Raw genomic sequence first — 56,614 nt, 5'->3', positions numbered from 1 at the left:
GTGGTCGTGCCGACCCGGTTCGCCCTACAGTTCGGGCGCCGGCCGCTGACCAGCGGCGAGCAGACCGCCACACACGCGTTCTACCACCGGCTCGCTGGCCTCATGGGCATCGACGACGTTCCGGGCACCTACGGCGATCTCGAGGCATGGTTCGACGACTACGACCGCCGCAACGTGGCCGAACATCCGGCGGCCGGGCCGCTGCTGTCGGCCAGCCGCGGGCTGCTCGTGCATCGGCTGCCGCCGCTCCTGCGGCAGCTGGCAGCGCGCTGCGTGGACGTGCTGCTCGACGACCGGCTGCGAACCGCCGGTGGCATCAGCCAGCCGACCCGGGTGCACCGGGCCTTGGTGTGGTCGATCGTGACGCTGTGCCGCCTCGTCCCACGATCGGCTGGCAATACTCACGAAGACCACGAGGGTGAGGACTGCGCGGCGATGGGCGCAGCCGATCGCTGAGGACGCCGGTCGTGGGCCTCAGCGGCAGCCCGATCGCCCTACCAGTGCTTGGGCCGCGCTTCGGCCAGGCCGGCGGCCAACCGGGTCAGGGATTCGGCCATGTCGGGCGGCACCTCGAACGCGCGGGCGGAGTCGGCGACGGCGCCGACCTTGCCGACGAAGGTCGCGAAGTACTCGGCTTCCTGTTCCTGGTCGGCGGAGAACGCGCTGCGGCCCAGTACCCGCCGCATCGCCGCCGGGTCGAGGTTGGGCATCGCGGCGCGCAGGAACTCCTCTCCGAACGGGCTGACGCCCTGGTGGTCGCACAGCATGTGGCCGAGTTCGTGCAGTACGATGTGATTGCGGTGCAGCCGGGAGGTGCCGCTTTCATAGAACACGTAGTCGGTGTCGGCGGTGGCGATCCACAGTCCGCATGGGCTGCGTGACTCGGTCTCCACTGGCACGAGCATGATGCGCCGGCCGCGTTGCTGCTGCAGGCTGTCGCAGAACGTGTCCATGTCGAACGGCTTGGGCACCTCGTAGCGGCGGACCAGATCATGGAACCGTCTGCGGCTGCCGGTTCGGCCGCGGCGAGGGCCTGTGATCGAAGCCCACCACGGGCTTTGCCACGGCCACCACGCCCGCAAGCAGACGGTGGCAGTGTCGAGCAGCACCCGGGCGTCGTGCGGCTGGCTGGTCATGCCGGACCTGCCTGGCTTTCACGACGGTGCAGTTCCGCCGTGATGAACTCGGCGAACGCGGCGAGCTCGGCAGTGGACAGATCTTTCATCCGCGCCGCCATAGACGTCACGTTGGCCTCCTGCATGCTGCGCAGCAACTCGAGCTTGTCCAGGTCCGCTTCGACTCCAGCGACCATGGGCGACGAGTCGGGCTCGGTGAAGTACCCCGCAGTGACGCCGAACGCCCGGGCGAGCTGATCGGCGACTTTCAGGCTGGGCTGCCGATCGCCGCTGATCAGGTACTTGATGTGGGTTTCCGATATTCGGCCACCGGTGACCTGCGCGACCAGGTCACATACCTCCCGGGCGCTCAGCGCGGTCTCCCGCCGAGGCGGCCGGAACCGTAGCCGCAACCGGTTCAGACGTTGCGCGAACCGGGCCGCGTCGGCGGTCGGGGAATCCATGAACCTGAACCTTCCTGACCGGGTGTTGCTCGTTCCGAGCGAGCTCTGAGCTTGGCAGATGTTGTTGCATTCGTAGGTGCGAGTCTATAGTGTTCCCCTTGTGGCGTCACTATTGTGACGTGGTCCACCTTCGATAGTCACCATCGTGATAGATGTGTTCGGTGCGGCTCCGCTGGCGTCGCGATCATCCGCGATTTCGCGATTTCCGTGGTGTCGCGCCTGGTGGATTGAGGGTGCGGTTCAGAAGAACTGGCGGCGCCGGCGCGTCACCGTCGCTGGCACGGGGGTTGGAGGAGATCGCGATGCCCACATCGCAGAGCGAGCTGGAACCGGAAGTGGATCGGCGGTCGCAGTTGCGCAGGCTGCTGCAGCAGTGGCGGCGCAGGCTCGGGCGTGTGGAGTTCCCGGAGTTGCCGCCGATCGGCCGCGCCCGGCCGCAGGAGCACGTCAGCCAGGAGGATGTCGCGCTGCTGACGGGTGTGACCGCCCGCTATTACAGCGATCTGGAGAACGGCAAGCCTCGCAACTTCAGCAACGATTTCCTCGACGGTGTGGCCTTGACGCTGCGGTTGGACAGGGGCGAGCGGCGCACCTTGTACTGGCTGGTCAAGCAGCAGGATCCGCCGCCGATCCCGGGTGGCCACATCGCGCGGCCCGCGAGGCCGCCGTTGACGGCCGGTATGCGTGCCCTGGTGGTCAGCCAGCCTTGGCCGGCGTTCGTGGTGGACGCGTCGTGGGAGATCTTGCTGGCCAATGAGGCGACCGCGATGTGGTTCGAGGGTTTGGCTCTCGAGGGCAACTACATGCGATGGATGTTCCTGCATCCGGCGGCCCAATGGCAGATCGGCGAGTGGCAGGAGGTCGCCCGGCTGATGCTGCGGCAGCTGACCGCCCAGCACGCTCGGCTGCCCAACCACGAGTGCATCCAAACCCTCATCCAGGAGATCCTGGAGGGGTCGGAGATCGCCCGCCGCTGGTGGACCTCCGAACCGGGCGTGTGGCTGCACGAGGACGGCAACCAGCGGACCCTGTTCCTGCCGGCCGAGGTGGATCGGCCCGAGGCGACGATCGCCGAGATCGTGTCGATGGAACCGTTGCGCGACAGCCAGCTGCGCACGTTCATGGTGGTTCCGGTGGAAGGCTACGTGCCGGCCGACTGCGCGGAACTCGTGGCGATCGCCCGCGCGGACACATAACCGGCTCGTGTCTGCTGGCCCGGCATCGGCTGGGCACTTATGGCGGCCCAGCCGATGCCGTCGCAGGGTGTCAGCCGGCGTCGAGCAGCAGCCGGGCCTCGTTGAGGTGCGCCGCGGCCAACTGCCCCCGCTCACCGGCCTGCAAGAGCATGTCCACGAGCAGTTCGGTCTTCCCGGCCGTATTTCCGCTGCGTCTCGGATGGAGCCGGCGGCGGGCCTGCCGGGCCAGGTGTTCGGCGCACTGCACGATCTGGCTTTGCGTGAGATTCAGTCCGGTGAGCAGCTCGCCGAGCTGACCTGGTGATACCTCGCCGTCCTCGCGATCGGCGACGGCGCCGGCGTGGTTCAGGCAGGCTTCGGCGAGCCGGATCGCCGCGACGGCGGTGTTCCCGTCGGGGACGGTGGGGCCGAACACCACGGCTGCCAGCTCGTGCATCTCTTCCGGCGATGGTTCTAGTGCGGTGCTGGTGGAGTCGGCCATGTACCACGCTGGTCGCAGGCCAGGCTGTCGAGTGGGCCCGGAGACTGTTTGCGGGGCCGGGGAGTGTGCTGTGGGGCGCAGCCGTGCTTTGCGGGCTGATCTCATGCCACGGCCTCCAAGCGGTGTGACCGGTCGAGGGTGGGCAGGTGCCGGGTGGCGTCGAGGTAGGCGACGCCGTCGGTGGCTCCGGTGCCGGGCACGGCGGCGCCGAGCATGCGCCGTGCGAGGGCCAGGTGGGTGGTGCGCCAGCGATGGATCGCGGCGACGAACTCGGCGAGTGAACTGTGCAGCAGCCGTGCTTCTTCCGTGGTGCGGACGCCGGCGATCGCTTGTGGGAGGGTCCGCCACACGCCGCCGGTGGCCAGATCGCGGATGTGTCGCATGTGGTCGTAGGCGGACGACGCGAGGCGGGCCGGCTGGGGTGGACCGCCGGCGAGGATTTCGACGAGTTTGAAGCTGGCCGACTGGATGGCGCTGGCGCCGTCGGTGTAGGCCCTGAACGCGTGGAAGGCGTCGCGTTGCAGAGTCGCCATCAGGGAGAACAGCGGCCGGGTTTCGCCGAGCAGCGTGGTGGCCGCGGTGATGGCGGTGTCGGCGCGGCCCAGGCGTCCGGTGTCGATCAGGGTGACGGCGTGGGCCAGCCAGACTGCGAGCTGGGCGAAGGTGGCTTCAAAGGCTTGCAGGACGCGGATGAACATCCATTCGTCGTGGACACGGTAGACGGGCAGCATGGTCAGCGGCCACCAGCGTCGTTGCCCAGTCGAAAGCCGTTCCGTGACCGCGTGGACCAACGCCGTGGTTGCCCTGCCGGGATGCGCGCCGAGGTCCAGGCCATTGCCGAAGAGCCGTTCGGCAGCGGAGGCCCCGGCCCGCAACGCCAGGTGTGTGCGCTTAGCGCGCAGTTCGCTGCTAGGGCGCAGCAACGGAAGCCGCCGGTCGTCGTGGCAGGTGTCGAGGCGGCCTTCGAATGCGAGGACGTCGGCGAGCAGGAAGCACACCAGCAGATCGCGGCGGGTCGCGGCTGCTCGCGGGTCGACGGGTTCACCGGTCGGGTCGGGCAGGTCGAGCAGGTCGAGGGCGAGATAGGTGTTGTAGTCGTAGCGGCCGTCGAACTTGTCCAGCACCGTGTCGAGCCAGCGGGCCCGCAGCCGTTCGTCGCCGGCGAGGGTCGGCTGGGCGCGTAGGTCGTGGCGTTGGGCGTCGAGGCGGTTCAGCAGGCCTGCTGGCAGGAAGTGTTTGCCGACGCGGTGGCATAGGGCTGCGACCGATTCCGGGGACAGCAGGGCGGCCATGGGGTCGGTGCGGGTCATGGGGTCCTCCCGGCGGTGGCGAGGCGGGTGCTGCGGTGGGCTTCGATCGCGTCGCACACCAAGGCGACGTCGTCGTGGTTGTTGAAGGCGTGGAACGCGATGCGCAGGATCCCGGCGCGGGGTGCGATGAGGATGTTGTGCCGTTCGAGCCAGTGCGCGAGCGCGTTCGGGTTCGGGTCGTGCAGGACCAGGTGGGCGCCGCGGTGCTCGGGTTTGGGCAGGGTCAGCTTTTCGCCGCGGGAGCGCAGACGTTGCGCGGCGTGGCCGACGAGGTTGGTGACGTGCTGGTGCACGGCGGCGAGGTCGAGCCGGCCGACCATCTGCAGTCCGGCGACGGCGCCGTAGATCGCCGCGATCGCGGGGGTGCCGGTTTCCAGCCGCCGTGCCGACGGTGGCCAGTCGAGGGTGAGCGGGTCGAACGCGTGCGGTTTTTGGCGGGCCTGCCAGCCGGTGAGGGTGGGTTTCGGGCCCGCGGCCGGCTGTCGCACATACAGCAGCGCCAGCCCGGGTTGGCCGAGCATGTATTTCGAGGTGGCGGTGATCAGGTAGTCGCAGTCGAGGGCGGCGACGTCGACGGGCATGACACCGGTGGCTTGGCTGGCGTCGACGAGCAGTTTCGCTCCGACCTGGTGGGTGGCGTGGGCGAGGTCGGTGATGGGCAGCCGTAACCCGTCGCGGTAGGTAACGAGGGGGGCGCAGACGATGGCGGTGCGTTCGTCGATGACGGCCCGGTAGGCGTCGGCGGGGTTGGTGCCGGGTGGGGTGTCGACGAACACGACTTCGCAGCCGCGTACCTGCTGTGCCAGCCACACGTGCGCCACGCCGGGGAAGTCACCGGCGTTGACCAGCACGCGGCGTCGGGCGCCGCGCCAGCGTTGTGTCGAGGCGACCTGGTAGACGCCGACGGACACGCTCGGCACCAGCGCGATCTGCTCAGTAGCGGCGCCGAGCAGCTGGGCGGCGTGTTGGCGGACGTATTCGGTGGTGGTCTCGAACTCGGTCCATGCCGGCCGCAGCAGGGCGGCGAGCACGGCGTGCATCGCGCCGGTCATCGGTGTCGACGGCGGCGCGATCGAGCACGTCGCCAGATGCAGCCGATGTTCGAGGTTGGGGTGCAGCTGGCGCATCTGGTCGAGGGTCAGGTCCGGTTCGGTCACGGCCGACCACGCTCCCCCGCGACACCCACATCCTTATGGCCGCCGGTGGTCATCAGGAGCCGGACCTGCCACAAGAGGTTGAAGGCGCGGCTGTGAATCGCGGTGGCCAAGACGTCGACGGGCATCCCGCCGGTGCCGGTCGCGCCGGTGCCGACGAGGCGCGCGGCGACCAGATGGTGGTGGAATCGCCACAGCGCGAGCGCACTGTCGAGGTCGATCATGGTTTCGGCGAGGCGGTGCACGGTGTCGGGTTCGCCGCGCCGGTAGACGTCGACGATGTCGACGTCGGCGCGGGTCAGGTAGTCATCGAAGACCTCGTCGAGGCGGCTCAGCACCCGGCGGGTGTGCGACCAGGCCGGCGACGCGGCCGCGGTGCTGTTGCCCAGTGCGGGGCGCAGAAGGTGATAGTCGCGCAGCGTGAGCCGGGCGAGCAGCCGCAACGCGCGAGTGGCCACGTCAACGATGGCGCTCGCCCGGGCGAGCAAAGCAGCAGCGGGCGTGAGCTGGTCGCAGCGGATGTGGGCGACGGCCCGGTGGAGGTCGTCGACCGCGGTGGCCAGGAGCAGTTCGTTAACCTGGTGCACTGTCTGGAACAGGCCCTCGTCGGGATGCACACGTTCGTCGAGTGGGCGTCGTAGTGACAGCAGCTCTGGCAGTCGCATGTAGTCGGCGTAGGGCGCCGATGGTGGGACCGATGGCATGGCGGTCTCCTTCCTAGCTGGGGGTTCGGCACGTCTGTGGCCTTGCCGCGGATGTGGCGGAGCACGTTGCGGGGTGTGCTGCCGGGCGGTCGGGTGCCCGGCAGCACACGTCCGGGCGGGGGTCAGCCGTCGAGGGTGTGGCAGTAGTTGCTGATGGACAGGCCGTCGTTGTCGGTCTCGCCCTTGAACTTCATATGGGTGGCGGTCTGGGAGCCGTAGACGCCGTCGGCGGTGAGGCCGTGGTAGCGCTGCACCGCGATCAGGGCGGCCTTGGTCTTCGACCCGAACTGGCCGTCGACGGTGAGCTGGGCGAAGCCGAGGTTGTGGCCGCCGACCCAGTGGACGCTGTAGGTGCTGTAGCAGGCGTTCAACGCCCGTTGCAGGGCTTTGACTGGTTCCCCGGTGGCGCCGGGGCCCATCCAGCACGACCAGCGCGGTGACCCGTCGGAATATCGGGCGATCGGTGTGGTGATCCAGTAGTGGAACTGGGTCCAGCTGTAGATCCACGGGCGGTACGCCGCCGACAGCGCCGCGTCGCCGTTGTAGTCGAACTTGTGCCACAGATACGAGGCGGAGCAGCGCGGGGTAGTCGACGCATCGGCCGGTGCCGCCATGGCGACGAGGCCACCGGTGGCGGTGGCGATGGCGAGCAGGAAGCCGGCGATGCGCCGGCGCCGCCGTCCGTGTGTTCGCCGTCCGTCGTCACCATCGTTGCCCGGACTCGCCGGCCGTAACACCGGCGTCGCGCGCTGCGCGTGGTCTGCGGGCTGAGCGGTGCGCGCAGTGTGATCCATGACGGGTTGCCTCCTTGTGGGCAAAGGAGCCTCGCGGGCACGGCGTATCGACGGCCGTGCGCCCGCTCGGCCGGAACAAAGGTGGAAAGGGTGATGCGCCTAGCGCGCGCCTCCGGCGCGCCGGCGGGAGCGGCGACCGTGCGGGTTCAGCCGCGGAATCCGCGCGGCCGCGGGCAGGCCGAAGCCCAGCCGTGCCGCGTAACGCTTCCGGATCTGGCCCATCGCCGATCAGCTCCCCGGGTCGAGGCGGCGGACACCACCGCCACCCAGAATGTATAGCGCATGTGAGCTATAAACGCTATACATTCTAGGCTAGATTGCAATACAATCTTTCGCTTCCGGGGTTGTCCGCTCCGGAACCACGCTCCTCAGAGCGCGCTGTCCGCACCTGTGCGCGATTCCACCGTGGACCTGTCTCTTGCCGCCGAATCGGGCGGCGTCCGTGGAAGGAAACCCTCGTCATGACCGTGCTCGTGCTGTCCAACCAGACCGACACCCTCGAACGCGCTCTCGCCCAGGCCGGACAGGAGGTGCTGGTGTGTCTGACCGACGCCAACGCCGACCTGCGCGCGGCGACCGACCCGCCGTATCCGATCCAGACGGTCACCCGGTTCACCGCCTACGACCAGATCGCCGACCTGGCCCGCAGCCTGCGTAGGCGCATCGACCACGTGGCCACCACCTGGGAAGGCGCGATCGTCGCCGCCGGGCTGATCCGCGACCTGCTCGATCTGCCCGGCCAGCGGACAGGAGACGCGTCGCCGCTACCGACAAAGCCGTCATGAAGACGCGTTTGGCCGACGCCGGCCTGCCGGTGGCCCGGCACCGGATCGCCACGACCGTCGCTGACATCGCCCTGGCCGCCCGCGACCTCGGCTGGCCCCTGGTGGTCAAACCCCTGGCCGGGTTCGGGTCGACCAACACCCACATCGTCTACGGGCCCGGTGACCTCGACGGCATGCGGCAGATACTGGACCAGCCCATCGCCGCCTCCGCCTGGTTCGCCACCGAACCCGCGTTCGCGCCACTGACCGGCCAGGGCGGGATGCTCGTCGAGCAGTACGTCGACATCCACCGCGAGTACCACGTCGACGCTTGCTGGACCGACGGCGAACCGGTGTATCAGATCGCTGGCCGTTACAACGTGCCCCCGCTGGTCGGCATGGGCGGCGCCCTCGGATCAGTGCTGCTTCCGGCTGACAGCCCCGAAACCGAGCCGATCATCCGGCTCGCCGAACAAGCCGTCCGCGCCCTGCGCATCCGCGACGGATTCACCCACACCGAACTGTTCCACGACTACGCCGGACGGCTCCTCGTCGGTGAGGTCGCCGCCAGGCCCGGCGGCGGCGGAATCCAGCGCACGCTGCACCACGCCTACGGCCTCGACATCCCCACCCTCCTGATGCAAAGCGCTATCGGGCAGCCGATCAAAGCCGACCCGCGGCCGCGGCCCGGCGTCTACGGCTGGGTCGGCCCCTACGTGCCCGACGGCACCATCACCACCATCGGCGCACCCGAGGCCATCGAACGCCAACCCGGGGTCATCGAAGCCACCGTCGCCGCCAAGACCGGCGGCAAAGGCGGCATGACCGGCACCGGCCTGTGGGCCGGCGCCGCCGGCTACGCGTACCTGCACGGCTCCACCGTCGACCACGTCCTGCAGCTGATGCCCAACGCCGTCGAAGCGTTCGCCATCCGCGTCCAAACCCACCGCCCGGAACTGGTCCGATGATCACCACCGTCATCGCACAGGTCACCTCCACACCCGACGGTGCGCTAGAGGCCGCCGGCTGGTGGGCACGCCGGTTCGGCGGGCTACCCGGCGTGTTCTGGCGGCTGATGATCGGCGTCGGCGCCGCCCGGCTCGGATTCGTGGTCGTGCCGTTCCTGGCCTTCTGGCTCGCCTTCAGCCAGCACTACACCCCGATGCAGGTCGGCTGGGTGATGACCGCGTTCGGCACCGGCTGGATGATCGCCATGCCCCTCGGCGGATGGCTCGCCGACCGGATCGGCCGCCGCGCCACCATCACCACCACCGCCATCGGCGCCGCGGGCGGCTATCTGATCCTCGGCGGCGTCCACGGGCTGACCGCCACCATCGCCGCCGCCGTGTTGGTCGGGATCGGGTTCGACGCGTACCGGCCCGCGATCCAATCCGCCGTCGCCGACACCACCACCGGTACCAGCCGCAGCCAGGCGATGGCGGTGCTCTACCTGACGATGAACCTGTCCCGCCTGGTCGCCTGCACGCTCGGCGGGCTGCTCGCCAGCGGCCCGGGATTCCGCTGGCTGTTCATCGCCAACGCGGCCGCGAACCTGCTCCTCGCCGCAGTCGCATGGCGTGTGCTGCCCGAGCGCGCATCGCAGCCCACCCACGTCCCACACAGCGGATCACCCGTGGCCGCCAGCAGGATGTTCTTCGGGTTCACCGCGATCACCCTCGTCTTCTACACGGTGCACATGCAGAGCATGGTCGCTCTGCCGGTCGTACTCGGCCACACGGGCGCGACCCCCACCGTCTACGGACTGCTGCTGGCGCTCGATCCCCTCGTCGTGGCCGTGGTCCAGGTGACGGCGCAGCAGTGGCTGACCCGCACCCCCGGGCTGCTGGTCAGCGGGCTCGGCGTCGCCATCGTCGGCACCGGCCTCGCCCTGACCGGGCTGAGCCCCAGCGTCGGCTGGGCCGCGGCCACCATCCCGATCTGGGTCGCCGGCGAGGTCGCGTTCCTGACCGCCGCACCGGCCGTCATCGCCGGCCTGGCCCCCGCGCATCAGCGCGGCCGCTACTTCGGCATCTGGGGCGCCACTCAGGGCACCGCCGCCGTGGCCGCGCCGCTGCTGGCAACCATGGCGGCCGGATCCGACCTGCTGTGGATCGGCGGCGGCCTGGCCGGGCTGGCCGCCGCGGCCGCCTGCCTCGCCCTGCACCACCGTCATCGCACATCACACGCCGCATTCGCCGAAGGACCCGCAGCATGAACCCCAACCCCCGCACATCCATCCTTGCCCTGCCCTACACCGCGGCGGCACAGATCCCGACAGCGATCGCAACGCCCCGCCCGGCGGCCGTGTCCGATCAGGCCGAAGCCTCCGACGACGTCTCCACGATGTCGCCGGAGGCGGACGCGCCAACCGCGTCACACCGGGCCGGGGCACGGCTCGCGATCGACGTGGGCGCCGACTCCACCCGTGCTCTGCTCGAGATCGACGGCAGGCGGATCCCGCTGACCTTCGACGGCAACCTGGCTATGCCGACCCCACGCGTCGACGTCGGCGACCGGCTGGTCGACGTCAAAACCGCGCTACAACCGGCCACCGACTCCAGCCAGCACGGTCCCGCAAAGCGCGTCTACCAGACTCTGCTGCAGCGGCAGGCCGTGACGGCGGGCGTGCCGATCCAGCAACTGGTCCTCACCGTCCCACCGACCTGGGGACCACAGCGACGCGACCTGGTCCGCCGGGCCGCCACCGACGCCGGCCTACCGGCACCGGTCATCGTCAGCGAAGCCGCCGCGGCCGCAGAAGCCACCATGCCCCACACCGGTCAAGACGGCATCGTGCTGGTCTGCGACCTCGGCACCCGCGGACACCTCACCGTGCTGCGCCGCACCGACCGCGGCTGGAATCAGCTCGCCACCACCACCTCCGACACCTACGCCGGACACGGACTCGACCAGGCGATGGCCCACGCCCTGTCCCCCGAGCACGCCGATCATCCGGCCCTGCTGGCCCGATGCGCGTCCGCACGTCTGGACCTGCACGCCCAAGCCGCGGTCGACGACGCCGGCGCCACCGCGATCCGCATCCCCGACCAGGATTTGGCCGCCATCTACCACTTCGACGACCTGACACAGCTCACCACCGACGCCTGCGCGCAGATCGTCGCCGCAGCCCGCGACGTTCTCGCCGCCGCCGAACTCACACCCGGATCTCTCGCCGGGATCGTCGTACGCGGCGGCGCCGCGGCCACGATCATCCCGGGTGGCGAACTCCGTGCCGCGTTCGACGTCACACCGGTCGAACCGATCGACCCGCACCTGCTGTGCCACGGCGCCCTCACCCTCGCACCCACACCCGTAGCCGCCGCACCCGCGATAGCGGCGAAGCCACGCCGGTGGCTCAAACCCGGCCACCTCGCCGCGATCGTCGTGCCGGCGATCCTCGGCGCACATCTGGCCACCCAGGAGATCGACGAAACCTTCACCTACACCGACAGGCTGCGCTCCTACCGCGACATCTACGACTATCAGAAGATCCAGGTCCTGTTCGACCGGCCGTCGTTCGCCGTCGCCGGCTGGTGCCTCATGCTGTCCGCGATCGCCGCCGGCACCCTGCTCGTCCACCTGCTCCACCAGCACGACACCGATGAAGCCACCCCCGGCCGGCACACCCGCACCGGCGGGCAGATCCAGATCTACTCGGTCGTGATCGGACTGGCCATCGTCCTGGTGCAAGGCATGCTCGGCTACGCCATCATCGGCGGCCCACCCCTGGACGTGCCCCGCTTCCCGCTCATCGCATTGGCTGGAGCCGTCGCCCCGGCCACCATCGTCCTGCTCGTCGGGCTCCTCGCGCCGCTATCGGCACGGCTACGCGTCCGCGGCTGGACCGACCGGCTCCACCACCCGATCAGCGGGCCGCTACTAGCCGCCTGCGGATGCATCGCCGGCAACCTGTACTTCGACACCCCACGCATCCTCGACTGGCTACCGCTGGCACCCGGCGGCGACCAGCGCATCAAAGCCGTCCTCGTCGGCATCGCGATCGCGATCACCCTGGTCAACCACATCGCCGCCCGCACCGTCCTGGCGTTCGTCCTCGCCACCGGCGCGTTCCTGGCCACCGGCGACTACTACACCGTCTGGGCCGCAGGCGACCAGCTCACCAAGGCATACCTGGCCGTCGTCGCCCTCTGGTGGATCCGCCACGCCGTGAAAATCGCCCTGGACCTCCACCCCAACGGGTTGCGACGGGTATGGCAGACCATCACCCGTTCCCTCGAACTCACGCCGGCACAACCGGGCGGCGACAGCCGGCCCCCCACCGTCGCCGACCGCGACATCACAGACAAGCCGGCGACGCCGCCGATCACCGAACCAGACACGGCCAGCCAGCAGCAGTCATCTGTCCCCTGACTCGCCGCCGTCGGCCGGATCGCGCCGAACCGTCCAATTCGGCCGCATCACCGGCCTCGCCGGGATAGGCAACCCCGTCCCGCCGGTTATCCACAGCCCTGTGGATAACCGGCTATGGATGCCCGGCGACCCGACCCCCGGCACGGCCGCCGACCACCCTTTCGGAGGTGAACACCCGTGACCGTCAGCCGCTCGCCGTGGACCCGGCTCGCCGCCGGCATACGCGCCACGGTCAGCACGATCTGCAGCCTCGCCGTGATGGGCGGGTTCGGCTGGTTCCTGATCCGCCTGTCGGGCTGGCCACTGCCCGACCATTGGCCCAGCCACGCCGAATGGAACACCTTCCTGGCCGACCCGCTACACGGCAGCTTCCTGCGCGACCTCGGCGCCTGCACCGGATGGCTCCTGCTGCTATTCGTCGTCGCAGCCGTCGCGGTCGAGATCCTCGCCCGGCTCACCCGCCACCGCTTCCCCCGCCTGCGGCTACGCCTTCCCGCACCGCTACGCGCCCTGGCCGCCGGCATCGTCGGCGCCAGCATCATCGGCCTGATCACCGGACCCGCCCACGCCAAACCCGCCACCAGCGGACCGGCACAGCAACCGCCCGCCGCCACAGCTCTTGCAGCACCCGCGACTGTCCACCCAGCCGTCGCGACAACCGCGACCGCCGCCCGGTCCGGCACGGTCACCTTCGTGCTCCGCGGCCACCGGTATCACGTCATCGTCCACCGCGGCGACACGATGTCCAAGATCGCCCGCCAGTGGCTCGGAGACCCAGACCGGTGGCCCGAGATTTGCCGGCTCAACCGCCATCGGCACTTCGCCACCGGCGGCACCCTGCGCGACTGCGACCTCATCTACCCCCGCTGGGACCTCAAACTCCCCGCCGACGCGATCCCACCACCCGGCGCCACACCCGCCCGCATCACCACACCGAAACCCCCCGCCGCCAGACCACCGGTCACCGACCCAGAACTACCGCCCCGGCAACCAGCCCCACCCGCGACACCGACCCCGTCACCTACCACATCGGCCGCCACCGACCCCGACAGTGTGATCAACCTCGATACCCCGCCACCCGCCGCCAGCAGCCCCACCAGCGACCCGACGCCGACCATCACCGGCACACCCGCTTCGGCTTCGAGGGCCGAACACCGCGGCGCCGACAGCTGGCTGACCTACGCCCTGGCGACCGCAGTGCTAGCCGTCGCCGTCCTGGTCGCGCGACGCCGCCTGCTCGCCCGCCGCGGCCGCGACCGTGCTCGTCGTGGTCTGCCGCAGCGGCCTCTGCCCTACATCGCCAGCCTCGCCCGGCATCTGGTCCACCGTCGAAACACCCAGCCTCAGCCCGGCATCCCGCCGCAGCCCGACGACGACACTGGGTACGACGACGCGGGGCACGACTTTGCCCAGCCGCACACGCCGGCTGAGCCCACCGCGATCGGACTGCAAGGTCCCGGCGCGCTGGCAGCCGCACGCGCCGCCATCATCGCCACCCTGTCCCCCTACGGCGACAACCTGCCCGGTCACGTCATCACCACCCGAGGCGCCCTAGAGACACTGCTCGAAGGTCACTCCGCCGACATCGCCTGGACGCGGCTGCACGTCGCCGAAACCGTCACCGACGCCCTCGACCAACTGCACGCCCAGATACTGCACACCCGACGCAGCCACGAGCCCACAGCAACCGACTCCGGCAGAGCGCGGATCCTCCTGGTCGCCCCACCACCAGCCGGCGAACATTCCGCTCGCCTGCAGGCACTCCTCGAAACCTCCGGCGCGCAGGTCACCGCACACATCCTCGGCGACTGGCCACACACCCTGACCATCGCGGCCGACGGAACCACCGCTGCCGGGCCACGACAGCCGATCCTCACTGCGGCTGACACCATCGACGCGCTCAACCTCATCGGCGAAGCCACCACCGGCCCGGCCGCCGCACCACCGCCAATCCCACCACCCGAACCAGCCACCGACATCGAACCGTCGTCCGCCAACGCCGAGCCCACCGCCGCGCGAACTACCGCCGCCGACAGCACGGAGAGCGAGAAGGCTCACCTGGGGGTCCTCGGAGCCATCCACTTCGGACCCGAGCGTCCCGGCACCCGCCCACACCTGCGCGGCAAAGCCAAAGAACTCGCCGTCTACCTCGCCTGCCGGCCCCACGGCGGCGACGTCGACATCATCTGCGAAATCCTCTACCCCGACTCCACCGTCAGCAAATCCCTGGCCAGCGTCCAGCAAGCGGTCACCAGCCTCCGCAAAGTCCTCACTCATCACACCACCCTGCGCGGCAACCCGATCCTGCTGTCCGGCGACCGCTACCGGCTCAACCCCGACCTGGTCACCGTCGACCTGTGGCAACTGCACCACCTCACCACCACCGCGTCCGCTGCCACCGACCCGCAGACTCGGCAAGACCTCCTCGAACGCGCCACCCGCCTCGGGATCGAGCCACTGGCCCCGGAACTGGACAACGACTGGATCGACGCCTACCGCGTCACCACCACAATCGCCACGGTCGAAGCCCACACTGCCCTCGCCGACCTGCTCACACCCGTAGACCCCCACCGCGCCGCGACGCTGCTCGCCGCGGCCATCTCCGCCGACCCAGGCAACGAAGCCCTCTACCGGCAGCGGATGCGGCTGCTGGCTCAACTCGGCCAGCCTGATGGAGTCCGCGCCACTATGCGCGAACTCACCCAGGTCCTGGCCGACCTCGATACCAGGCCCGCACCCGAGACTCAACAGCTCGCGGTGACTCTCCTCGGCAGCCATGGGGACGTCGCTGAGCATGCTCAACGGGTAGAGCGGACTGGTCCCCCAATACGAAAAGGGCCAGTCACTCCCACGGTTGGCCGGCAGGCGGCCACGAAGAGCGTGCACACCAGCTAGGCCCTGAAGCGGTTTCTCCCCGCCTCACCTATCAGGGCATCACGTATGCCACCTGGCGACACGCGCCAGGTTCTATCCGGCCGATGGTAAAATCGGACAGCGGATCGGACATTCCGCTCCAGGAATCAAGCAGGTGACGGCGGAACGGAGCAGGAATGCAGCGGTGCCAGGGATGTGGTGCAGGCGTCGGTGAGCGTCACGACCGTGTCTGCGACGTCGCCCGCTGCCGGGCGACTGGCATCCAGTGGCACAGCTGTGATCACACGACGCCCGCACCCGTCGCGCATGAGCCTACGGTGTGGACTGGCCGATGGCCCGGCGAGGAAGACTGCGAACGCCTCGGCTGGTACACCCACCTGGTTCCGGGTCGCGGCTGGGTCGCCTGCGGACCGGACGAACCTGACGCCGAACCAGATCTGAACCGGCTCTACCTGCAAGCGCAGTGGGAACCGGTCACCGAGCACTGGGTCGCACCCGGAGCCAGTCCATCACGGCCGTGAACCCGCACTCGTGGCCCTGCCGTGTTCGACCCCTCGCCACAGCCGGTGCGCACCTGGCATTCCCGCCTGCGCCCGGGTTCGCACCCGGGCGCAGGCAGCGTCACGGCAACTGCGACGGTCGGGGAAACCGGTGACGTGTGAGCAGTGACGGCCTTCAGCAGATCTGTCGGCTGCTGTCAGAGAAGGTCGAACTGGTCACCCACAGCCAGTCCGAGGGTGGATCCGTTGTCCCATAACGTGTGCACCGTTCCGAGATCGTCGACGGAGATGACGGTGCCGCAAGTACCCTGCGGCACGACCTGATTGTCGTCGATGGGTTCGTCCGCGGTGAAGCGGACCAGACGTACCCGCGTGCCTCGCCGATATCGGGCCTTGCGTTGTGCTACCAGCTCCATCGGGCCACCGTCGGTCATGGCTGTGCCACTCGGCCGATGATCGGCTGCGCGGCGGGATCCATCGTGTATGCCGATTCCCAGGGGAAGCGTCCGCTGGGGTCGGGCCACACGCATTGTTGTAGCCGCACCGCGGCTGGGCCGTACAGGTAGATGGCCGCTGTGGGTCTGAGCAGGCCGTCGGCTGGTCCGTCGACGATGATGGCGTCGAAGTTGCTGATCAGGTCGCTGATGCGCTGCTCATGGTGAAACCGGTTGCCGCCGGTGGCCCGGCGGGCCAGGTCGTTGAGCAGTTTGCCGGCGATAGCCTCTTGTACTCCGGTGATGAGCATTTCTGGCAGGTCGTGCTCGGTTAGTCCGACGGTGTAGGCGAAGGGAACATCGACGGTGACGGCATCCATCGCGGAGAAGATGATCGCCCAACCCGCGGTTTCGATGGTGTGCTGGAGCCACTGTTGCTGGCCTGGTGTCAGCGGGGCGGATTCGGGTCGGTTGTGGCTCATGGGATCACCGGGTTATCGACCAGACGCGGATCGATCCATCCAGCCGTGCCGATGGCCATCCCTTCGGACGGGTCGGTCAGCGGATCGTCCACGACGTGAACGCCGAACAAGCGGGCCACCAGATCGCGCGGGTTGGCGCCCGCAGGGGTGGTCCATTCGTCGGCCCAATGGCCGTCGCTGCCGATGGCGAACACGTCCGGGGCCAGTACATGTGCCCGCAGCAGGATGGAGGTCACCGCGAGGTCGTACGGCCGTCGCTGTGTTTTGACGAACCGCCAGACCCGGCAGTCCGCCGGTGCCTCCGGTGTGCGGTAGGGGGCAGGCAGGTCGAAGCCGTCGAAGCTGAGTCCGGCCGCATCGTCGCCGTTGAGACGGATGCCGCCCGACAGGTCGGCGATCGGGTCTCCGGTGCCCATCGGGCCACGCACCGCGATGCCGAGGTCAGTGACTGCCGTGATGATCGTCTGGGCGTCGCTGACGATGATGGGCCAGGCGGCCGCGTACGCGTCGCTGCCGGGTTGATAGCCGTATGTCTGCACGTATCCCATGGTGAGGTCCTTCCGCTGTGGTGCCGCCGTGCGGGCGGCGCGGTTACGGAGAAGCGCATGTGCAGCGCCGAACCACCCTGAATGGGTGTCGGGAAGCCGAGGCGCGAAGTAGGGGTGGGATCTACCGCCGTCGGTGAGATCAACAATAGCGGGTGATGGGCCCGCGCTGGGGATACCAGCGCGGGCCCACGCGGGGCTGCGGCCCCATATCTAGGTTTCCGGTCGGCGTCCGATGGTTCCTCTGGTCGTCTCTCAGGTGGCGTGAGCGCGACGAGACGGGCGGCATCAGCGATGTAGACCACCCGCTGTCCGCCGCATGGGCCGAGGATCGGGACGCCTGCGTTCCTTAGGTGCCGTCGGAGCGGTCGGTGGTGTGCCGGTGTTAAGCGTCGGCTGACGGTTGATACAAGGCGGTGGTCAGGCGCCGCACCATGGGGGCAAGGTCGTCGGGGAGTGGCCAGGTTGCTGCGGTGTAGTGGTCGGGAAACGGGCCGACGGCGCAGATCGAGGGCTGTTGCCGATGGAGCAGGACCACAATTGCTGCGGGTCCGTCGGCGTCTGCGGCATGAATGATCTCTGCGAGGTCGGCGGGTGTGCTTGCCCATGCTTCGGTCGGCGGGACATGGTCGGGCCGGTGTAGCGGCAGCGCCCGGGTCGCGGCCACGTCGCCCCGGGACAAGGCCACGGTGCCCGCGTGGCTGTTGGCGGCCGTGTCGCCCGTGAACGGCCCGTACGCGGTGATGCCGCCGCTAATGTCGATCGCCGCGAGAATGTGCGGTGCGGTGGCCTGGACGCTGTCCATCAGGCCGACGGTGAACATGTCGCCGCTATCCAGGTCCGTCATCGTCACCATGACCGGTTGCTGGTCGCTGTCGCGCAGCCATTGCGCGACGTCGAAGTGCTCGCCGATGACGGTGAGGAATCGGCGGTAGGCCCGATTGTCGGGGTTGAAGGGTGAGCTCACGTCGTACACCTCTCAGGGGATGGTCCGCCCACCAGGCGGCGGGGGCGGTTGGGCTGGCATCGCATCGACCCGTGATTGGGGCGATCGGTCAAGTCGCGTGGGCGAATGCCCGCAAGGTGGCTGGCCTTTCCCGCGCGATGCGCAGGGTGGCGGGAGCGGCTGCCACGGTGCGATGTCGATTCCGGGGTGCCGTCACTCGCCGCGGCCGCCGGTGTTTGGGCGACGCGCGGGGCGTGGTGTTGTGGGCTGCGGGGGTCAGTCGAAGTCGGCGTCGAGGACTCGGTCGACACGGTGCCCCACGGGCACGGTCTTCAGTACTGGTCCTGTCACCAGTTGGGGGTCGTATGCGGCCAGTTGCTGGCGGACGGCGGCTTCGGCGAGGACCTGGCTGCGGACGCCTCGCAGGCACACCAGGTAAGTGATGGCTTGCGAGACCGACCATTGACCTGGTGCGGTTTCGATCGGCTCCTGGTGGGTGACCGGTGCGGGGCTGTAGGTGATAGGCAGCATGTGCTGGGGCCGGGTCGGCCAGATGTCGGCGATCGCGTGACTGGCGGCCCGCGCGGCGTCGGCGGCGCTGGCCGCCTGCACGGTCACCGGGATCGTCGCGGTGACCTCGTACTGCCAGGAGCGTGGCAGGGGTTGCAGTCCCATGGCGGTCAGGATCTGGTCGGCGTAGTCATATCCCTCGTCGCCGGTGATACCGAGGCCGTTGCCGATGTCGTCGATGACATGTCTGCGCAGCGCCCGTGTCAGCGTGTTCAGCGCCGAGGTGACCTGCGTGAGAGCCATCGGATGGGCCGGGCCGTCGGGCGCCGGCGGCATGATGAGGTCTTCATCAGGTTGATCGAGGCTGGGGGTGTCGAGGTCCCAGACGTCGAGGTCCACAGGAAGCACGTAGCTTTCGCCACCGGCAACGGTCAGTGTGTCGTCACCTGCCAGCGCGTTGCGCACACGCCGGCGTGCGGCGACGGTCGCGTCGTCCGGGCTGCAGGCTTCGAGTCCACCTGCATCGTGACGGTGACGGACACGATGTACTCGTTGTTTCCTCGTCTTCTCGCTCGGGGTTGACCGCGATGACGGTCAGCTCGTGGACGGCGCCTTTGCCGTCGAGCATTCGAGTGAGGGTTGCCGGTATGTCGCGTTGTGCCTGCGACAGAGCCGTGTCGGCGGCTCGGGCCAGGACCTGCCAGTCCAGCCGCAGGAGGGCCTGTACGGGCCAGATCATCGGCAGCCCTGGCAGTCCGGCGCTGGTGAGTGCCTGGTGGGCGTGGCCGGGCAGCCACCAGCCGGCCCGGACAGCGGCGATGGTGGCAGCGCGGGCGCGGTGGGTCAGCAAAGCAAATTGGAGGCGGGCGGCGTGGATGGCGGCAGTGGTTTCGGCTGGGGCCATCGGCAGGTCCAGGGCAGCCGGTGACGGTGCGGGTGGAGTGGGCGGCGTAGTCATCGAAGCGGCCTTTCGTGAGGGTGGCGTGCTGAAGCCGGCCCCGCTGGGCGATGCCCGGCCCGTTCCGGGCGCTCGCCATGCACGGCGGACGGCCTGCCGAGGGTGACTGCCAGGAAGCGTGCGGGCTGCTGGCGGGCAGATCAGGCGCGTTGCCGGCGAGGGGGCGGCGGAGACGTGGGCCAGCACGGCGAAAACAGGTGTCGCGATCTAGGACCGAGGCAACGTCGAGGGCAAGCTGAAACGTCGCGACATGGCCGCCACGACCCTGAAGTGGGTCCCGATCATGCGACGCGGGGCGCGGACATCGCGCTGATCTGCGCCCACGGCGGCGAAAGCGGGAAGCCCAGCTACGGCCCGGAGCTGCCGAACGAGAACCCAGCCGCGCTCATCGCGCAGCAGGTACCGGACATCGACGCGATCCTGTTCGGCCACGCGCACAACGCGGTCGTCCAGCGCTTCGTCACCAACGACATCACCCGCGAGCGGGTGCTGCTCTCCGCGCCGTCGATGTGGGGCCAGCGCCGGGCGCATGCGGGCCCCGATACCCGGTGGCCGACGGCGAGCAGTTCGTTGTCGCGGTGAATAACTGCCGCCGCAGCGGTGGCGGCAACCTCCCCGGCATCGTGACGACCCACGTCTACAACGAGCAAAAGAAGATCCGCCAGCTGCTCACCGACTGAGCGCAGGCCAAGGGCTTGATCAACCCGGCCGACTTCCTCCAGCCGGACTGGCGGTTAGTACCGAAGGCGTACCGGTCTGATGACTGTGAATTTGCGGGGCCGGGCGGTCGATTGCGTGGCCCAGGCCGTGGACGAGCAGATTAGGGTGCGTGCGTGTCCGTCAGACTCGCGCTCGCATCCTCCCGGGCATATCCGTCTGCGCCGTGGCAGCTGGTCGTCTTCGGCTTGCTGTCCATCGGTATCGGCGCGTTCGGCATATGGGCCGTACGGACTGGCGCGGACCGGCGCTTCTACCGAATGAGGTACCTTGCCGTGCTCATCGGTACCGCCTTCCTCATCGTTGGGATCGTCCGAGCGTTCAGGGGCTAGCTCGGCGGCGGCCATCTCCGGGGCGCGTACCCGCGTGCAGCGCCTCGGACTCGTCCGCGATGTCCCCATCATGTCCCAGCTCCTCGCGCAGCCGCCCGATGGCGCACACGCCGTCGGGTTTGCCGGGTAGGGTCGCCGACCATGAGCCCCGACGATGACGCCGCGCTCGCGCGGGTGCTTCAGGGATCGGTCGTAGACCTGCTCACGTGGCTGGACGACTACCCGGCCGATCAGGTCGACCCGGAGGCTGTGGCGTCGATCCGGCAGAGCGTCGAGTGGGTGCTTGCGGGCCTTTCCCCTGAACAGCGAAACCGGCTCGCGTCGGGCGAGCCGGGCCCGGCGGACTTGACGATCGCCGCGAGTCTGTTCGCCGATGTGTTGTGGTGGCTGGACACCTGCGACGAGGCCGACGTTGACCTCGACGTCGCGGTGAAGCTTCAGGAAAGCTGTGCCGGTTACATGGACGAACTGCCGGAGCCTCAGCGTCGGCGACTGATCGGGGTACTCGACGATATGGCCGCGGTGGAAACGCACGACGGCCGCCGGTACGAGCTGCGTATCCTGCCCTACGCCGTCGGCCTCGTCGATTACAAGCCCGAGGTCGAGCGGCCGTCTCCACGTGTATGGATGTCCCCCGAAGCTCGGGTCACCGGCCCGTGAACGGAGCTACTGCTTCTCCCGCCGAGGACAGCACACCGACCCAGGCCGGGCTGCTCGGGCCGGCCTCGACGGGTCGGCCCGAGCGGTGCGTCGGGCTTAGTAGACAGTGCCGTCGGCGCGCTGGCCGGGTGAGGAGGGCAGCGAGCTGATGGTGTTGTGCTTGACCCAGACTCCGGTCGCCGAGCCGTCGGGGCTTCGGTTGATGGACACCCCGTCGGTGTTCGCCTGGCTCGAGGTGTAGCTCATCGACTGGACCGTCGCTCCGGCCGAATCCTGCAGGATCACCTGGTCGCCGCTGTTGGACAGGTTGAGGCCGCCGGTGTTTGCGGCCACGGCCACGATGCCGCTGGGGATTGCGGAGGCCGCGCCGAACACGGTGATCGCCTTGCCTGGCTGCAGTGTCGTGCCGGACGCGAACGTGTGTCGCACCGCAGTTCCGTCGCGGAGGGTCCATCCGGCGATGCTGATCGACGTGCCGCCGATGTTCACGATCTCGATCGCCTCGCCGGCGGTGCTGCTGCCCGGTTCGTTGGCCAGTACTTCGTTGATGATGACGTTGGCGGTTCCGCCGCTGCCGCCGCCGATGACGAAGTTGTAGCGGGCGAACACCGGATAATGGTCGCTGGTGGTCGTCGCGTAGTTCGGGATGTAGGACTGAGGCTGGAAGGCGGTTGCCGAACCGGCTACGTACTTCGCCTGGACCTCGTTGGTGATGAGCTGGTGGTCGATGAAGTCCGGGTAGCCGGCCGTCGACGGGACACCCGCCAGCGACAAGGCACGCGTCGGGAACGTGTAGCGCGCCGGGTCGTTCACGAAGTTGATGTAGGGCGAAGCATTCCCGGATGTGATGGAGGTGTCGACGTCGTCGTTCCAGTCGCCGATGACGAAGACGTTCTGGGTGGGGTAGGTCGTGTCGAGGTAGGACTTGAGGGCCTGCGATGCGGGGTTGCGCAGGTTCCACGCGTCCTGGGTGGATCCGGACTTCGCGTGCAGGACGATGAAGACGAGGTCACGCGTGACACCGTCGAACGTGCCACGCAACGTGAACTCAACCGGTGGGCGGCCGGCGAAGTTGCTGTTCTGGTTCGTCAGGATGACCTTCGCGCTCACCAGGGTGGCTACACTGGAGCGCCAGACGAGGGCGACCTTCTGCTCGGTGTTGCCGAAGTCCGAGTAGTACTGGGCACCGTTCGTCACGATCGGGTCGTTGGCCACGACTCCGGTGTACCCGGGCATGCCGGCCACCAGCGTGTTGAACGCCGAGGTGCTGACCACCTCGGACAGGCCCCACACGTCCATGTCGGCGCCCGCCATGACGGTGCGGACGTTCTGCTGCTGAAGCGCCTCGTCGGTCGGGCCGAAGTCCGGCGAGCCGAACCACTCGACGTTCCAGTTGCCGACGTCGAGCTGCGTCGACGATCCTTGCGATGGAACAGCGGCGGCGGCCGGCGCTGCCGAGATGGTGGCGAGCGCTGCCAGCGTCATGGCGGCGGCCAAGGCCACCCCTGTGAGCGCGCGGAACTTGGATTTCATCGACAAGACACTCCTCCGAGTCGGCGTGACGGATTGACCCACGCCAATTGTGTGAGCGGTCTGAGGGAAGTGTCCAGGCACGACGGTCGACGTAAATCGGGCCTGCCGCGAACGCGCTGTCACAGGTGGGTGAACATTCGGCTTGTCGCCGGGTGCCACCGAGCTGGTGAACGCAGCCACGCTGAGGGATCGTCGTGCCCCTGGCGAATGCGTACGCATATCAAATCGCCGTCGACGAGCCGGAGGATGTCGTCGACGTTGGTGTGGGCCCTGCCGTTGTCGTTGCCCTGCGGCTGCTGAGATTGCTGGGTCGCCGCGAGATCGTGAAGAGGCGGTGGGCGTCTGGCGGATAGCCGATCCCGTCTTGGGGTGGCGTGGTTCACGAGGCGGTCAGTTCGTTGATCGCGGCTGCGATGGCGCGGGTCAGTTCGCCTACAAGGCGGGACTGGCCGTTGACGTTGCCGGCGAGCCAGGTGGAGATTTTGGTCAGTTCCTCGACCACATCGATGCGGCCCCCTCCGATTGTGTCGATGATGTCCTGCACGTCGAGGCCGGCGAGCCGTACCAGGTCGAGCGCTTGTTTGTCGCGTTGGTCTTGTCGGCCTTGGATTCGGGTGATGGCATCGGCGAGGCCGCTGAGGGCCCGCTGCACTTGTTCGGCGTGATCGGGGAATGCAGGCCCGCTCAGGCCGCCCGTCGTGCAAGTGTGGGCACGGCGGGATCCGCTCGATGCCGTGTCGAGGGCTGGGTCGTGGCTGGTGGCTGATTGCGGGGTTGGGGTGTCAGTTCGCAGGTCGGTCCATGCCAGACCCGGTGTGTCGGCCGGATGGGTGGGCATGCCGGTGCGGGCGCACACGACATGGATGGTGGGGAGCCCGTCGTCGTCGATCGCGATGAGGGCCTCGATGCCGCACTGTTCACCGGCGGTGGCGGCGCGCGCGGCGAGCACCATCGCGTCGGTGACGCTCGGTGCGTTCAGGACGTACTCGTCGGGACTGTCGTAATCGTTGTGACGGCGGGCGGTGTGGATGGCGATGGTGTAGGTCTGCCAAGCCGGTGGCTGGACGGCGGGTGGCTGGTCGACGGTGACGGTCCACGGTTCGGGCAGCGGGTCGGTCTTACTGACCAGGGCTCGGTCGTCGGTGAGGATGGCCTGGCTGGTGATCCAGGACGCGGATTGCGGCGGGCAGGCCGGGCAGAGCGCCGCGACGGGGTAGAAGCCGTGGACGCCTATGTGGAGGTTGTGGCCGCAGGTCAGGTTCGCATGGCAGGTCAGGGCGCGGACCGTACGCACGCGGGTCATCGGTCCGCCTCGCGGCTGTGGCTGGCGGAGTCTTGCTGGCGCGGTGTAGGGACCGCTGATGGTGTGCTCATGGTGGGTTGCTCCTTGTCGTGGTGCTGTGCGCGGGACGGCCGGTGGTGACCGGCCGTCCCGCTGGTTTCTGTATGGGGCCGCGAATCGGCCGCCTGATCAAGTCATCGACAGCCCAGCTGGATGGGAGGCCGGTGTCGGCGGGCCTGGGCTGGTGGTCAGCGGTCGCGTAGGGCGTCGACGGCGGCGCTGGTGATCAGGTCGGCGATGGAGGTGGTGTTGTCGGCCAGGACGATGCGCCCACCGTGCAGGGGGCGGCTGTTTTGCGGTCCGATCCACAGCAGGCCGCAGCCTTCGCGGGCGAGCCGGTCGAGGCGGCCTTGGCACAACGCGAGTTCGTGGAGGCCGAGTCCTCCGTCGCTGACGATGACGAGCATGCGGGCGCTGTGCCCGGCCGCCGATAGGCCCAGTTGGTGGTCGAGTGCGTCGATGGCGGTGAGCAGCCCTTCGGTGGCGCCGTCTTGGGGCAGGATCGGCACCCCGGCCAGGGATTGACCGGGGCGGGTGATGGCTCGTGTCTGGTCGCCGAAGATCACCGTTGCGGTGGCCGATCCGGGGAGCCGGCTGGTGGCGTTCGCGAGCAGCCAGGTGGTGACGGCGGCCGGGTCGAGGAAGCGGGCCATGCTGCCGGAGACGTCGACGGCGATGCCGATACGCAGCGGCGGACGCGGGTTGGGTTGGCGGGTTTTGCGCCGCCACGGCTCGCTTGTCGGGGTCTGGCCCATGCGGGCTTGGATCTGGTTGCTCATCGCGGCCCGCACGCGTAGCCGGCCGGGTGGGATCGGTGCGGTGCCGACGGTCACCGTGGGTTCGCGTAGGGCCGCGTCACGCAGGGCGCGGGTCAGTTTCGTGCCGGCGGCGCGTTCAGCCTCGGCCGGTGGCCGGGTCACAAGGGTGGCGGGCGGCCGGCCGAAAAGTTGCTCGGCGGCTCTTTTCGCCGCGGCGCGGATGGCTTGTTCGGTGGCGTTGTGGCCGGCGCGCTGGCGGCGGGCCAGTTCGTTGCGCGCGTCGACCGCGTCGGCGTGCAACTGGGCGGCGATGACCGCGACGATTGCCTCGATCGCTTCCCGGAGGCTGTCGGCGGCGCCTGGTGTCAGCTGGTGGGCGACATGGCCCAGGGCGCGAATCCACTGGTCGCCCCATTCGATCATGGCGTGGTGGTCGTCGTCGCGGGTCCGTAGGGCCCGGCGCCAGATCTTCTGGAGTTTGGTGAGAAGTTTGCCGCCCAGGATGGCGCGGATGGCTCGCCGTGCGTCGGCGGCCGCGTCTGCGGTCAGGATGCCGGCGTCGACGCGGGCGAGCAGCAGGGCGGCGGCGGTGGCGGCGTCGGCCCGGCTGAGCAGGGGCGGGATGTCCAGGAGGAGTTCGGTGGTGGCCGCGGTCAGCCATTGCCGGTCGCGGGGCCGCCGGGCGAGGTGGCGATGTTCGCAGCGGGCTTCCTCGAGCAGCATCGCCGCGTCGACGACTCGGGGGTCGCGGTTGCCGGCGGCGGCTTCGGGCCAGTGGGTGTGGTCGGCGTGTGCGGCTTCGTGGATCAGCAGACCCCAGCCGGTGGCGTAGAGGGGCCGCATCGTCAGGTCGGTGGGATCGACGGCGGTGGGGTCGACGGTGACGTGGTCGGCGTTGACTTCGATGGTGGCGTCGGGGACTGTCATGCACGCCGGTGAGCCTTGGCCGGCGCCGGGGGTGACGATGACGGTCAGGTCCCGGCGAGGGCTCACCCTCCCAACGAGCTTGGTCCAGGTGTCCGACCAGGGTTTCCAGTCGGCGGCGATCGGCGGATGTGTGATCGCCGTGCCCGCAGTTGTGACGTGTGAGGCCAACGAGGGTCTCCTGTCTTGGTGAGGGGGCGCTAGATCTGGTTGCCGATGGACAGCGGCGGCAGCGGCGGTTTGCGGAATGCCTTGGTGAGCGCGGCGATGACCTCGTCGCGGTCTTCGGGTGGCGCGGCGCCGATCAGGTTGGCCACGGCGTGGTCGAGGCCTATCTGGCCGGCGAGGCGGTGGGCGCCGAGCAGTTCTCGCATCTGCGGCGCCCAGCCGGCTTCCCCTGTCTTGGTTTTGCCCGACAGCACGCGGGCTGCGGCGACGAGCCGTTTGTCGACGCCCAGATGTTGCGCCAGGTCGTAGTCGGTCGACACTTCGATCTGCGCGGTGAACCGCGACGCGAGGGCTTCGGTGAGGATTGCCCCGTGTGCGCCTGGGTTGTGGCCGGCCACGACGTAGAACCCGGCGGCGGCTTGGACGGTGCGGGCGCCGTGGGCTTTCACCGTGATCTCGCCGCGGCCGTCCATCGCCGGATACAGCGCGGCGAGCACTTTGGGGCTGATCAGGGTGGCGTCGTCGGCGAGCAGTACCGCGCCGGTGCTCATCGCGACGGTCAGCGGCCCGTCGACCCACCGGTAACCGCCGGCCCCGTCGGGCACGTAGTCCCCGACCAGATCCCCGACGGTGGTGTCCTCGTCACCGGCGAGGGTGATCAGGTCGGGGAACGCTGCCTCCAGCAGTGAGGTCTTGCCGGTGCCGGGCGGCCCGTAGAGCAGCGCCGGGATGCCCGCTGTCCGCAGACGGCGCAGGATTTCGACGTCCGTCCCGCCGGCCAGCCGCCGGGGGTAGTACTGCTGTCCGTTCGGGCGCAGGATCGGCACGGGCTTGCCCGCCGCCGTGGCTGTGGCGGCGGGTGCTGGGAGTGTGGCGGTGCCGGCGGCGAACTGGAACGTGTTGCCGACGTTGACGGCGTGCCCGAGCTCGACCAGCCGCTTGGCGGCCAGGGGCACCGCGCCGCTGGTGCGCTGGATCCCGGCGCAGATCTCGGCGATCGTGAAGGCTTTGTCGGGATGGCGGGCGAGCAGCGCCAGGATGTCGTTGCGCAGCTCGTTCGGGCCTAGCTTGACTGTGCCGGAACGGTTGAGCTTCGGTGGGGTTGGCGTCGTCATCGCCTCGCCCCATCGTGTGGGTGGTGTGGTCGGTGTCGCACAGCGTTCCCTCCCAAAGGGTTGGGGAAGGGGTCGCGCCGGGGCCGTTGCCCTGGCGCGACCCCTTGGGTGGGTGGAACTGGGGGTCGCTGCCTGGGGCCGGAGCCGGGCAGCTGTGCGGCGCTCGCACGGTGCGCTCACACGTGCGGCAGACACTTTGATGTCTGGTCAGTTGTCGTCGTGCGAGGCAGAAGGTGGTGTCCGGGGCAGGGTTGAGGTTCAGGTGCAGCTGGCAGAGAGCACAGCTGCGGAGCAGGCGGTGGTCTCGTGCAATGGGCTCAGCCGAGCGGTGTGACGTCCGGGGTGTCGTGAGTGGCAAGGTCGATCACGACAAGGTGACCGTCGGCGGTGGGCATGCCCAGCGCGTAGGTCCTGCCGCCGTGCAGGATGCGGATGGGGGTGTCATCGGTTATGGCGTCGAGCGCATGGCGCAGGTCTGCGACGGTGAGCAGCGGTGTTGATTGCCGAGCCGGCCCGCCAGAGTTCGGGGCGGCGGCGGGTGCGTCAGCGTTATCGGGGTGGGCGGCGGTGGCGGGATCCGTGGCTGTCGCACGGGTGGTGGGCTTGAGCGCGCCATGGGGCTGCGATGTGGCGTCTGGATGGTCGCAGGTGTTTGCCGGCTCGTCGCTGTCTTGCCCGCTGGGTGAGGTGGTGTGCATGTGTTGGTGGGGCGTGGAATTGGCGGGAGCCGGAGTCTCGACGACGACGGCGGGCGGTTCACTGCCAGCGAGCGAGGGCGTGGACTGATTGCCGGCCGCCTGTCCGGTGGCGTCGCGGTGGTTGATGGGTTCGGCGTGGTCGGCGGCCCAGCCTTCGAACACGGTGTGCAGTTGGTGAATGTTGGACACGACGGCCTGCAGCCGTTCCAGCACGGGTTCGGCGACCTCGGCGAGTTGCTGCGGGTCCAGGCTTGCCAGGTGGCCGATGAGGACCTCGACGCGCTGGCCGATCACCTGGGCGGTCGCGACGGCTTTGGCTGCCCTGTCAGGGTTGGTGGTGGCCGGGTTGTGGCTCCTGCGGGAGCGGCGAACGCGAGTGGCCGATGTTGGGCTGCTCATGATGGTGTTCCTCTCCGTGATGGGCGTGGTGACGGCGCCGGCGCGGTACGACGGCGGATGTGGCTGTCGGAAGTGGTGGTGCTGCGGCGGGCCCCGATCCGGCTCTGCCTGGCAGCACGCATGCGCAATGCACGATTTTTGGCGGCGGCGAGCGACTGACGCGTGGCAAGCGCGCATGATCCGCTGGCGGCTGCCGCTACGCCGCGTCCTGGCGGGTGCGCGGCTGGCCGGTGGTGGGTGTCGCAGGCGCGGGTATCTCGTCGAAGCCGCGGCTGGCGGCGATCTGCAGGGCTGGTGTGTCGTAGCTGTTGGCGAAGCCGCGGCAGATCGCCGGCGGTAGTGGCGGCTCGCTCATGCCGGGCAGGGTTTGGTGGCAGATGACAAACGAGCCACGGGCGCGAGCGTGTGCCAGGAACTGGCGCAGGTAGTCCGGGCCGAGGTGCATGAGATCGCCGGGCTTGAGAATGCAGGTGCTGCACAGCTCTTTCATGAGCCGCGCCCGGCCGGTGGCTGGGTCATGCACGTCGAGGTCAGGTTCGGGTTCCACCTCGCCGCCAGCCAGGTCGGCCAGGCTCGTCGCAGTGTGGGCCTCGGCGAGTTCCTGCAGGTTCGCGTAGCAGGCGGGCCAGCCGGGTTGGGGCTTGAGCGCGCCGCTGGGTAGCTGGCCAGTGGCGACGAGGAACCGGACACCGAGGTGCTCGGCTCCGTGGGCGGCCAGCCACGCCACGCAGGGTCGTTGCTGGTCGCCGAGGACGCAGGCGATCATCGGCGCGGTGAGGCCGGCTTCGTCGCCTCTGGCCCCGCAGCTGTCGCGAAGGGCAAGGATCTGCTGGCCGGTCAGAGTTGGGCGAATGTCGCGCCGCCATGGGCAGTGTGGGCACGGCATGGATTCAGGTTGCAACATCGGGGTTTCCTTCCGCAGACCTTGGCATCGCGTGTCCGGCTGGGCTGGCCGGGTGGCCGGCAGATTCGCGAGCCGAACCACGCCGACGCTTTGCCGGTGGGGTCACGAGGAAGGCGCTGGTCTGGTTACCAGCGCCTTCCTGTCGTTCGGTGGGTTGGGGCTACAGGTGGTCGGCGATGGTGGCCAATGCCTCTGGGATGGTGGAGTGCTCGACGGCGGCCGCCATGCGATGCAGGTCGGCGTCGTCGAGCTGCCGGCCGGTCACCCGTTCCAGGCTCACGCGGGGCAGTGTCAGCCCAGCCGGTTGACAGCTGAGCGCGTGCGCGACGTCGGTGAGGATCGCCTTCGCCTCGATCTCCGCCTCTTCCAGGTCGCGGGCGTTGTTGTCGGCGATGGCCACGGCGTATCGGGCGTGCCATGTGGCGACCTCGGCGGCGACGTCGGCGGGCAGGGTGTGCGCGACGGCGGCCAAGGGCGGGGACATAGGGCCTCCTTGCGGTAGTTGGATTTCGGGTGGTCGGGCTTGCCGTGGGCCGGCTTGGCCGTTGCGACATTTGCGGGCCGACCGGACGAGCCCGATGTGGTGGGCAGAGATGCCACGGTCGTGTGGCGCCCCTGTCCACCGCCGGGCGGGTGTTCGGTCAGCTCACGTCGGTGGTGTCGTCGGGGGCGTAGATGAACATGGCCTTGGTGGTTTCGACGCGTTGAATCTTGGCGTCGTGGGCGAGTTTGTTGCAGGCGTTGATGACTGCCCCGTCGGCGGCGTCGATGGCCTTGCCGATGGTGTGTGGGGTGAGCTGCTGCCCGGGGTGGGCGGTCAGGTAGGCCAGTACTTCGGTTTGCAGCTGGTGCTTCTTGCGCACCGGCTTGCCTGAGCGGGTGTACCGCCGGCGCGGCGTGTCCTCTGGCACGGCGGCTGGCTGTCCACTGTCAGCTATGGCGGAAGTGGTGGCGGGGCTGCTGATGGGGTGGTCCTCATCGGGACCGTTCGGCCCTGTCGTCTCGTTGTCGTCAGCCGGCTCGGGCTCCTCGGCCTGCTCGGGCTGCGATTGCGCCGCTGCGGCGGGCTCGTCCGGGTCGTGATCGGCTGCGGCGAGTTCTGCCCGCTCGGGCTGCGGTTCGGCGTGGTCGTCAGGCTGCCGGGTGGCAGGCGTGGTGGGGTCGGCGCTTCCGCCGTGCTCGGCGGGGTCGGCAGCAGCGAAGGCGGGGTCGGTGGCTGCTGGCGTGGTCGTCTCGGTCGGCCCAGCGGGTTCGGCGACGGTCCAGGTGCTGGTGTCGTCGCGGTGCACCTGTCCTGCGCCGGCGATTTTGCGCAGGCTGGCGGTGACGGTGGAGTAGCCAAGCCCGGTGCGTTCGGCGATCACGGCGGCGGTTGCCGGACCGTGCGTCTTCAGATCCGTCAGGATCGCTTGCTGTGCGGAAGTCATCGCGGCTCCTCGGATGATTGATTCAGATGTATGGGCGGATGTGGTCGGCGCCCTGTTGCTGTCCCGCGCGACGGCGCCCGATACGGATGCCCTGCGCGGGAGCTGACGGTTCGGCCTGTCGGTCAAGGTGTGGATGCTGATGAACGCTCCCTGGCGGGTGGCGTTCAAGTCGCGACAGATGGATGTCGTCGCCGGCCGCTGGGCTGGGCCGATGGGACGCGCGTCAAATGAGCCCGAGTGCGGCTACGGTCCTGGGCGTTCAGGTGGGGCGCAGCATGTGGAGGTCATTGATGCACCGATACGGACGCGCTTCTCGCCGCGCCTGGCTTATGCCGTCCGGTGCCAGCGCCAGCCGTCGACGGGCACCGTGCGCAGCCCGAAACCGTCTGGCCGCAGGACTTCCGGGTCGGTGGATCCGGTCCCGGTGGTGTGCAGGTGCACGACGTGGTCTTCGACGGTGAGCCGAGCGCGGGTCTGCTGTTCGCCGGCGGTGTCGAGGGCGGCGGCGAGCTGTGTGACGCCGGAGATGGTCAACAGTGGGCTGACGGGCAGGCCGATGGGGGTGTCACGGGGCACGAACGCGTCGACTTCGATACTGGTGCCGTTCAGGGTGACGGTGGCTATGGTCAGCGGTGGTTCGGCGGTCGGCTGGGCGGTCCACCCGATTCGGGTGCGGCCGGTCGGATACAGGCCAAATCGGTTGGGACGCAGGATCGTGACTGGAAAGGCGTCTCGTGTGCCGTGGTCGACGCGGAACAGCACGGCGTCGGGATCGGTGACCACGATCTGGTCCCCTCCCCCGCCGTCATACTGTTTGTTGGTGTCGTGCAGGTCGTCTGCCAGCTGCTGCAGGGTGTCGCGGGACAGCCAGGGCACCACGCCGCGGTACTCGGGTTGGATCAGCAACGCCGGGTATCCGTCGGCGAGGTCGGGCCGCCGTACATGTGCCCGGCGGAAGGTCAGCCCGCGATAGTTCAGCCGGGTGCGTATCGGGCGGACCGTTTGGGCCCAGCCGTGCGGCAGCCGGTCGAGGCCGTCGTCGTCCCGGTCGAGCAGCAGCTTGCTCGCAGTGCCGTCGTCGCTGGTGGTGATGACGATCGCGGTGCCGTCGTCGGACAGAAGCAGTTCACCTCGGCCTGCGGTGTGCAGGTCGTCGCCGATGCGCAGCAGCCCGCTGCGGCTGATCGCGGCCGGTGATGTGGTGCCGGGCTCGTGGTAGCCGATGATCGTCGCCCGGTACGGTCCCATCCCTCCGGTCAGGGTCACGTCGACCAGGGTGTGGCGGGCGATAGGCGGCGTAGGGCAGGGACCGAGGTGCGGTGGCAGCGGGCAGCCGGCGACCCGGCGCGGGCAGAACAGGTCCACGCCGGCGTACGGCGCGTCGCCGGTATCAGTGTCGTACATCAGCCGACCGGCGAGGACGCCGCGCCCGAGGGAGGCCAGGGTGTGCCGGACGACAGCGGCGACCACAGCTGGGTCGGCGGATCCACGCAGCTGCGCTTCGATCGGCCCGTCGCCGCCTGGTGGGTAGGTGAACGTGAGCAGGTCGGTGCGGATGTCGGACAGCAGGCGGCCGACCGTCTCAGGGATGGGACCGTCGGTGGTCAGGACGAGGGTGTAGTTACGAAGGTTCATGCAGGTGCCTCACGCTGAAGGTGGGGCCAGGCGCACCGGTGGCCCGCGCCGGGCCGGTGGGTGTGCCTGGCCAGGCGGGATGGGGGTTTATCGGTGGCGGGGCCGGTCGCGGTCGCGTACGGCTGGCCGGACCGGGATGTGGTCGATGTCGTTGCCGCTGGGCCGGTGGGCGACGACTTTGGTGGTGTCGTCTTTGGCCTGGTACATGGCCAGGTCGGCGTGTTTGAACAGCAGGGGTGCGGTCAGCCCGACCCGATAGGCGGCGACGCCGATCGACACTTTGATCTCCAGCGGTGGGCAGCCAGGGAGCTGGAAGGGCCGCTGGCCGATGGCGTTGCGGATCGCGATGGCGGCGCTGATGCCGGTGTCGAGGTCGCCGGGGCCGCATCCTGCGAACTCGTCGCCGTGCAGGTGGCCGATCTGCCAGCCGTGGCGGGTGATGGTGCGCATCCGCCGTGCGACTTCGATGATCACCTGGTCGCCGGCATCGTGGCCGTGGGTGTCGTTGACCTGTTTGAACTGGTCGAGGTCGGCCAGCCACACCCACACCGGCCGGTCGGCTGCCAGCAGTTGCTGTAGCTGTGCGAGGAGGCCTTCGCGGTTGAGCAGGCCGGTGAGCGGGTCGTGGGCGGCGGCGTGACGGGCTCGGCACAGTTGTGCGCGTAGGTCGGTGATTTGCCGTTGCCGGGCCAGGCTCGCGATGGTGGCGGCGGCCACGCCGACGCCGATGGTCACCAGAGTGGTTCGCGTGAACAATGGACAGTGCTCCTGACTAGTAGGAGCACCGGGGGCGGCGAGGGTTCCAAGCTGCGCCGTCCCCGGGCTATGCGGACATAGGCCGAGGCCATGGCTCTCCGGTGCCGCTCAGGGCAGAGACGGCGGGTGAGGCACGGCCCCTGGGAAACATCCACGCCGCGGTGGCGCGGAAGATCAAGTCATCGCCACGTCAGATCGGCGTCGCTGAGGGCGGATGAGGGATGGGGTGCGGTCAGCGGTCGGAGGCCATGCCGATCGCAACCTGGCGGGAGTCCGGCAGGTCGAGGGTCAGCCACTGGTAGCCCAGGGCGCCTGCCTTCCGTAGGGCGTCCAGGAACGTCGGGTGTGTGCCGAACGGCGCGTCGAGGGGGAAGTCTTCGATGAAGTCGTTGCCGCCGATCTCTTCGATGTGGCCGAGGTCTTGGCGGCTGCCGGGTCCGTAGCCGTGGGCGTAGACGACGACATTCGACTCGGGATCGCCGGGGTCGGTCAGCAGCCCCGGGATGCCGCTGCTCATGAGGTAGGTGCCGTCGTCTTTGAACCACATCAGCCGGGGCCGTGACGGCTGTGCGGCGAGGTCGGGGTCGAGCGTGGCCGCGTGCTCGGGTGCGGCGGCAGCGTGTTCGGCCAGCGTGAGCACGTCGGTGAGCGCGAACTTGAGGGTGATCATGTTTCCTCCAGGTGTGGTGGGTGCCGGAGCGGCGGCCGTTGTCCGGGAAGGTCACGACGCCCCGCCGTCGGCTGCTAGAGGCAGGGGCCGGGCGGGGCGTCGCGGATGTGTCGGGTTAACTGGTGACGGCGTGGATGAGGCCGTGATGGCGCAGTTCGGCCAGGGTGCGGCGCAGGGCGGCGGTGCTGGTGCGGCAGCGGCGGGCGATCGCGGTGACGGTGGCGGTCGGGAACCAGTAGAGGGTGTCCAGCACGTCGGCGAGCCGGGCGGGCATCTGGGCGGTGGGCGGCGTCTGGTGTCCTGGCAGGGTGATGGCCCAGCGGTTGCCGGGTGCGGCGGGCTGTCGCCCTCGGGCGAGGGCTGCCGCACGGCGGGCGGTCGCGGCTGGGATGCAGGGCCACAGCTGGCCGTGGCAGTGCAGCTGGTCGCAGCGGCCGGTCGGGCCGGGGCGGTGGGTGGCCAGGACCTGCCGGGCGTCGTTGAGCAGCAGCACATCCACACGGCTGCCGGTGAGCGTGGTCATCGAAACCCCTTTCCATCGGATCATGTCGATCCAGCGGCGGGTTGGGCGAAAGATCAAGTCACACGGCCGTGGGCGGTGGGCCGTCTGCCGAGGCGAGGCTGTCTTCTCGCCTCGGCAGACCACCGGCGGCCTAGTTGCGGGTCAGGGACGGCAGTGTCGCGGCGAGGGCCGCGGTTTTGCCGCTAGTGCGAAACATCGACACCGCGTTGCCGGGAAGGTCGGCCACCCCGTCTTGGCGTTCCTGATAGTTGAACGGCAACCGGGCATGCGGGCCGACGCGGAACACGGGCTGGTCGACGTGTTTGCGGGCGATGCTGGTGCCGTCGTTGATGGTGTATTCGCCGAACGCGTCGAATTCGAGGCCGTCGATAGTGGTTTCTGTGTTGCCGACGCACAGGACGACGAGGTCGTACATGCGCCCGTCGACCAGGGCGCCGTCGGGGACCGCGACCGGGTTCGCCCGGCGGGCAATGACAGTCAGCCGCTGCCCGCCGCGGCTGCCCAGTCGCAGGAAGTGTCCGATGGCCTGGTAGCGGCCGCGCATCTGGATCTGCCACTGCTCACACGTGGCGGGCAGGTCGGCGGCGTACCAGTCGATGCGGTTCACGTGATCGAGCCCGGCGGCGGACACGAATGGCTGCGGTCCCAGCTCGAGCAGTGCCTCGACGGCGCATTTGCCGGAGTCGCCGCCGCCGATCACCGCCGCCCGGCGGATGCCGCGCAGCGGCCAGATCGTGGCCATGCGGGCCATGAACTGGCCGAAGGTGGTGATGGTGGTGCCGTTGGTGAGCTTGGCGCTGACGGGGTCGCCGATGCCGCGGGCGTCGATGACCCGCTGTGCCAACACTGCAGGGCCGTCTTCGGTCTCGACCAGGACTCCGTCGTCGTCACCGCCTACCGAACTGACGCTGGCGTTGGTCACGACGTCGGCGTACTGCGCCAGGGCGAGGCGGATCACCAGCGCCATGTCGGTGTTGGTCTGGTATTCACCCGCGCTGGGCAGGTGGTCGGTTTGGATCGGCGCGCCGGGTAGATAGTTGAGGTTCGCGTCGGCGTCGCCGGCGGGTCCGGCCAGGCCCGGCCGGGTGTGGGAGTTGAGGTGAAAGACCGGCCGCTCGGTCATGGCGAAGGTGCCGCCGGTGCGTCCGCTGGCTTCCAGTACCAGCGGCTTGGGGTTCCCGGCGCGCACGCGCACGGCGGCGTAGACAGCGGCGTGGAAACCTGCGCCGATGATGACCTCGCCGATGTCGGCACGGTCCAGGGTGCGCTGCTGGCGTTGTGCGTCGGACCACCAGGAGTCGATGAACTGGTCGGCGATGGTGCGGGCGTCGGGGTCCTGGGCGAGGGCGGCCAGCCGGGCCTGCGTGGGGCTGGCGAACTCGGCCACGCGGGAGGTGACCGCGCGCATGCGTGCCGACTCTCCGCGGCGGCGGGCGACCGCGTCCAGCATGGAGTCGATCAACGCGGATGGCTCGAACATGGTTCCTCCAGAGGAGATGGTCCGGCCGCCGCGGCGGGCACACCGCCGTCCCGGCCCGGGGCGGCAAGACAAGGTGTCCCGCTGCGGCGCCCGGTTGTGGACGTGCAGGATGTGGTTCGGTGACTCGTGCCAGCCCGTGTCAGAGCGGTCGGGCACTGGCCGGGGACCGCCTGTCCCCCACGGTTTTGACCTGGGTCAGATGACCGTCTGACTGCGGTCGATCGCCAGCGCGGTGATGAACGCGGCCAGCCGCGTGGCGTCGGCCGTGTCTAGGACCGCCGGTAGCGTCAGTTCGGCGCGCTGCCCATCGCGCAGCGGAAACGGGTAGGTGATCATCGGCGGTGAGGCCGGTGGCTGCACAGGTTCGGGTCGTTGAGGCTGGGTGCCGGCTGGTGGGTCGGTGGACGCTGGCGGGCGGGCGGATGCCGTGTGGTGCTGGCGGCTGGGTGATCTGCGGGCGCCGGCTGGACGTCGTGCGCCGGTGGCCGGTGGCCGTGGTGGGCGTCGCCGGGTGCCGAGCGCCCAGAGCGGGTCGTCCGCGGCCCGGGCGATGACCATGGCGATCGCCTGTCGCAGCTGGTTGTTGTAGGTGGCGCGGGTGGTGGCCGACAGGCGGGGCCGGGCGTGCTGTTGCAGGCCGGCCAGGTCCGGTAGCGACAGGCTCGTCAGGGTGTCGCTGTTGAGGACGCCGACGTCGTTGAGGTAGCGGCGCACGTTGCCGGCGAACTGGCGGGCCTGCGGCGCGGGCATGACCTCCAGCTCTGGTAGTTCGTCGAGGAACGCGCGTAGGTCGGCGACGGTCGCGGACGGCCGGTCCGATAGCGGTGGTGTCATCGCTGTTCCGTTTCTCCCCGATCGTGCGGTCGCGGTCCGTTGGCTGCCCATGCGCGGTCGGGATACGGCGGCGGCGTAATTGGTCGCCGTGCTGATGCCGGTGGGCGGGTCGCGGGTGTCATGCCTGGCATGTGCAGCCCTGCGTTGGGTCGTGGTGGCCGGCGGCGACGGTCACGAGCAGCTCATCGCCGTCGAGAGTGGACAGGTGGTCGCAGACCCGGTCGCGGTGGGCCATCACCTCGCGCAGGGTGACAAGTCGGTGCGGCCGGTCGGGGGCAGTCGCGATGACCTGCCGGCTGGTGGTGATCAGCGCGTCGGGCAGCAGATGGGTGCCGATGATGTAGTCGATGTAGGTCGGCAGGCCGGCACCGAGAGCTTCCAGCCGCGTGCCGCTGTAGCGGGCCACGTGCTGTGGGTCCTCCTGGCGCAGGGCGGCGATCAGTGGTTGGGTGGCCCACTGTTGGGCGCCGTGCCGATGGTCGGCGGGGCTGAACCCGCGGTCGGTGAACGGCAGGAAGCAGCGGGCCGGAGCGGCGGGCGGAAGATCGCCGTAGCGGGTGTGCCACTGGAGGTAGTCGTTGGTGGCGACCTCGGCCAGGGCGCGGATCAGCGGGCCGGGCTGCCAGTGGCGGGCCGGCAGGGCGCAGGCGGCCAGCATCGGGTCCGGCAGCGGGCGGGCGCCGAAGGTGACGGCATGGTTCTGGCGGGTGGTGTGCAAGTGCGGGATCGGGGTGAACTGGCTGGCGGTGATCAGTCCATCGAGGTGGGCGGTGATCTGGTCTTCGAGGGGCAGGCTGCTGCCACCGGGGATGCACAGCAGTAGTTCGGTGCCGTCAGGCACGTGCATGACTGTTGTCCTTCGTCATCGAGGAATGCGGGGCGTGTGTACCGCCGATCGGCGGTAGCGTGCGCGTGCCGCCGATGAGTGGCGGGCATGCGAAACCGGCGGACGCCTTGTGGGCGTCCGCCGGTCGTGTTGGTGGGGTGTCAGGGCTTCCAGCGCAGCCGATGTGCGGCGGCGGCTGCTGCCAGTTCGGTTTCGTGGTCGGGGGTGCGGTCGGGGACCGATAGTTCGGCGTCGTCGAGGATGAGGTTGCAGCGGGCTGCCGTGGCGGCGAGGTCCTTGACGGCTTCGGTGATGCTCGGATGCCCGCCGGTGGTCAAAAGCCCATCCGGTTCGCTTCCGGGGTTGCCAGTGCGGAATTCGCCGACGGCGATGACGCCTGATGCGCCTTCGGTCACCGTGACGCTGGTCAGTTGGGGAAGGGCATGGCCGTCGACGGGGTGTGCGACGCACAGGTCGCGCAGGTCCAGCAGTTGCTGTCCCGCGACACGCAGCAGGTTGCCGATGGAGTCAGCACCTTGTTCGGCGAGCGGGACGTGATCGCCGCAGTACGGGCCGAGTACGGCCAGGCTGTCCGCGGCTGCGGTGACCAGTTCGGACAGTCCGGGCAGCAGCAGCCGCAGGTCCGATTCACCTCCTGCCAGCAAGGCGATGCCGACGGCGTGTGCGGCCTTCACCGCCCTGTGCACAGCGTGGTGGGCCACGGCTGGCTCATCGTCGGACAGCCATGTCAAAGCAGCGCGGGGGGTGAGGAATCGCAGCCCGAGCATCGCTTGAACCTGGTGGACGCCGACCGACCGGAACAGGACGGTGCCGTGTTCATCGGTGGCAGCCGGATCCGTGACCGCCAGGGCGAAGGCGGGGGTCACGAGGTAGCTGGCGTCGGCGCAGGAAAGGATCGGAGTGACGGTCATTTCGTCGATCGCCGCGTCCAGGCAGCCGCGGATGGTCTCCAGGGGATAGCGGGCGAGTTCCGGCACAGCGTCGGCGAAGCCGCGCGGGTCGAGGATGGTGAACGGTGACGGTTGCACAGATGCCTCCTGACGGTGGTCGGTCGACCACGACCGCACCGCCAACACCGCCACACATCAAGTGACATCATTCGATGTTTGCTGGTGGCGAACACTCCCCCAGCCGTCACCAGTCGCAGTTTGCCACCCGATAGGCGTGTCCTTTATGGTGCTGGGCGTCGCCTGGTCACGAACCACTGTGGGGCCCTTCGTGAACGCAACCGCCGGCATGTTCCCCGCCCACGCGGGGGCTTCCCCACCACCGGTGCGCCACCATCGGCCCACCTCGCGCACATAGGCCCAAGCGCAGGGGCCTGCGAGGCGTGCCCTGTCGTGCGACCGGTGGATCCGTCTGTACGCCACCGGCGAGGGGGAAACCCGCATGTCACGACTGCCCGCGTTCATCTGCGGCATCGACTGGTCCGAAGGACTCAACGACGTCGCCGTGATCAGCCGCGACGGTGCGGTGGTAACCCGGGCCCGGATCGAGGAATCCCCGCAGGGCGTCACGGACCTGTTCCGGCTGCTGGACGGTTTACGCAACTCCCACACACACGGCCGCCGGCACGTGCCGATCGGCATCGAGACCGCCGACGGTCTCCTGGCGGCCACCCTGCGCGCCCGCCGCCAGCCGGTGATCCACATCCCGCCGCATCGGATCGCCGCGATGCGCAAAAGCCTGTCGCCGGTACCCCGCAAATCCGACCGCACCGACGCCGAGATCATCGCCCTGGCCGTGCGCGACGGCTGGGGCCGGCTGCGCCCACAACCCGTCGACAGCCCGCAAGCCACGGCGATCGGGGTCCTGATCGCCGCGCACGACCGCACCCAGCGGACCCGGCTGCGGCTGCAAGCCCAGCTACGGTCGCTCCTGCGCCAAGGACATCCGCACGCGGTGACCGCCTGGACCCACCTCGATCACGGCTTGGCCCGACCCGAAGCCCGCGCGGTACTCGCCGCAGCACCCAACGCGGCCACCGCGGCCAAGCTGACCCAGTACCGGCTGACGAAGATCCTCGCGGCGGCAGGCCGCAGACGGCTGGTGGACGCAGAGGCCTACCGGCTGCGAGACCTGTTCACCCTGCCGGTCCTGCGCCTCGACCCCGCGGTGGAGACGGCGATGGCCGCGCAGATCAGCGCCGTTCTCGGCCTGTTCGACGCCGCATGCCACACCGAACAGCACCTACGGCAGCAGATCGCCGCGCAGCTTGCCCTGCATCCGCAGGCGGCCATCTACCTATCGTTTCCCGGCTGCGGAACACTGCTCGCGGCACGGCTGCTCGGTGAAATCGGCGACGACCCAACCCGGTTCGCCACCGCGAAAGGACTTCGCGGCTACGCCGGGTTGTCACCCGTGACCTGGGCCAGCGGCTCCAGCAAAGTGATCTTGCATAGGCGGGTCTGCAACCGCCGTCTCAAGACCGCCTGCCACCAGTGGGCGTTCTCCGCGTTGACCCGCTCCCCCGGCTGCCGAGCGGTCTACGACACCCGCCGCGCCCACGGCGACACCTTCCCAGGCGCGCTGCGGCACGTCGCCGGGCGGCTGCTGGCCGGCCTGCACCACTGCCTGGCTACCGGCGAGCTGTACGACGAGCGGGCCGCGTTCGGCGGAATCGCGCCGCCATGACCGCCGGGTGATGGACGCCGAACCCGGCTGGGTGACACCTCACTTCGCTCACCGGCGCCGTCGAGCCCTTGCGCGGGAACGGTGCCCCAGCACCGGTCGGCGTCCATCACCCGGCCTACGGCCCGGTGTGGCTGCTACCAGGTCAGCGTCTGCATCTGCTGATGGCGGCGCAGCATATCGGCGAGCTCGCCGGCGGCCGCCGGCCAGCGCAGTATCGCGTCAGTGCGCAGCCGGCCGGCCGCCACCCGCACCTGCGGGGTGATCGTTTCGGCGAGGATCGTGACGTCGGCGCGCGGATCGGCTTCGAACGCGCACACCTGGTCCAGGGCATCGTGGTGGACGAAGACCTTCACCGACGTGGCCCACAACGGTTTCGCCTGCACGGGTGGCACAATGCCGAGCCGCACTCCGCCCAGATGAGGGTGCATCAGCGCCTCGGCGCCTGCCAGGTCGCAGGTGACCAGGATCGGCGGGTTCAGCCGGTTGCCTCGGCCGGGGCGTCCCAACGCGTTTCCCATGAGCCCACGCAGTTCACCGGCGATCAGAGCCCGCTGGGTCGCCGGAACGTGCGGGGTGATGCCGTCCAGGCCAAGAACGTGACAGCGCATCTCCGTGTCGACCAGCATGACCGCACGGTAGACGGGGAGCCATATTCCGATCGCGTCGGTGAGGTCGTCCAGCCATGTCCGCAGGTACGACAGGACCATGAGGCAGACGGCAACACCTCGGTCCCAGTCCATGTCGGCGGGCGACACTCGCCAGCTGGTCGCCTGGTCACGCGCGTACAGCAGCGTTGGCTGGCTGCGGTCGGCAAGGCCGAGGCTGACCAGCAGCGGCCGAATCACGGCAAGATCGATCGTGGGTTCTGGGGGCATCGCGCTACATCCTCTCCTAGCTGGGTTCCATGGTTCGGGCGACGCCCGCGGCGGAGGGCTGCGTGCGTTCCGCCGGTCGGCGGGGATGATGAGGCCCGCGGGCTGTGGACATTTCGCGTCTGGTCGACCCGCGCGTGTCGCGACCAGCGCGTGCGATGAACGCATCGCTCTGACGGCGTTCTGCGATGGCGTCGGCAGACGCTCGAGGCAAATGCGCGGGTCGGGGCCGGTGGATCTGGCGAGCCGTAGCGTCGGCCGATCGGCGCTGTCGCTGCTGGGGTCGCGCCGAGATCTGCGGCACCGCGGGCAGCCTGCCGCCGGGGATGCGACGGGACGCCGTCTTGCCTTTCGTGCTGGACACGGCCGTCGAACTGTCACCGCCCGGCTGGACCCGTGAGGCCAGCGCACCGCCGGCACCTGCTCAGTCCCTCCCGCCCAGCTCCGGGGTCTATGCCCTCGACGAGCCGGCCCCGTCACGGTTCGTGCTGTTCATCCTGGACTCCGCCGAGGAGGTCACGTACGACGCCGGTGACCGCCACGATGTCGACGGCGGCCATGACTACGGGCCCGGCCTGTTCGATCACCGTATCGACTGGGACAGTGTGCTGTGGGCTGCGCTGGCCGAACTGGGCCTTCACGCGCCCGGCATGCCGGACTGGTTCTGGAACCGAACCGGCACCCCATAAGCGCATCTGGCCTGGTCACGCCGCAGTGACGTGAGGGTTAGGGTAGCTTGTGGACGCCGAACTCATCAGCGCTATTGGGTCGCTAGCCAGCGTCGCCGTGGCCGTCATCGCCGCAATCGTGGCCTACTACTCTTGGCGGACTTCGCAGCATGCCGCGAACGCGACCGCGGTGCTGACGGAGATCGAGAAAGCACGGTGGCACGCCGAGAACCGGCCGCAGTTTCAGCTCGAGTTCGAGGGCCTGGTCATGGACAACCGGCTGGCCGCGTGCAGCATCACACTGACCGACTCCAAATCGCTGCCCTGGGTCGATGTCGTCGCGTCAGTCCGGCCGCGCGTCTTTGGCCGTACCGATACCGAGGAAGACTTCGGGCCGTTCATTTGGGATGACACCAGCGAGCACTACAGCGACCCCATCGACACCGAGACATTCCGGCTGTACGCCGGTGGCGATCAAACCCTCTACATGAGGGCCGCGTCCGACGAGGAATGGCAGAGATACACCTATCCGATCCGGTTGTGGCTCCACTGCACCGCGGACAACGGTGACACCTGGATGGTTCCGACTTCCCGCACACTTGTCCCGCTTCAGCTGGCCGAAAGCATCGTGACTCGCGAGCAAATCGAGGCCCAGGCGCAGACCCGGTACGAAGCGGGCTGACGACCTGTTGCGGACGTTCAGTGCGGGCTGCCAGAACGCGTCCGCGTCGAGCGGCGTGCCGTCGGGGTTCGACGCCGAACGAGCGGCGTTGTCTATCCGGATTGCCCGATCGTCACGCCGTGGCTCGCCATGAACGCGACCGGGTCCACTCCTCCGGCGAACGACCGGTCGCCGTTGAGGTGCGTTTCGAAATGCAGGTGCGGTCCGGACGAGTGCCCGGACGTCCCCACGAGGCCGATCACTTGCCCGGCTTGTATGTGGTCGCCGACCGCCACGAAGGGCCGCTGGACCATGTGGCAATACCTGGTGATGATCTGCCCCTCGTGCCGGATATCGACGAACCAGCCGCAGCCCGGTGTGCTGGGTGAACCGTCGTGGTCGCAATCGCCGACATCGCACTTGGCGACGATGACGGTGCCATCGGCGGCGGCGTGGATCTGAGTGTTGCGGGCGGCGCCGAGGTCGACGCCATTGTGAGTCGGTCGGCTGGGCGTGCGGAACCCGGAGACGATCGGGGCGTGCACGGGAGCGGTCCAGCCGTCGCCCGCCATGGTGTCGCAGACGTCGACGATGATCCCGAGCCGCAGCGAGGTGTTTGCGACGATCGTCTGCGCCGCGGCAGTGTGTTTGGCATACGCGTCCGGGTAAGCCGAGCGTTGCACTGCTTGGGCGGCCTGCGTCAGTGGCATGGTGCGCCACCCGGGGACTTTGAGCAGGCTTCTGTAGAACCGTTGGGCTGCGGTCGCCGGCGTCATCAGCTCGGCGGGGGTTCCCCAGCCGGTTGACGGGCGTTGCTGGAACAGTCCGAGGCTGTCGTGGTCAGTGCCGACGCCGTCGTGGGGCATCGACAGTGACGCGGGCACCGCCGGGTTGGCGAGGTTGAGGATCCCTGATTCCTGTAACGCGACGGCGATCGCGATCGTCGCCCCGTACGAGCCGGCGCCGCTGTCGTGGCTGGCGGTCACGATCGCGGCCGCGTGCTGTTGCTGTACGGGGATCAGATTGGGGCTTGAGGTGGTGGTGATCGGGGCGCAGCCGGCAGCGGCGGAGCCGAGTCCGCCGGTGACGACGAAGCCGCCAAGCAGGATGAGGGTGAGGATACCCGCCAGCAGGCTGGCGAGGAGCTTGCCGATTCCGAGCATGACTGTTTACCTCCAGGCGGATGTGGCGGCCGGTTGTCTCCGGCTCGGCGATACGCGAGGCGGGCCGGTAGCCCCGTGACCGCGTCGTGCCCGTCCGGGTAACGCGGCGGCGACGCGATGGGGGACTAGGTGCTCCCGGCCTACGGTGTGTCTTGAGTGGACGCGATGAAGCGTCGGGGTTATGGCCTGAGTACGGCGCTGCGGCGTACGCTCGAGGGCAGCGGCCCGGCTCGACATTTCCCCGTGGTGCCGAACCGGGCCACCCATTCAGCACCCAGATCGGCGGGCATCGGTCCAGCCGCCGATGCCCGCCGTTTGGACCTGGTGCCGTATCACGACAGCGCCAACTCGGGACCGGTTTCTACGATCCGCGGCGGTAGCCGCTATACGCACTCTTCAGGGCTGAGGATGTGCACACCCCACTCGGCGGGATAGAACGTCCCGTTGACCTTGCCCAGCCGCGGTCGCAGAGGTCGCACCGAAGGATTGACCGACGCCGGGCGCCCCGTAGAACCCGCGACAGGTCAGCTGGCCCGCCTGCAGGCAATCGTGCCCCCGGTGCTCGGGGACGGGGTTGGCTTTGCTCATCGTTGTCTCCTACGGGTTGCGCGGCGGGTGCCAGCCGCTGGTAGGTGAGGGTGTTCGGTGGCGGGCTGGTAGCGGACGAGCCCCGTGGAGGCGAGGGTGTCGCAGGTGGTGGCGAACCGGACGGCGGTGCCGGCGATGTAGCGGTCGGCTGCGCCCGGGATGCTGATGAGCCCAGCGGTGTAGAGCAGATCGGGTGCGCCTGCGCAGGTGTTGCCGAGGTCGATGAGAGCGGCGGCGGTGGCGTGGCGTAGCCCGGCGGTGATCCAGGCGGCGACATCGGCGGGTGCGGTGGTCATGGCATGCCCGAGTCGTTCCGGATAGGTGGTGTAGCCGAGCAACCTGGCGTGGCCGGCCACCAGCAGCAGCGCCGGATGTGGCTGCTCGTCGCCGATCGGCGGCTGTGGGTTCGGTTGGAGTGCGGCTGGTGTGGTCATCGTTGCTGGTCCAGGTAGTGGTCGAGCAGTGCGGCGGCGGCCTGACCTTGGTTGCGGTGGTTGCCCAGGTGTGTTCGCCGGCCGCGGCGCTGGTCGGCGGGGTCGCGCAGGGCGATCGCGTCGGCGCGGGGGCCGTGGACGCGGACCTGGCCGAGGATGGTGCCGGCGAGGGCGGGCCGGCCGAGCAGTCCCGCGGTGAGCAGCGGGCAGACGATCAGGTCGGTGGGATCGTGGGCTTCTGGCACGTCGACGGTGGTGAGGGTGACCGTGCCGAGGAACGGGTGGTCGATCTGCACGCGTTGGCGGCGCACCGGCCGCGATCGCAGCGTCACGTCGACGGCGACGACCACCGCGTCGTGGCCGTACTCGCACAGCGTCTCGCGGGCGGCTTGGTGGTAGCGGATGCGTTCGAGGTACGTGTGCCAGGAGCGGGGCAGGATCGGCACGTCGTGGGGCCCGCCGTCGCCGGTGGGGGCGATCAGGTCCCCGTCGACGGTGATCAGCGCGTCGCCGAACAGGGCGCTGTCGAAGAAGTACGGCACGTAGCGGTTCAGGCCGGCTTGGTGGGCCGACAGGCCGGGCCCGTAGTCCGCGCGCGGGAATCGCGTGCCGTTCCGTTCAGCGCGAAGCATGGCTTTGACGCGGGGTTGCCGTTCGAAGGCGGCGACCCGGTCTCGCAGCGTGTCACCTGCTGCGGCGTCGTCCACATATGACCGCAGTGGTGAGGCGATCCCGGTGTTCAAAACGGCGTGAATCCAGTTGTGGTGCAGGGCGATGGCCAGGTCCGCGGCCGCACCGCCGGCGGTGGTGCGGGCGTGTAGCCCGCGGGGGCCGTGCGCGTCGGCTGTGGTGGCGAACGGGTCGCAGTCGGCGGCCGGGCGGGCGATCATCGGCTGGTGGGCGACGATGCCGCGGACAGCGTAGGGCGACAGCGCTGCGGCGATGCGATGCCGCAGCTCCGGCCGGGACTCGTGCCCGCCGCGCAGGCACACGAGGACCTTCGCCGGGACCTCGTCATGGTTGAAGATCGAGAACATGGGTGGCCTTCCGGATTGTGGGCATGCGAAAAGGGCCGCCCGGCAAGGTCCGGTGCGGCCGCAATGCGATACGAGGGGAAGAGGAAAAGGGCCGCGCTTTCTGCGCGGCAGCGTGGTGGTCGCCGGCGCTCCGTGCGCCGGCCAGGCCCCCGAGCCTCAGGGTCGGGGAGGATGTAGTGCGCCGCCGGGCGCCATGCTCCCGGCGGCGCACACACCCCAACGGGAGGAGGGTTGGGGTCTTAGGGAAGACGCAGGGCGACCAGCCGCTGCCGGGTGGGCAGGGTGGACAGGGTCTGCCAGGCCGTCTTCAAATACTGCAGGCGGGCTTCGGTGCTGGTGTCGGCTGGACGCAGAATGCTGCCGGACTCGGTAACCAGGGCGTCGCCGCATACTTCACGCATGGCGCAGAATCGGCCGTAGGCCACGGCTCCGGCTTGGAATAGGCCGACTTCCATGGGGTCGAGGTCGACGCTTCCACCGCACGCGTTGTGCACGAGCATCGCCGTGATGCGGGGCTGATTGCGGAAGTCGAGCCACGCCTGGTTGCGGCTGTACTTCTCCGGCTTGGCCAGATGCCGCGCCAGATAGGTGGTCCACTCCCGGGCTGGCCCGGTGCCTTCGACCGCTTCTTGCCATGTCTGATGGCGCAGCATCGCGTCATACCAGGCGTGGTGCTTGGTCAGCGTCAGGTCGAGACGCCCCAGACTGCCACCGGCGGCGGCCGCGATGCGGCCGTGCTGCTTGCGTACGCCGGTCAGCCCCCGGTCAGACCAGCTGCGGATCCAGCCGAGCATGCCTTTGCGGGTGACGGCGAACCGGGTCACCGGTGTCGGCGTCGTGTGCCCGATCAGGCCTTCGACGGCGGCCGGCAGCCAGCTGTCGCTGTCTGCGGGAAGGCACACGACCAGCGTGCGGGTGATGGTGGACCCGTCGGGGGTCGTCTCCTGGAACATAGCGCTGCTCCTGTCTCGCCTCTGTGGGCGTGGTGTCGGGGTGGGTTCCCGGCCGCGGGGATGAATGGAGTTGTCACGGGCGCTGGTCGCCGGTCGACCGGCCCCTTGTGGGGCGGGTGGGCCGGTGGGCGCCGCGTGTCTCCGAACATCCGGGGACGGGGTGGTGCCATGACGTTCGCCGATACGAACGTGGTGGACCGTAGCCAGCGCCGCTGACAGACCCCGACCGGTGAGACATGCCCTGACCTGCACTGTCAGCGACACGACGCTCCCGGTATGGCGGCTGTCAGCGTGTCAGTGGGGCTCGGCCGCTGACAGCGGCGGCAGATCGGCCAGCCGCAGCCGCCGGCCCGGTGGTGATCCGATCGGCAGCAGCCGGGCTTCGGCGGGTTCGTCGGTGTGCAGTCCGGTCGCCACGAGCAGGTCACCGACGTGCGGCGCCAGGGTCTGGTGCACCGCCTGTTCGTGGCCGGCGGTGGGCACCCAGATCAGGATCGGCCGGCGGGTGCCGGCCTCGGCGGCCGAGCGGTAGTCGTCGAGGCGGGCGATCAGCGCCGGCGGATGCTGGCTGCCGGTCTCGAACTCGAGGAAGAACCCGACCCTGTGCTCGTCTGCGGTCCATTGGCCGTAGGCGTCGGGATGCACGTCGGGAAACCCGGCGGCGGCCTGCTGCTCCGACCACCACTGGTTCAGCTCGTGCCCGGCGTGGTGGCGGGCGTAGGTGTGCAGGCGGATGAAGAACTCGTTGACCCCGATCTGGTGGGAAAGGCGGGGGCTGGCGGCGATGGCGGCGTTGCGGTGCGCCAGCACGGCCGGTCGCGGTGGTGCGAGCCCGAGCACCGCGTGGGTGTAGCGGGCGCCATTGAGTCCCAGGGTCCAGCCGACCCGGGCGGCCGGGCCGCCGAGGTAGCGGGCGACCCTGGTCACGAACCCCAGATTCCGCAGGGTCGCCAGGCGCAGCTGCGCGGCTCGCTGGGACCCGAACAGCGCCCGCAGGATCTGGTTGCCGGTCAGCAGCTGGTGATGGTGCAGCCACATCAGCAGCTGCTCGTCGCGGGGTGTGAGCCGGTGGATGACGCTGAGAAGGTCACGTACGGGTGCGGAGGGCATGGTGTCTCCTGACATGAGCGGTTGCACGGCCGAAGCCGCAGACAGGTGGGAGTTGGGCAGGCCGGTTCGGATGGAGCAGGGTGGGGGCGGCAGAAGTGAGGTGAGAACGGGGCGCCGGCCCCATGAGAGGAGTCCCGTTAGGGAGTTCGCATCGGCGGTGATCCGATTCCCGCAGGTGGGAGCCGCTATCAGGGTTCGTTGTGGGTTTCGCGTTGCTGACGGCCCTTGTCGCAGCCCTGTGCGAAAGGGTGTCCGAAACCCTTGCCGCATCAGGAACTTCGGCGAGTGCTCTACGGCTGTGGGGGCGGGGCTGGTTGCTGGCGGGCGTCGCGGGCGGCTCGTTTGGCCTGGTCGGCTTTCATCGCCCGTTTGGCGCTCTTGCGCAGCGCCGAGTCCGGCTGCGGCGGGTGCGCGGCCGCGACGTGCTGCCGGATCGCGGTGGTCTCCCCCACCGCTGGTGGCATCGGCAGGGTGGTCATGGTGAACGCGCGGGTTTCCTGCCCGCCGACCAGCAGCCTCGCGGCGACGTGCCGCGCGTCCAGATGTGACAGGTCGTGGGCGTCGAGTTCGGGTTCGGTGTGCTCGGCCAGGATCTTCGCGTCGCGTGGTGAGACGGTGAAGAACAACTTGCTGCGGGCGTTGGCGGCGATCGCTGACAGCACGTCGGGCGGCAGCTGGTCGAGGTGCTGGTGGGCGAGGACCATCGACAGCCGGTAGCCGCGGGCTTCGGCGAGCATGTCGGCGACGGAGTTGTTGAGGTTCAGGAAGTTGTGGGCTTCGTCGAGGTAGAGGGTGGCGTCGCGGCGGGTGTGCTCCGGGTGGGCGGCGCGGGCGGTGGCGGCCTGCCACACCCGGCCCACGAGGAGGCTGCCCAGCACGCGGGTGGTGTCCTCCCCGAGCTGGCCTTTGGGTAGCCGGCACAGCAGCAGCCCGCCGTCGAGGATCTGGCCCATGTCGAAGGTGGACTTGGGGCTGCCGATGGTCTGCATCACGAACGGCCGCAGCAGGAACTGCCGCAACCGCGACAAGACGGGTCCGATGACCTGGGCGCGGGCCGCGGGATTCATGCCGTCGTACCAGGCCCAGAAGCCGTGCAGCCCGGCCGGGTCGTCGAGTTCGGCGGTGAACCGGGCCCTAAACGCGTCGCTGTTGAGCAGCGGCGGGACTTCGGACAGGGTGGCGTTGGCGTGCCCGCGCAGGGTCAGCAGCGACACCCGCAGCGTGTCGTCGATCCTGGGTCCCCAAAACTTGGAGAAGATCCGGGCGAACACGCTGGTGATGTTGTCGACGGCCAGGTGCTCGTCGTCGCCTTCGAGGGGGTTCCAGGCGACGTGGCCGGGCTGGTCGGGGTCGATGATGACGACCCGGTCGGCCGCCGAGGCAGGTAGCCGGTCGAGGATGTCGAGGATCAGGTCGCCGCGTGGGTCGATGACCACCGCACCCCGGCGGGCGTGGACGTCGGCCAACACCATGTTCGCCAGCAGGGTGGATTTCCCGGCGCCGGTCTTGCCGGCGATGTGCAGGTGCTGGCGGGCGTCGTCGACCGGTAGCGCGACCTTGTGGCCGCCGATCTGGGCGACGCCGAGCACGCGGGTGCCGCGGCCGCCGGTGGGGACGGCGACCGGGACGGGGACGGCTTTGGCTCGGGCCCGGTCCAGGCCGGGCACCGCCAGGTCGTCGGGCAGCTTCGCCAACGCGGACAGTTCCGGCAGGGCGGCGACGAACCCCCGCCGCAGCCGCCGTGCCCCGAGGACTGCGGCTGGGTGGTGCAGGCGGCGGCGGTGCAGGCTGTTGCGGCCGGTGTGCGCGGCGAACGCGGCCGCGATCTGATGCCCTCGTCCCCGAAGCCGCGGCACGGCCGCGGCCGGGTTGTCCCTTGGCCGGGTGGTGGCGGTGACCACGTAGCGGATCGCGACCTCGAACAGCGGATCGGTGGCGGCCTTGTCGGTGACCGCGCGGATGTCGCGGTCAATCAAAGGGTCACGCACCGGCGGCCGGCGCACCCCTGATGGTGTGCTGGCGCGGGCGGGGGTGAACAGTTCGAGCAGCAGGGTGATGGGCAGCAGCGCCACGGTCACCGCCGCTCGCAGGATCCGGTCAGCGAGGGCGGGGCTGGCCGCTCCGCGCATGGCGCGGGGCACCGCGCGGAGGCGGCGGGCCCGGCGAGCGGTGGCGGGCCGGGCGAGGATCTGCACGATCGTCGACTCGCCGGTACGGGTCTGCGCGCCGGCGGACAGCAGCGGCCGCAGCGGGTCGGTGTCGTAGTCGAAGCGCAGCGGCAACGCGTCCGGGTAGCGGGGTGTCAGCTGCCCACCGGCGACGTGAGCGCCGGCGGGGATCGGATCGGTGGCCGTCTCGGTGGTGACGGTGGCGCTGGGCCACGCGGCGCGCACGACTGCTTCGGCCGCGCCGGGCGGAACCGTGCCTGGCACCCACAGGGCGATGGTCAGCTGACGGCCGTGCCAGATGTACTCCAGGCCGATATGGGCGGTGCCCCACAGGCGGCGTCGCCAGGTGGCGGGGATCAGCAGCCCGGTCAAGGCCCGCCACAGGTCAGCGGCCCCGGCCGGGTCGACCTGCGGTGGTGGTGCGATGACGATCGTGCGGGCACCGGCCGCATGGTGCTGGTGCCTCCATCGGGCGATCAGGTTGGAGCCGGCGATCCAGCCGCAGACCGCTGTCGCGGCGACCGCGGCGGCCAGGAACCGGTAGGCGACGATCTGGTCCCAGATGCCACTCACCGTTTGCAGGGGAAAGGGGTTGGCAGACATGGCTGACGCCTTCCTGCGAAACACCCGCCGCAGGCCACCTCATGGGTGGCCTGCGGCGGGTGAAAGGAGAAGGCACGTACCGCGAGGGTTCGCGGCCGGACAGAGGCTCAGCGGGAGACGGCACTCAGACCGGTGCGGGCGACCGAATCTTCGGTTCTCGAGGCGACGACTTGAAAGAGGGTGCGGCTGGCGCCGCACACTAAAAGCGCTGTTCCCTTTTCCGCGGTCAGAAGGGCTCGTGCTTCGCCGGCGGTCAGCGCGAACCGGTCGGCGACGATGTCGATGGCTTGGGCGGATTGCTGCAGCAGGATCTGGGTGGCGCTGTTGTTCACCACCGCCATGCCCAGGTCAGAAGAAAGCAGGTCGGCGGTGTCCTGGGTGACCACGGTGAGTCCGGCGCCGCGTTTGCGGGCGGACTTGGCCATCTTCAGCAGGAACTTGGCGCCTTCCCCGTCGCGCATGAGCAGCCACGCCTCGTCCACGACCACCAGCCGTCGCTGCAATGTACCGTCGCTGCCGGGGGTGTCGATGAGGGTGTCGATCGCGTCGAGGGCGAGCAGCATCCCGATCGGGCGGATCTCGTCGGCCAGCTGCCGCAGCGACCAGACGGTCAACTGCCCACCGGGCCGGGTGGTGGTCTGCCCGGCGAACAGAGCGCTGTGGCTGCCATGTGTCCACGGGGTGAGCCGGTCAGCCAGCCGGGTCCAGGCGGGATCACCGTTGGCGCGCAGCGTGTCGGCCAGGTCGGCCAGCAGGGGTGCCGGCTGGCCCCAGGTGTCGGGGTCGGCGGTGATCCCGGCGGTGCGATAGCAGGCGATGGCGGCCTTGTCGACGATGGTGTGCTCGTCTGCGGTCAGCCCATCGCCGGTGCGGCCGGCGAGCATCACATCGAGCAGGGTGTGCAGGAATCCGATGCGCCGGTCGAGTTCGTCGGGGCGGCGGATCCCGGTCGGCAGGTCGAGCGGGTTGAACCTGACACCGGGCGCGCCCAGGGCGATCGTGACGCCGCCGACCTGGGCGGCGAGGGCCGCGTATTCGTCGTCGGGGTCAACCACGGATACCCCGATGCCGTGGGGCAGGGCGCGCAGGATCTCCAGCTTGGTCAGGTATGACTTGCCGGCGCCGGAGCGGGCGAGGACGACCTGGTTGTGGTTGGCGGCTGACCAGCGGTCCCACCAGGTGACCCCCGTGCCGCCGGCGGTGAGCCCGTAAAGCTGGCCGCCGGTGGCCGGCGGGTCGCCGGGCAGCGGTGCGGGCAGGTCCGATGCCGCGAAGGGGAACGCGGCGGCGAGGCTGTCGGTGTCGAACATCCTGCGCATCCCGATCGGGTCCACGCCGAGTGGCAGGGTGGCGGTCCAGCCTTGCAGCTGCCGCCAGGTGACCGGCCGCAGGTCGAGGAGCATCCCGGAGGCGGCGGCCTGCAGCTGGGTGGTGGCCTCGGCCAGCTGGGTGCCGGTGCGGGCGTGGACGGTGAGGTAAATCCCGGTCCGGGACAGGTGGCCGGCGCCGCGGGCGACCCGGTCGGCCAGTCCGGCCGCGTCGGCGGCGACCGCGTCGACGGTGGGGTCGGCGAGTTTGCCGCTGCCGGCGTCGAGGCGTCGCGACGATTCCAGGCGGGCGCGTTGCCGGCGCAGGAAGTCCGCCGCGACCGGGGCGGGGATCGGTTCGATGTGCACCGCGGCATCCATCCACAGCGGCAGGGTGAACAACGCGGCCAGCCAGCCTGGGCCGACCTCGGGCGGGTAGCCGGTGATGGCGAACGTGGCGGCGTGGTCGTCACCGACGACGATCGCTGACGAGGTGACCTTGACTACGGACGGTCCACACGCGACGGTCACGTCGATATCGGTGTCGAGGGTGTCCGGCGTGTTTCGGCCCGACGGTGCGCAGGTGCCGACCGGCTGACCGGGGACGGCCCGCTTCGCCTCCGCAGGGGGCCGGTACGGGTCACAGGCGGCCGCGAGGACGCCGGTGACCGTTGGCCCGTCCAGGACGCGGGTCGTCGCGCCGAGTCCGCGTAGCGTCGCGGCCGTGCCGGCGAGCATCCGGGACACGGCTGCTGGATCACGGCCGGTGTGCACGATCAGGATCTGCCGGCGCAGCGGATCGGCCTGTTCGGCGATGTCGTACAGGAACGCAGCGTGGTCGAGAGCGGTGTCGCGCAGCGGCCCGTCGGGCATCGTTTCGGCCCGGTCGACGAGGGCGTCCGCTGCCGGGGACAGGTCCCAGCGGCGGGTGGACACCACGATCTGCGTCGGTGTGCTCAGCGTGTTGAGCCAGCGGCCGAGCCCGGCCAGCAGCGCCGCCTGTTCGGCCGGTGCGCGCAGCTCGAGGTTGATGGTGCTAGCGGCGACCACCCCGACGACCTGGCCGCCGTGGCGGATCAGCCCCGCTGGGCTGATCGCGTCGGCGGGCAGCCGCAGCGGGCCGAGCTTCGGCGTCCGGCCGTCGACATCGACCGGCACCCGCTGGCCCGGCATGCCGGGTGCCAGCAGCTTGCCCGCCCGTAGGTAGGTGATCGCGTGGCCCAGCCACCGGTCCAGGCTCAGCCCGTCGCGGCGACCGACCGCGACAGCGAACAACAGCGCCGCGTATGGGACGGCGAGCACCAGCCACACCGGCGGTGGCAGCGCGCCGGCGACGGTCCGGTAGGCCAGCCACGCTGCGGCGGCACCGGCGGCGAGGATGGCCACCTGCCGGAATGTCAAACCCCAGGCGACCTTGTCCGGGGTGTCCAGATCGGCGGGCATCGGCGTGGACAGGTCAACAGGTTCTTCGGCACGCATCACGATTGCTCCGTTCGTTCACAGGTCTCGGGGAGGTGGTGGCAGCGCCGCCTTCTGCCGGGCGGTCACCCGGGCGCGGCCGTTTCCTTCGCTGATCGGCGGACGCCGGGCCGCGGCGGGTGTGCCGCGGCCTATGCCGGGGACGCCGTCGGCGATCGCGCCGTCGGCGGTGGCGTCGGCGACCCTGCCGGCGCGGCGGCTGGTGCCGCCCATGCGGCGGGTGAACGCCTTGGTCATCCGGTGCACGACCATGACCCGGGCGACCTGGCTGAAGAAGCTGCCTTTCGGGGTGCCGCTGGAGGTCAGATACCGCGACACCAGGCTAGGGATCTTCGCGGTGAACAGCAGAATGGCCAGGACCGCGAACAAGGTGATCGGCCGGCTGTCCGCGTCGTCGGGTTTCACCCCGGCGGGCAGGCCGGCGGCGGGGTCGAGCAGGATCCACATGCCGGCCGAAAACGTGGTTGCCTGCGCGGCGGGGATCGCCAGGCAGCCGATCAGCGTCCGCCACCACAGCCGGGCCGCGCCTTCTAGCTGCGGAAGGCTGTAGCTGGCCATGGCCAGAGGTGACAGTCCGACGAGGATGATCAGCAGCGCGTAGCGGATGATCCAGGTCAGCACCAGCCATGCGGCGAGGATCACCACCAGGACGGTGATGATCGTGCCGAGCAGCCCGACCTTGATCGGGTCGTCGAAGTCACCTGCCGGGTCGATGCCGAGGCTGAGCGCGATCAGCGAATTCAGCCGGTGGAACGAGGTCGTCTCGTCCGGCATCGGCGTCGTCAGCGCATGGATGAACGCGTCGGCGAACCGCAGGATCAGCCCGCACATCGGCAGCGACCAGTGCGCGCCGACCCAGCCCACGAACAGCCGGGGCAGCAGGTCTTTGACCTGGTATTGGATCTGGACCGAGCTGTAGGTCATGCCGATCGCCCCGGCGGCGACGATGACGATCGGGAAGACGATGTCGGTGATCGTGCGGGCCCGCCCGGCGAGAGCCTGCGTCGGCTGCAGCCCGGTGACGTCGGGCACCGAGAACCCGTACTTGTCCAGGACGCCGCTGATCCACAGCAGGGTGTGCATCGCGGCCGAGGCCAGCCATCCGGCTACGCCGTCGAGCATCGAGGTGACCAGACCACCCATGACAGTCCGCCCTACGGCAGCAGTCCGATGAGGATCTGCATCACGATCGGAGCGAGAGCGGCCAGGGCGTAGCCCTTGAGCGCGTTCTTGAACGCGTCCTTTGCCTTCTCCACCTCGGCCGGGTCACCGCCGGCGGTGACATGCCGCAGACCCGCGACGACGAGGAACAGGGTCGCGACGGCGGCGAGGATGCCAACTACCCAACCTCGGGCGTTTTCGATGATGGCCGTCAGCGCCTTGGTCCCCGCATCGGGGTCCGCGGCGGACAGCAAGAAATGGATCGTGTGCACGGCCGGGCTCCTTCCACCCCCGATCGGGGCGATTGAGTCACGGCCGTGGCGGCAGGCTCAGCAACGCCGGCGCCGGTGAGGGCGCTCTCCTTCGCTGCACGAAATACGGATGAGGTGTCAGCGCATCCCACAAGCTCCAGCTCTGCCGGGGCCGGTGACGCTCTGCCCGCCGCCACGGACGCGAACGCCGACCCGGTGCCGGTCCGTGATGTTCGCGCACTCCCTAAAGGCACACCTGTCATCGGCGGCGAATGCACTGTCAGTCTGACGCCGCAGCGCTGTCAGGCTGACAGGCATCGCCACCGGCTGCAGCAGGCCAGCTGCGAATGTCGTCGTTCCAGCGGGTCTGGTCCCGTCCCGTCGTAACTGATTCGGCCTCAGCGTCAATCCGCACGGATCACGCCCGTTTCGTGTTGCGCTCAGACGCGGGTGAGGCGATAGAGCACATGGCGGCACTGGGGATTGCCCTGCGGCACCCTCTGATGGTCGAAGTCCTCGGCGGGGTCGGTGATCATGCCGAGGCGCCGCATCACGGCGATCGAACGTACGTTAGTCGTCGCCGTCATGGATAAGTTCTCGACGAAGCCGAGCGGGCCGGATCCGTATTCGAGAACCGCGCGGGCCGCCTCGGTGGCGTACCTCTGGCCCAGGCCGCGCGAGCCAACCGCCAGCCGAAGTGGCGTCGAATGTCTGCTCCCACAGGCCGGCGAAGCCAATGAATTCCCGACTGTCGCGCACTTCCAAGGCCCACAGGCTGATGGGGAGACTGTTGTCCTCGACCGGCGAGGTTCGCCCGAGCTACAAGGGACGGCGTGCTGCGTGCGTGTCGCTCCAGCAGGGTCCAGCACAGCTTTCGATCCGTGCGGCCAGGAACTGGATCACAGCGCCCTCGACCCGGACACTGATCCACGGTGGCCTATCGCTCTATGCGCGGGTCGCCCCACACCACGATGCGGCTCCCACAGCCCCATTCTTTGACCACGAGCCGCAGCCGCAGCACATCGTCAATGGGCACCTCGAAAGGGGTCGCTTCGCCAGGCTGGACCGTTGCCCGCTGCAGGACCTCCCCCTTTTCGTCAAGTACCTGCACTTCTGCGGCTACAGCGTCTTCGGTGTTGTCAGCGATCCCGACGTCGGCTTTGAAAAATCGATACTGACGTTTGACGAGGTATTCGCGGTACAGGTCATACCCGCACGTGGAGGTCGTGATGGCCTTGGTGTACGTGGTGTTGTTGACCGTCGCGGTTGTGTCCGCCCACGTGCCGAACCACGCATACTCATTGACTGGCTTAAGGTTTGCCAGGTACTTCACCTCTTGCGCTGCGAACGGTGACTGTGTAGAGATCCTGGGAGGCTCAATTGTGGATGACGGTTCCGGCGACGACGGGCCGGTGGCGACGCCCGGCGTGTGTGCGGAGGCGAGTGTGGACGGCGACGGTGCCGCAGCGTGACGATCGGGTCCACGCAGCTGGGTCCATCCCCAGGCTGCGCCACCGACGACCATCGTGAGTACCGCGCAGACTCCGGAGACGACGGTCCAGAACGCCACCGACCGTTCGCCGATGACGCCCCTGCTTTTTACCCGTCCTGCGTCGCCTGGACCACCTTCCACTGTGGGCATGCCAGGTATCGTAGAGCACACGTGAAAGGCCGGGGGACGGACAGAATCCAGGTACTGTCCGACCGCCTCGACCGCCCACGGGAACACATGGAGCACGGTGCGCCGCCTGGGCGGACTGCCGCGCATGGCCCTGCCGCAGCGCACATGCAGCGCCCCGAATCGAACCAGCCGGTCCGCGGACGGGTTTGGATATCGGTCACGTCAGCGGCGCGTTAGGAAGTCCGCGTCGAGAGACGACTCTTCCCGCGGCCCCGCCACAGGTGGGCGCGGCACACGCACACGATCATTCACCACGAAACCCATTCAGGCTGCCGTGCGGCTGAATCCATCACATAATCTGGATACTCCTGAACAGGCACATTAGCTAAAGAACGCCGCTAGGGGGCCGATAGCTGGCGATCGACATTCCGGTAATTCGCAATGCCCCCAGAGAGATCAATTAAGCAATCTCTGATAGCTGCGACCATGGGTAAACAGTTGGCAACGCTCCTGTCATGCGAGAATCGGTCGAACGCGTCGCCCGCAATCCGGATCGAACGCCGGTTTCCGTGCCCTTGCA

The 56,614-nt window shown here is 69.4% G+C and carries 55 protein-coding genes and 1 pseudogene (2 of these 56 only partly in view); 14 read left to right on the top strand and 42 right to left on the bottom strand.

Annotated elements, in window-relative coordinates; all coding sequences use genetic code 11:
- Positions 1-456, top strand: partial view of an oxygenase MpaB family protein gene (locus tag AB0H43_RS13855; protein WP_359999671.1) — the 3' portion only. The gene continues 315 nt to the left of window position 1, outside the view; the window shows 456 of its 771 coding nt (coding positions 316-771); its start codon lies off the left edge, out of view; its stop codon occupies positions 454-456.
- Between the two features lie 38 nt (positions 457-494).
- Here the strand turns inward: AB0H43_RS13855 and AB0H43_RS13850 are convergent, their stop codons facing one another.
- Complete coding sequence (locus AB0H43_RS13850; protein ID WP_359999670.1) at positions 495-1,136, bottom strand: hypothetical protein; 642 nt, start codon at positions 1,134-1,136, stop codon at positions 495-497.
- Positions 1,133-1,579 (bottom strand): helix-turn-helix transcriptional regulator, encoded by a 447-nt coding sequence (locus AB0H43_RS13845; RefSeq protein ID WP_359999669.1) that lies wholly within the window; start codon positions 1,577-1,579, stop codon positions 1,133-1,135. The genes AB0H43_RS13850 and AB0H43_RS13845 overlap by 4 nt, the downstream gene beginning before the upstream one ends.
- A 302-nt stretch (positions 1,580-1,881) precedes the next feature.
- Between AB0H43_RS13845 and AB0H43_RS13840 the strand changes: the two genes are divergently transcribed.
- Positions 1,882-2,775, top strand: coding sequence for a helix-turn-helix transcriptional regulator (locus AB0H43_RS13840; RefSeq protein ID WP_359999668.1), 894 nt, complete (start codon positions 1,882-1,884; stop codon positions 2,773-2,775).
- A gap of 70 nt (positions 2,776-2,845) precedes the next feature.
- On the opposite strand, the gene AB0H43_RS13835 is transcribed toward AB0H43_RS13840, so the two are convergent.
- From AB0H43_RS13835 to AB0H43_RS13815, 5 genes are all read right to left on the bottom strand, one after another.
- Positions 2,846-3,211, bottom strand: coding sequence for a hypothetical protein (locus AB0H43_RS13835; RefSeq protein WP_359999667.1), 366 nt, complete (start codon positions 3,209-3,211; stop codon positions 2,846-2,848).
- Positions 3,212-3,357: 146 nt separating this feature from the next.
- Positions 3,358-4,566: a hypothetical protein gene (locus tag AB0H43_RS13830; protein WP_359999666.1), complete on the bottom strand. Its 1,209-nt coding sequence runs from the start codon at positions 4,564-4,566 to the stop codon at positions 3,358-3,360.
- On the bottom strand, positions 4,563-5,723 hold the full coding sequence (locus AB0H43_RS13825; RefSeq protein WP_359999665.1) for an aminotransferase class V-fold PLP-dependent enzyme: 1,161 nt from the start codon (positions 5,721-5,723) through the stop codon (positions 4,563-4,565). Before AB0H43_RS13825 ends, AB0H43_RS13830 begins: the two co-directional genes overlap by 4 nt.
- A complete protein-coding gene (locus tag AB0H43_RS13820; protein ID WP_359999664.1) occupies positions 5,720-6,424 on the bottom strand; it encodes a tryptophan 2,3-dioxygenase in 705 nt (234 codons plus the stop codon). The genes AB0H43_RS13825 and AB0H43_RS13820 overlap by 4 nt, the downstream gene beginning before the upstream one ends.
- A 122-nt stretch (positions 6,425-6,546) precedes the next feature.
- Positions 6,547-7,218, bottom strand: a complete 672-nt coding sequence (locus AB0H43_RS13815) for a peptidoglycan-binding domain-containing protein (RefSeq protein WP_359999663.1) — start codon at positions 7,216-7,218, stop codon at positions 6,547-6,549.
- Positions 7,219-7,679: 461 nt separating this feature from the next.
- On the opposite strand from AB0H43_RS13815, the gene AB0H43_RS13810 reads away from it, so the two are divergent.
- From AB0H43_RS13810 to AB0H43_RS13785, 6 genes are all read left to right on the top strand, one after another.
- A complete protein-coding gene (locus AB0H43_RS13810) occupies positions 7,680-8,003 on the top strand; it encodes a hypothetical protein (RefSeq protein WP_359999662.1) in 324 nt (107 codons plus the stop codon).
- Positions 8,000-8,950: a hypothetical protein gene (locus tag AB0H43_RS13805; RefSeq protein WP_359999661.1), complete on the top strand. Its 951-nt coding sequence runs from the start codon at positions 8,000-8,002 to the stop codon at positions 8,948-8,950. Before AB0H43_RS13810 ends, AB0H43_RS13805 begins: the two co-directional genes overlap by 4 nt.
- Positions 8,947-10,197: an MFS transporter gene (locus AB0H43_RS13800; protein ID WP_359999660.1), complete on the top strand. Its 1,251-nt coding sequence runs from the start codon at positions 8,947-8,949 to the stop codon at positions 10,195-10,197. The genes AB0H43_RS13805 and AB0H43_RS13800 overlap by 4 nt, the downstream gene beginning before the upstream one ends.
- Positions 10,194-12,353 (top strand): Hsp70 family protein, encoded by a 2,160-nt coding sequence (locus AB0H43_RS13795; protein ID WP_359999659.1) that lies wholly within the window; start codon positions 10,194-10,196, stop codon positions 12,351-12,353. Before AB0H43_RS13800 ends, AB0H43_RS13795 begins: the two co-directional genes overlap by 4 nt.
- A gap of 177 nt (positions 12,354-12,530) precedes the next feature.
- The gene (locus AB0H43_RS13790) at positions 12,531-15,248 is read left to right on the top strand and encodes a BTAD domain-containing putative transcriptional regulator (protein WP_359999658.1); all 2,718 of its coding nucleotides are present in this window, start codon (positions 12,531-12,533) and stop codon (positions 15,246-15,248) included.
- Between the two features lie 296 nt (positions 15,249-15,544).
- Positions 15,545-15,748 (top strand): hypothetical protein, encoded by a 204-nt coding sequence (locus AB0H43_RS13785; protein ID WP_359999657.1) that lies wholly within the window; start codon positions 15,545-15,547, stop codon positions 15,746-15,748.
- A 176-nt stretch (positions 15,749-15,924) separates the two neighbouring features.
- Here AB0H43_RS13785 and AB0H43_RS13780 read toward each other — a convergent pair whose 3' ends face one another.
- The 5 genes from AB0H43_RS13780 to AB0H43_RS13760 form a co-directional block, all read right to left on the bottom strand.
- Entirely contained in the window at positions 15,925-16,143 is a 219-nt protein-coding gene (locus tag AB0H43_RS13780; protein ID WP_359999656.1) for a DUF4314 domain-containing protein, read from the bottom strand.
- Positions 16,144-16,157: 14 nt separating this feature from the next.
- Positions 16,158-16,643 carry a DUF4262 domain-containing protein gene (locus tag AB0H43_RS13775; RefSeq protein ID WP_359999655.1) on the bottom strand — a complete coding sequence of 162 codons (486 nt, stop codon included), beginning with the start codon at positions 16,641-16,643 and terminating at the stop codon, positions 16,158-16,160.
- Positions 16,640-17,191, bottom strand: a complete 552-nt coding sequence (locus AB0H43_RS13770) for a hypothetical protein (protein ID WP_359999654.1) — start codon at positions 17,189-17,191, stop codon at positions 16,640-16,642. Before AB0H43_RS13770 ends, AB0H43_RS13775 begins: the two co-directional genes overlap by 4 nt.
- A gap of 382 nt (positions 17,192-17,573) precedes the next feature.
- Positions 17,574-18,155, bottom strand: coding sequence for a hypothetical protein (locus AB0H43_RS13765; RefSeq protein WP_359999653.1), 582 nt, complete (start codon positions 18,153-18,155; stop codon positions 17,574-17,576).
- 255 nt (positions 18,156-18,410) lie between these two features.
- Positions 18,411-19,052, bottom strand: coding sequence for a hypothetical protein (locus AB0H43_RS13760; protein WP_359999652.1), 642 nt, complete (start codon positions 19,050-19,052; stop codon positions 18,411-18,413).
- Positions 19,053-19,245: 193 nt separating this feature from the next.
- On the opposite strand from AB0H43_RS13760, the gene AB0H43_RS13755 reads away from it, so the two are divergent.
- The 3 genes from AB0H43_RS13755 (at position 19,246) to AB0H43_RS13745 (ending at position 21,311) form a co-directional block, all read left to right on the top strand.
- The gene (locus AB0H43_RS13755; RefSeq protein ID WP_359999651.1) at positions 19,246-19,572 is read left to right on the top strand and encodes a hypothetical protein; all 327 of its coding nucleotides are present in this window, start codon (positions 19,246-19,248) and stop codon (positions 19,570-19,572) included.
- A 300-nt stretch (positions 19,573-19,872) separates the two neighbouring features.
- A complete protein-coding gene (locus tag AB0H43_RS13750; protein ID WP_359999650.1) occupies positions 19,873-20,184 on the top strand; it encodes a hypothetical protein in 312 nt (103 codons plus the stop codon).
- Between the two features lie 608 nt (positions 20,185-20,792).
- Positions 20,793-21,311, top strand: a complete 519-nt coding sequence (locus tag AB0H43_RS13745) for a hypothetical protein (RefSeq protein ID WP_359999649.1) — start codon at positions 20,793-20,795, stop codon at positions 21,309-21,311.
- Between the two features lie 96 nt (positions 21,312-21,407).
- Here AB0H43_RS13745 and AB0H43_RS13740 read toward each other — a convergent pair whose 3' ends face one another.
- The 16 genes from AB0H43_RS13740 to AB0H43_RS13665 all read right to left on the bottom strand — a co-directional run bounded on the left by AB0H43_RS13740 (position 21,408) and on the right by AB0H43_RS13665 (position 38,301).
- Positions 21,408-22,844 carry a lamin tail domain-containing protein gene (locus AB0H43_RS13740; RefSeq protein ID WP_359999648.1) on the bottom strand — a complete coding sequence of 479 codons (1,437 nt, stop codon included), beginning with the start codon at positions 22,842-22,844 and terminating at the stop codon, positions 21,408-21,410.
- Positions 22,845-23,223: 379 nt separating this feature from the next.
- Positions 23,224-24,147, bottom strand: a complete 924-nt coding sequence (locus tag AB0H43_RS13735; protein ID WP_359999647.1) for a hypothetical protein — start codon at positions 24,145-24,147, stop codon at positions 23,224-23,226.
- A 227-nt stretch (positions 24,148-24,374) separates the two neighbouring features.
- Positions 24,375-26,039, bottom strand: a complete 1,665-nt coding sequence (locus AB0H43_RS13730) for a hypothetical protein (protein ID WP_359999646.1) — start codon at positions 26,037-26,039, stop codon at positions 24,375-24,377.
- 29 nt (positions 26,040-26,068) lie between these two features.
- Positions 26,069-27,151: a MoxR family ATPase gene (locus AB0H43_RS13725; RefSeq protein ID WP_359999645.1), complete on the bottom strand. Its 1,083-nt coding sequence runs from the start codon at positions 27,149-27,151 to the stop codon at positions 26,069-26,071.
- Positions 27,152-27,468: 317 nt separating this feature from the next.
- Entirely contained in the window at positions 27,469-28,248 is a 780-nt protein-coding gene (locus AB0H43_RS13720; protein ID WP_359999644.1) for a hypothetical protein, read from the bottom strand.
- Positions 28,249-28,444: 196 nt separating this feature from the next.
- On the bottom strand, positions 28,445-29,152 hold the full coding sequence (locus AB0H43_RS13715; protein WP_359999643.1) for a DUF6283 family protein: 708 nt from the start codon (positions 29,150-29,152) through the stop codon (positions 28,445-28,447).
- Positions 29,153-29,312: 160 nt separating this feature from the next.
- Entirely contained in the window at positions 29,313-29,636 is a 324-nt protein-coding gene (locus AB0H43_RS13710; RefSeq protein ID WP_359999642.1) for a hypothetical protein, read from the bottom strand.
- A gap of 157 nt (positions 29,637-29,793) precedes the next feature.
- Positions 29,794-30,579 carry a hypothetical protein gene (locus tag AB0H43_RS13705; RefSeq protein ID WP_359999641.1) on the bottom strand — a complete coding sequence of 262 codons (786 nt, stop codon included), beginning with the start codon at positions 30,577-30,579 and terminating at the stop codon, positions 29,794-29,796.
- 327 nt (positions 30,580-30,906) lie between these two features.
- Positions 30,907-32,214 carry a hypothetical protein gene (locus AB0H43_RS13700; RefSeq protein ID WP_359999640.1) on the bottom strand — a complete coding sequence of 436 codons (1,308 nt, stop codon included), beginning with the start codon at positions 32,212-32,214 and terminating at the stop codon, positions 30,907-30,909.
- Between the two features lie 87 nt (positions 32,215-32,301).
- Positions 32,302-32,970: a GGDEF domain-containing protein gene (locus tag AB0H43_RS13695; RefSeq protein WP_359999639.1), complete on the bottom strand. Its 669-nt coding sequence runs from the start codon at positions 32,968-32,970 to the stop codon at positions 32,302-32,304.
- A 232-nt stretch (positions 32,971-33,202) separates the two neighbouring features.
- Positions 33,203-33,640, bottom strand: a complete 438-nt coding sequence (locus AB0H43_RS13690; protein WP_359999638.1) for a hypothetical protein — start codon at positions 33,638-33,640, stop codon at positions 33,203-33,205.
- A gap of 115 nt (positions 33,641-33,755) precedes the next feature.
- A complete protein-coding gene (locus AB0H43_RS13685; RefSeq protein ID WP_359999637.1) occupies positions 33,756-34,163 on the bottom strand; it encodes a hypothetical protein in 408 nt (135 codons plus the stop codon).
- Between the two features lie 130 nt (positions 34,164-34,293).
- The gene (locus tag AB0H43_RS13680; RefSeq protein ID WP_359999636.1) at positions 34,294-35,643 is read right to left on the bottom strand and encodes a hypothetical protein; all 1,350 of its coding nucleotides are present in this window, start codon (positions 35,641-35,643) and stop codon (positions 34,294-34,296) included.
- A gap of 195 nt (positions 35,644-35,838) precedes the next feature.
- A complete protein-coding gene (locus tag AB0H43_RS13675; protein WP_359999635.1) occupies positions 35,839-36,477 on the bottom strand; it encodes a hypothetical protein in 639 nt (212 codons plus the stop codon).
- A 118-nt stretch (positions 36,478-36,595) separates the two neighbouring features.
- Entirely contained in the window at positions 36,596-37,324 is a 729-nt protein-coding gene (locus AB0H43_RS13670) for a hypothetical protein (RefSeq protein ID WP_359999634.1), read from the bottom strand.
- 140 nt (positions 37,325-37,464) lie between these two features.
- Positions 37,465-38,301 carry a hypothetical protein gene (locus AB0H43_RS13665; RefSeq protein WP_359999633.1) on the bottom strand — a complete coding sequence of 279 codons (837 nt, stop codon included), beginning with the start codon at positions 38,299-38,301 and terminating at the stop codon, positions 37,465-37,467.
- A gap of 412 nt (positions 38,302-38,713) precedes the next feature.
- Here AB0H43_RS13665 and AB0H43_RS13660 point away from each other — a divergent pair, with 412 nt between their 5' ends.
- A complete protein-coding gene (locus AB0H43_RS13660; protein ID WP_359999632.1) occupies positions 38,714-39,958 on the top strand; it encodes an IS110 family transposase in 1,245 nt (414 codons plus the stop codon).
- Between the two features lie 134 nt (positions 39,959-40,092).
- Here the strand turns inward: AB0H43_RS13660 and AB0H43_RS13655 are convergent, their stop codons facing one another.
- On the bottom strand, positions 40,093-40,833 hold the full coding sequence (locus AB0H43_RS13655; protein ID WP_359999631.1) for a hypothetical protein: 741 nt from the start codon (positions 40,831-40,833) through the stop codon (positions 40,093-40,095).
- Between the two features lie 341 nt (positions 40,834-41,174).
- Between AB0H43_RS13655 and AB0H43_RS13650 the strand changes: the two genes are divergently transcribed.
- A complete protein-coding gene (locus AB0H43_RS13650; RefSeq protein WP_359999630.1) occupies positions 41,175-41,519 on the top strand; it encodes a hypothetical protein in 345 nt (114 codons plus the stop codon).
- Between the two features lie 49 nt (positions 41,520-41,568).
- Complete coding sequence (locus AB0H43_RS13645) at positions 41,569-42,180, top strand: hypothetical protein (protein ID WP_359999629.1); 612 nt, start codon at positions 41,569-41,571, stop codon at positions 42,178-42,180.
- A gap of 92 nt (positions 42,181-42,272) precedes the next feature.
- On the opposite strand, the gene AB0H43_RS13640 is transcribed toward AB0H43_RS13645, so the two are convergent.
- From AB0H43_RS13640 to AB0H43_RS13580, 13 genes and pseudogenes are all read right to left on the bottom strand, one after another.
- Positions 42,273-43,322, bottom strand: coding sequence for a M23 family metallopeptidase (locus tag AB0H43_RS13640; protein ID WP_359999628.1), 1,050 nt, complete (start codon positions 43,320-43,322; stop codon positions 42,273-42,275).
- A 584-nt stretch (positions 43,323-43,906) separates the two neighbouring features.
- On the bottom strand, positions 43,907-44,344 hold the full coding sequence (locus tag AB0H43_RS13635; protein WP_359999627.1) for a hypothetical protein: 438 nt from the start codon (positions 44,342-44,344) through the stop codon (positions 43,907-43,909).
- Complete coding sequence (locus AB0H43_RS13630) at positions 44,341-45,381, bottom strand: hypothetical protein (protein WP_359999626.1); 1,041 nt, start codon at positions 45,379-45,381, stop codon at positions 44,341-44,343. The genes AB0H43_RS13635 and AB0H43_RS13630 overlap by 4 nt, the downstream gene beginning before the upstream one ends.
- Positions 45,382-45,620: 239 nt before the next feature.
- On the bottom strand, positions 45,621-46,334 hold the full coding sequence (locus AB0H43_RS13625; RefSeq protein ID WP_359999625.1) for a hypothetical protein: 714 nt from the start codon (positions 46,332-46,334) through the stop codon (positions 45,621-45,623).
- Between the two features lie 294 nt (positions 46,335-46,628).
- The gene (locus AB0H43_RS13620) at positions 46,629-47,444 is read right to left on the bottom strand and encodes a replication-relaxation family protein (RefSeq protein ID WP_359999624.1); all 816 of its coding nucleotides are present in this window, start codon (positions 47,442-47,444) and stop codon (positions 46,629-46,631) included.
- A gap of 290 nt (positions 47,445-47,734) precedes the next feature.
- Positions 47,735-50,185, bottom strand: a complete 2,451-nt coding sequence (locus AB0H43_RS13615; protein WP_359999623.1) for a type IV secretion system DNA-binding domain-containing protein — start codon at positions 50,183-50,185, stop codon at positions 47,735-47,737.
- 137 nt (positions 50,186-50,322) lie between these two features.
- Positions 50,323-53,001 (bottom strand): PrgI family mobile element protein, encoded by a 2,679-nt coding sequence (locus AB0H43_RS13610; protein ID WP_359999874.1) that lies wholly within the window; start codon positions 52,999-53,001, stop codon positions 50,323-50,325.
- An 18-nt stretch (positions 53,002-53,019) separates the two neighbouring features.
- Entirely contained in the window at positions 53,020-54,144 is a 1,125-nt protein-coding gene (locus tag AB0H43_RS13605) for a hypothetical protein (RefSeq protein WP_359999622.1), read from the bottom strand.
- 11 nt (positions 54,145-54,155) lie between these two features.
- A complete protein-coding gene (locus AB0H43_RS13600) occupies positions 54,156-54,434 on the bottom strand; it encodes a pilin (RefSeq protein ID WP_359999621.1) in 279 nt (92 codons plus the stop codon).
- Between the two features lie 419 nt (positions 54,435-54,853).
- Entirely contained in the window at positions 54,854-55,000 is a 147-nt protein-coding gene (locus AB0H43_RS13595) for a hypothetical protein (protein ID WP_359999883.1), read from the bottom strand.
- A 6-nt stretch (positions 55,001-55,006) separates the two neighbouring features.
- A pseudogene (locus AB0H43_RS13590) lies at positions 55,007-55,282 on the bottom strand (hypothetical protein); the annotation flags it as partial.
- 68 nt (positions 55,283-55,350) lie between these two features.
- Positions 55,351-56,055 (bottom strand): NPCBM/NEW2 domain-containing protein, encoded by a 705-nt coding sequence (locus AB0H43_RS13585; RefSeq protein ID WP_359999620.1) that lies wholly within the window; start codon positions 56,053-56,055, stop codon positions 55,351-55,353.
- Positions 56,056-56,432: 377 nt separating this feature from the next.
- Positions 56,433-56,614: the 3' portion of a hypothetical protein gene (locus tag AB0H43_RS13580; protein ID WP_359999619.1), read on the bottom strand. Its footprint extends 379 nt past the window's final position; the window shows 182 of its 561 coding nt (coding positions 380-561); its start codon lies beyond the right edge, outside the window; its stop codon occupies positions 56,433-56,435.

Source organism: Hamadaea sp. NPDC050747 (assembly GCF_040654195.1).
Taxonomy (GTDB): Bacteria; Actinomycetota; Actinomycetes; order Mycobacteriales; family Micromonosporaceae; genus Hamadaea.
Note: the sequence above shows the minus strand (reverse complement) of the source record. Positions and strands in the feature narration are given on the sequence as shown.

Bases quoted from the DNA above. Each gene is read 5' to 3' on its own strand.
- AB0H43_RS13585 (WP_359999620.1), bottom strand. From the start codon at position 56,055: ATGCCCACAGTGGAAGGTGGTCCAGGCGACGCAGGACGGGTAAAAAGC.
- AB0H43_RS13625 (WP_359999625.1), bottom strand. From the start codon at position 46,334: ATGTTCCAGGAGACGACCCCCGACGGGTCCACCATCACCCGCACGCTG.
- AB0H43_RS13775 (WP_359999655.1), bottom strand. From the start codon at position 16,643: ATGAGCCACAACCGACCCGAATCCGCCCCGCTGACACCAGGCCAGCAA.
- AB0H43_RS13840 (WP_359999668.1), top strand. From the start codon at position 1,882: ATGCCCACATCGCAGAGCGAGCTGGAACCGGAAGTGGATCGGCGGTCG.
- AB0H43_RS13710 (WP_359999642.1), bottom strand. From the start codon at position 29,636: ATGTCCCCGCCCTTGGCCGCCGTCGCGCACACCCTGCCCGCCGACGTC.
- AB0H43_RS13735 (WP_359999647.1), bottom strand. From the start codon at position 24,147: ATGACCCGCGTGCGTACGGTCCGCGCCCTGACCTGCCATGCGAACCTG.
- AB0H43_RS13670 (WP_359999634.1), bottom strand. From the start codon at position 37,324: ATGCACGTGCCTGACGGCACCGAACTACTGCTGTGCATCCCCGGTGGC.
- AB0H43_RS13675 (WP_359999635.1), bottom strand. From the start codon at position 36,477: ATGACACCACCGCTATCGGACCGGCCGTCCGCGACCGTCGCCGACCTA.
- AB0H43_RS13720 (WP_359999644.1), bottom strand. From the start codon at position 28,248: ATGAGCAGCCCAACATCGGCCACTCGCGTTCGCCGCTCCCGCAGGAGC.
- AB0H43_RS13620 (WP_359999624.1), bottom strand. From the start codon at position 47,444: ATGCCCTCCGCACCCGTACGTGACCTTCTCAGCGTCATCCACCGGCTC.
- AB0H43_RS13845 (WP_359999669.1), bottom strand. From the start codon at position 1,579: ATGGATTCCCCGACCGCCGACGCGGCCCGGTTCGCGCAACGTCTGAAC.
- AB0H43_RS13685 (WP_359999637.1), bottom strand. From the start codon at position 34,163: ATGACCACGCTCACCGGCAGCCGTGTGGATGTGCTGCTGCTCAACGAC.
- AB0H43_RS13850 (WP_359999670.1), bottom strand. From the start codon at position 1,136: ATGACCAGCCAGCCGCACGACGCCCGGGTGCTGCTCGACACTGCCACC.
- AB0H43_RS13630 (WP_359999626.1), bottom strand. From the start codon at position 45,381: ATGTTCTCGATCTTCAACCATGACGAGGTCCCGGCGAAGGTCCTCGTG.
- AB0H43_RS13595 (WP_359999883.1), bottom strand. From the start codon at position 55,000: ATGACGGCGACGACTAACGTACGTTCGATCGCCGTGATGCGGCGCCTC.
- AB0H43_RS13805 (WP_359999661.1), top strand. From the start codon at position 8,000: ATGAAGACGCGTTTGGCCGACGCCGGCCTGCCGGTGGCCCGGCACCGG.
- AB0H43_RS13715 (WP_359999643.1), bottom strand. From the start codon at position 29,152: ATGTTGCAACCTGAATCCATGCCGTGCCCACACTGCCCATGGCGGCGC.
- AB0H43_RS13770 (WP_359999654.1), bottom strand. From the start codon at position 17,191: ATGGGATACGTGCAGACATACGGCTATCAACCCGGCAGCGACGCGTAC.
- AB0H43_RS13660 (WP_359999632.1), top strand. From the start codon at position 38,714: ATGTCACGACTGCCCGCGTTCATCTGCGGCATCGACTGGTCCGAAGGA.
- AB0H43_RS13655 (WP_359999631.1), bottom strand. From the start codon at position 40,833: ATGCCCCCAGAACCCACGATCGATCTTGCCGTGATTCGGCCGCTGCTG.
- AB0H43_RS13820 (WP_359999664.1), bottom strand. From the start codon at position 6,424: ATGCCATCGGTCCCACCATCGGCGCCCTACGCCGACTACATGCGACTG.
- AB0H43_RS13830 (WP_359999666.1), bottom strand. From the start codon at position 4,566: ATGACCCGCACCGACCCCATGGCCGCCCTGCTGTCCCCGGAATCGGTC.
- AB0H43_RS13705 (WP_359999641.1), bottom strand. From the start codon at position 30,579: ATGACTTCCGCACAGCAAGCGATCCTGACGGATCTGAAGACGCACGGT.
- AB0H43_RS13780 (WP_359999656.1), bottom strand. From the start codon at position 16,143: ATGGAGCTGGTAGCACAACGCAAGGCCCGATATCGGCGAGGCACGCGG.
- AB0H43_RS13745 (WP_359999649.1), top strand. From the start codon at position 20,793: ATGAGCCCCGACGATGACGCCGCGCTCGCGCGGGTGCTTCAGGGATCG.
- AB0H43_RS13690 (WP_359999638.1), bottom strand. From the start codon at position 33,640: ATGATCACCCTCAAGTTCGCGCTCACCGACGTGCTCACGCTGGCCGAA.
- AB0H43_RS13640 (WP_359999628.1), bottom strand. From the start codon at position 43,322: ATGCTCGGAATCGGCAAGCTCCTCGCCAGCCTGCTGGCGGGTATCCTC.
- AB0H43_RS13635 (WP_359999627.1), bottom strand. From the start codon at position 44,344: ATGACCACACCAGCCGCACTCCAACCGAACCCACAGCCGCCGATCGGC.
- AB0H43_RS13680 (WP_359999636.1), bottom strand. From the start codon at position 35,643: ATGTTCGAGCCATCCGCGTTGATCGACTCCATGCTGGACGCGGTCGCC.
- AB0H43_RS13800 (WP_359999660.1), top strand. From the start codon at position 8,947: ATGATCACCACCGTCATCGCACAGGTCACCTCCACACCCGACGGTGCG.
- AB0H43_RS13725 (WP_359999645.1), bottom strand. From the start codon at position 27,151: ATGACGACGCCAACCCCACCGAAGCTCAACCGTTCCGGCACAGTCAAG.
- AB0H43_RS13835 (WP_359999667.1), bottom strand. From the start codon at position 3,211: ATGCACGAGCTGGCAGCCGTGGTGTTCGGCCCCACCGTCCCCGACGGG.
- AB0H43_RS13700 (WP_359999640.1), bottom strand. From the start codon at position 32,214: ATGAACCTTCGTAACTACACCCTCGTCCTGACCACCGACGGTCCCATC.
- AB0H43_RS13610 (WP_359999874.1), bottom strand. From the start codon at position 53,001: ATGCGTGCCGAAGAACCTGTTGACCTGTCCACGCCGATGCCCGCCGAT.
- AB0H43_RS13810 (WP_359999662.1), top strand. From the start codon at position 7,680: ATGACCGTGCTCGTGCTGTCCAACCAGACCGACACCCTCGAACGCGCT.
- AB0H43_RS13605 (WP_359999622.1), bottom strand. From the start codon at position 54,144: ATGGGTGGTCTGGTCACCTCGATGCTCGACGGCGTAGCCGGATGGCTG.
- AB0H43_RS13795 (WP_359999659.1), top strand. From the start codon at position 10,194: ATGAACCCCAACCCCCGCACATCCATCCTTGCCCTGCCCTACACCGCG.
- AB0H43_RS13740 (WP_359999648.1), bottom strand. From the start codon at position 22,844: ATGAAATCCAAGTTCCGCGCGCTCACAGGGGTGGCCTTGGCCGCCGCC.
- AB0H43_RS13815 (WP_359999663.1), bottom strand. From the start codon at position 7,218: ATGGATCACACTGCGCGCACCGCTCAGCCCGCAGACCACGCGCAGCGC.